Genomic DNA, 53,873 nt, shown 5'->3' with positions numbered 1-53,873 from the left:
GCAGGACGACCTCATGATCGCCCTGCTCGCACTGCAGGTGGTGCTACTGGTCTTCGTCACGATTCGAGCATGATCGGACACACGCACGGGCTCGCCGGCGAGATTGCCGTGCCGAGCCCCACGAACGGTATCGACATGGAGGTGAGCTAATGCCGGGTCCTGCAGCCGCGCTTGCGGCCGGCGAAGCCGTTGACAAGGCTGGTGGAGCGGTCGACACGGTCGGTGATGTCGCCGACCCTGCTGCCGACGCCGTGAGCAACGTCTCGAGCGACGTGAGCGACGCGGCTCAGAACAGTCAGGGGTTCAACGTCGCACTCGCAGTCGGCGCGATCGCGCTCGCCTACGTCGTCTATCGGTTCACCGGCTTCTTCGACGGTGCCGGTGAGGCAGCGTCTGGGTTCGGTGACGCACTCGGCGACCTCTGGGGCGGCTCGAAAGACGCGGCCGCTGGCGGTGGCGGTGCAGCCGGCGACGTGTGGGACGGCTCGACCGACGCTGCCGGCGGAATCGGCGGCGCTATTGGTGACATTTGGGGCGGCTCGAAAGATGTCGCCAACAGCACTGGCGATATGTACGGCGATGCCTGGAGCGGGACCACCGGCGTGCTCGGCGACATCTGGGGCGGCTCGAAAGACGCTGCAGATGGCGCCGGCGATCTCTACGGCGACGTGGTCGGCGATATCTGGGGCGGTGCGACCGATACCGCGGACGGTACCGGCGACCTCGTGGGCGACCTCACCGGCGGCGTGGTCGACACCGGCGGCGACCTCTTCGGCGGCATGATCTCGACTGGTGACGACGCCGTCGACGGGGCCGTCGAAACGGGCGACGATGTCGTCGACGGTGCGGTCGAGCACGGCGGCAACGCTGTCGACGGAGCAGTCGACGCAGGTCAGGATCTTGTCGGCGGCGCAGCAGACTTCGCCGGAGGGCTGATCTGAGATGGAGCCGACGACGCTGCTCAACAACTTCGGATTCCCAACCGTCGCGTTCCTCCTCATGTACAAACTCTATCGGGAGGAACGCGGCGAACGACGGGATGAACGGAACGAATGGCTCGAGGCAATCCACGAACACACGGCGACGCTGAAGGCGCTCCGTCGAGATGTCCGGACGGTCGCGACCGACGGCGGCGAGCCAGAGGAGGGGGATGCCTGATGGTCGGCAGCTCGACGTTCGGCCCGGATAGCCAGGTCGAGCGCATTCTCGCGAAGTACGGCCTCGAGGCGACATCGTGGCCCGACGATCTCGTCGAAAACGACACCAACCGACTGCTACTCGCACAACTGCTCGAGCAGCGCGGGGAGAACGCCCTCGAGGCGATCGACCACCAGTCGGAGGACAGCCAGGAGGCCCCGTACTTCGTCACGGAGGAGCCGCTTCCGGTGACCTCGACGGACGAGGAACGCCTCAACTGGGGCTTCTCGGCGACCTCGGTCACAATCTGGGGATTCACCGAGCCGATTTATGTCGCATTCCGGTCGGAAGGCGACTACCGGAAGATCCCGCTCGAGCCGGGGAACGCACCGTATCACGAAGCCCCAGAAGGCGGCCTCGGTGCCTCGAGCGTCTGGATTCGCAAGCGCAGTGACAGCACGAACGACACGCAGGTAATCGTCAAAGCCAACAAATGACTGTAATCGGAGAGAAGACGGCGACGTACGCAACGCTTGTAGACGACATAGCAGGCGCCCTCACGTCGTTTAGCAACTGGTCCGACGCGGACAGCTACGTCGTGAACGACGGCACCGCGAAGGCCAGCAACGACGACGGATCGACGCCACAAGACACGGACTGGCACAACAACGCTCGGGTACTCGAGGACAGCAACACCGGGACGTTCCTCCTCATGTACCTGCATGGCTCCCGATACGACAATCACGACAACGACGACGTGTCGGGAATCCGGTTCGTGTACTCCTCAGATTGGGACGCGACTGAACATCACCCGGCGGGTGATACGAACGTCGAGAGCGCCGATGACGGCAACCTCAGGGACGGCGTGGGATTTTACCTCACCGATACCTACGCTGACCGCAATAACGAGGGCTACGACAGATGGAACGGCGGAACGTTCGGCGTGTGGGGGAGCTCGAATAACCTGAGCCGCGACACGATCCGAGGCAACTCGGTGAGCTACGTCATTTCGGCGAACTCCGACGGGCTAAATATCGGCCTCTGGAACAACAACGACGGCAACAACGGCATCGCCTCTATCACGGTCTTCGAGTACCTTGATAACCGGTTCTTCAACGATACCGCCGTCCCGTTCGTCGCGCTCACTCAAACCACGCACCGCTGCCACAGTATCGCCTACGGCTTCGACTCCTACTGGACCCGAGCGAGAACGTGGAACGTGGATCGAGTGGGATACCCCTCAGCACCCGTCGAGGAGGCCGATTGGGGAATCATCAACCCCTCGAGCGAAGACGATACGTTCTTCTTCCGCTACCCGGCGGCCTTCAACAACACCAGCCAGGACGTACCGGTTGCCTATCTCCGCGAGGCCATCCCAAACGACTATCAGGAGGGTGGCGCCCACGGCGACGACTTCACTCACGATAGCACCACGTACAAGATATTCAAAAAGTCCGGCGCGAGCACCAACAACGTCGTGAGCGCCGGCCTGAGGCACGAATAAGCATGGTGACGCTCACTACCTCCGCCGCGATGGGCGATGGTGGGGTAGCGACGACACCGCTCACGGCGACCTCGCGTCTGGGCCCCGGAACCGACCCACTCCGGCAGACGGTCGCGTTCGAAGCCGAAGCAAGCGATGGCATGACGACGACCACGAGGAGGAACAGGGCGGTCGGACCACCGCCGGATCCGGAGCCGACGACCGCGCTCACGACGACCTCGCGCCTCGGCCCCGGAACCGACCCACTTCGGCAGACGGTCGCGTTCAACGCGCTCGACTACGGCCCGGCGGCTTCGGCGCGATCTCCCCGAACGCGCTCGCCGTTCGGTGGCGGCCTCGAGCAAACCACGCTCATTCCTGGCTCGTATTTCCGCTCTCTCAGGGGCATAGCCGTCGATACTGACGGGAATCCGCTCGGCGATGCGAAGTACATCATGGCGATGGGCGATCTCCCAACGGTCGGCCCCGTCGCGGATGACGGGACGTTCACCGTCTACACCCTCCGCTCGAACTACGACGACTTCGTCCTCGTGGCGAGTTCCGGGCGGAAAGGCGTCGACTATACGTGGTACACGCCGGTCGATGTCGAGGTCGGCCCGACCGAGAACGAGGTCGTCCTCGTATTCGAGCCGCGCGAGTTGAAGGGCCTGTACGCCGGAAACAGCGTTAGCATGGGCGGATCGCTCAGATAATACAGGTCGCAAAATATATTATTATGAGCACATCTTCTTTGACAGATGTCGCCCTCCAGACCGTTCGTCGATACCGATACCGGAGAACTCGATACCGCTCAGCTCATCAAAGAAGCAATACCCCTTGCGAGGCTCATTGGAGCCGTTGCTTTGGTCGCTCTCATCCCTCTCGTTTTTCGGATCGTTTTTGACGGCCTACTAGGATTGACCTCCGGGCTCGGCTTCTTGTTCATACTCGTAAGCCAGTTTATCCTCGCAGTCGGTACTGGACTCGTTCTGATATACGTTATTGTACGAGCGAACCAGATAATCGACGAATGAGTAGCTGCAGACCGTAGACCGGATGACGATCGGGAATCAGTTGAAATGAAATCAGCGACGGCGCTACGCGATTGCTTCCTCTCCCGGCTCGACGATGTCTTCACCGTCGGTGTAGAGCATCGGTCGGACGTATACCCACACGACCTGGTTGCCCGGCGATACTGAGACGTAGCCCTCACTCTCGAGGGGCTTGATAATCTCATCGAGCACGGCGCTCTTCGGTGTATCGTTGTCGTAGAGCTTGTTTTTCGCGGCCTCGAGGGTCACGCGACGCTTGCTTTTGTGCGGAGCCGACGCCCGCTGGTGAAGCATCCGGTAGGCGTCGGCGAGCCGTTCACCGTCGGGAAGCACGGGCTGGGGGCCGTGGAGATCGCCTTTCGCGTCGACCTCGTTCTGGACCAGCTCGCGCAGCTTCTCGCTGCGGTTCTTGTCCTCGCGGTCGGCGATCTCGTCGAGCGTCTCGAGCAACTCGTCGGGGCAGCCGAACGAGACGCGGCTCGAGGGATCGTAATCCATCCGGGCCATCAGCGATTCACCCCAATTTGCATATCCGGTGAATACGCAGACGGCGTCGGGAAGTGCAGTTCGTATGCAAGGGGGGTGGGGACCCTTACGGAGACGGCTATCGCGCGGGTGTGCGTGCGCGTCATGCGCGACCCTCCATCTCCTGCTCATAGTCTCGAGTCTGCTCGATCGCGGTGTCGTGTGGCTCTCCCTCGAGCGTCTCGCCTGTCGCGTGGCACATTTCGTGCTCGTCTGCGGGACTGCCGTTGGTCGCCTCGACGCTGACCAGTCCGAGGAAGTCGGCCTTTCGGAGCGTACAGAGATGGGCGCACGGCCCGTCGTGGTACTGCCAGCCCTTGCAGTCACATCGACCGAGGTACTCGTCGTCCTCGAGGCCGAGCGCGCAGTAGTGTACGTCCTCGCCGTCTCTGAGCGTGACCTTGTAGCCGAACCGACCGAACGACTCGATCAGCGCCTCTCGTGGGTCCGCTCGAGTCCATGACTCAGTGTCGCCGTCGCGTTCCTCGAGGAAGTCAACCGACTCCCCATCAGTTGGTTCTGGGAAAGCGCTCATCGGTCGCGTGACACCTCCAGCAGATCGTGTGGACCGTTCTCACAAACGCGACGGGGGAGGCCTCCAGCCGAGGTTTCGGTGATCATCTGACCACCGCAATGCGGGCAGTACCGGGTCATGCTCGGATCCCTCCGCTGTACTGCGATTGACCATGACCGAGGTTTACAGTTGCCCGCCCGGCGAGTCCATCGCTGTTTCGCCGTCGGGGTCAGGGAAATAATCTTGTGAGCCGATAGTCTCGAGCGGACGCGGAGAGCACAGAGACCACTGGCCGAGAGCCGAGTGTAGAGTGTAGAAAACGCAGGCGATTACGGCGCGACGACTACCTCAGTTATCGAGCAGCGATAGGACTCGTAACACGAGTTGCAGGATGTGGATGAAGACACCCATGACGGCGACGTAGATACCGATCGCGTTCCGGAGTGTGCTCGCGTATCTGTTTGCCTTGACCGCCCAGATCTCGTAGGTGAGGTCCGTGACGAACCCGAGGAAAAACAGGACGGACGCGAGAAGCACGAGCGCGGGGGTGACGAAGAAGCCGACGCCGCCCACGACGAAGCCGGCGACGAACAGCCCCCTCGAGTAGAGTTGCCAGCGGTCGAACGACCGATCGGTTCGATAGACGAGGACGACGACGCCGGCGGTCAGCAGTCCCGTCAGGACCGTTGTAATGGCGAGGGACGGAACGACGAGTTCGGACGGGACGAGCCCGAGGATCGCGGAGCCGAGCAACGTATAGCCGAACTGAATCAGCGCGACGCCGGCGCCTGCCAACGGCAGGACATCGGCTTCGATACCGCGGTTCGAAATCCAGAACCCGCCACCGATGGTGACGATGAACGTCGCGACGCCGACGAAGAAATTCGCGAAGAGGAGTCTACCGAGAACCGCGAGTGGCGTATAACTCGCCACGAACATCAGCAGGATGTTCACCGCGACGAGTGCGGTTGCAATCCCCGCCACTTTCGGTACGTCGGTCGTCGAGACGCGGTGCCGGGTCTGGGTGCGTTCGTGTGCTGCTGACATATTCGTGAAGACAACGATGGGAACTGCTGATAAATATTGCTATTATGATTGTATTTGAACAGTTACGGGCCAGATAGAAACGCGGGGCTGTGAACTAGCTCTCGGCCAGGGGCGGTTGGAGAGTTCCCAGACTGTCTCGACACTCGAGCGCGACGTATTCTCGAGTTGGATTCGCTGCCAGTCCAGAGTTCGATTCCTGAACCTGGATCACGGCACCTGACGGAAAGACGCCTCTCCACTCTCGTCTCGAGGGAAGGCTCAGAAGAGCCCTTTGAGAAGTACCAGCGCGACCCCGGAGAGGATGATGAAACTGAGGAAACTGGCGAAAATGATGCCAGCCTGTCGTCCGGTGAGCGATTCGCCGTCAAGGAACTCGTCTGAAGGCATGATCGTTGCCTTCACAGTTCTCCCGCTTAACTATAGTGGTCTGTGCGTTCGTCCCGTCACGGTCGATAGGCGGGTCGGCCAGAAGAGACAGTCGATTTGCGAGCAGCGGTCGTCACAGCGGGGGACGCCGTACAGGCGGCTCCGCCCCTCGAGAACGAACTGTCAGGAGTCGGCAAGTCAGAAGTCGAGAATCGAGAATCGAGAGCTAGTTGGATCGTGCCGAGTCTTGTCCGGGTCGTGCCGAATCCTGAGTCGGACGCTCCGGACGGCAGACTGGTCGCTGCGGGCCGTCACGGGCAACCGACGACCGGACGCTCACTTCTCGTCGGGGCTCACCTCCGGTTCGTCGTCGGAATCGTCGACGGGTTCGAAATCGGTCGAACCACAGGAGCAGCCGCCTTGTCCGATGATGCGAATCTCGCCATCCGGCCACTGTCGCGCCGCGTAGACGGAGCCACAGGCGGTACACGATGCGAGTACCCGCGTTACGTCGTCTTTGTGTGCCATCCCCAGCGGGAAGATGGGAAAACTGCGAAAAGAAGGTTTCCAATCGAACGGTTTTCGCTACGAAAACATGTCGTTTCGGTGATGACGGGCAGGTCTGACTCTCGGTTGGCGATGAATCCTCGCGCCTCGAGTTCCTCGAGGACGGCGTCGGGGGCCGTCGCCTCCGGGGCGCCCGTCTCGATGTACTCTATATCGTCGCCGACACCCTCGAGGGCGTCGTTGGACTCCTCGTAGTCGACCAGGGCCGACGGGTTCTCGATCGTGAATTACAGCGGAATCGAATCGAGGCTGCGATGCCCGCGAGCCCGACAGAGGGACAACTAGCGGGGCGGAGCCACGCTTCGCCGGCCGAGCGCCGGACACGGAAAGTAACCGCAGAACGGTCGACGGTCACTGCTCGTGGCTCGCGCCAGAAACCGACCGAACTACTCGTTGAGATGACCGCGGTACCCTTTCGGCTCGAAGCCGCGCCGGCAGATCACGCGTTTGCGACCGACGGTGATCGCGCTGATCTGGTCGTCGTCCTCCATGCGATCGATGACTTCCTCTAAGTGCTCTATCGACCACTCGGTTTCCTCGTGGATGGTCGACTGGTCGACGCGGCCGCCGCGTTTGACGAGCATCCGGAGAATTTTGTCCTCGTCCGGCAGTTCGCGCTCGTCGACGCCGTATTCGATCTCTTCGGCGTAGCTTAACGTTTCGTCATCCGACTCCTGGCCGGATTCCCCGGTCGCCGTCGTCGCAGACTCGCTCGAGGCAGTCTCGTCGGCCGAGCCGCGCCAGAGAGACGAAATGCGGGTCCAGAGTGTACTGAATACCATCTATTGATCACGCTCCGTTGGGACTACCACAGCTTGAACGCCCACCTACCTTGATTTTATGTTTCATGGGTTACACGCGAGTGCGTCGGTCACGTCGTACCTATCGTGACGGCACCGCCGTGGAATAGCGACCGCCTTGCGGGTCGCAAGTCAGTTATCACTTTCCGCGACCGACAGGCTCACCGACCAACGCGATCGGGACGGGCGGGGCCACGTACCAGTTGTTCGATACTGGCGGTAGTCACCGCCTTCCCGGCTCGAGCGGGGGTATTGGCGCGGCTCGAGCGAGACGGGCTGGTCGCTCCATCAGTGGTCGGCCGTCCCGACCGCCTCGGTGTAGTCGTCGGCGAGCGCGTCGAGCACTTCGTGGTGCTCCGTCGAGTGGGGCGCGGTCAGCGGCGAGACGCTGATGCGGCCCTCGACGATGGCGCGGCGGTCGGTCCCCTCGGGGTCGGGAAGCGAGTCCGGGCTCATATCGTCCCAGACGCGATCGTGGAGGGTGACGTGGGCGCCGTCGCGTTCGGCATCCATCTCGTAGCGCTTGGAGGGGCGCGTGACCTCGATCGGCGCGGGCTCGTCGTCGGGCAGCGGGACGTTGACGTTGAGATAGGCCGCGTGATCGAAGACGCCCGCCTCGAGCGCTCGTTCGGCGAGGTAGGTCGTCACGCGCGTGGCTTCGGCGTACTCGTCGGTCGTCACCGCGGTCTGGTCGAAGGGGGTGTCCTCGGCAGGAATGTACAGCGAGGTCGCAATCGCCGGCACATCGAAGAAGGCAGCCTCGACGGCCGCGCTGATCGTTCCCGAGCGCCCGAGGACGTACTCGCCGAGGTTCGCACCCTTGTTACAGCCCGCGACGACGAGGTCGGGGAAGGGGCCGAGTTCGGCGAGGCCGGCGACGACGCAGTCGGCGGGCGTCCCGTGGACCGCGTAGCCGAGTTCGTGGTCGTCGACCTCGACTTCGTGAGAGAGCGACCGGCCGCAGGCGCTTCGGTCGCCGGCGGGCGCGACGACGGTCACGTTCGCGTGTTCGGAGAGGGCGTCGTACAGCGCCCGGATCCCGGTGCTGTCGATCCCGTCGTCGTTGGTCAGCAGGATCTCGAGGTCGTCGCTCATGTCACGCCGGTCGGGCGGCGGTGCGAAAAGCCCACCGCTTCCGGCAGCCGCTCAGGCGATGCGATCGACGATCGTCTCCTCGTCGACGACGAGGTTGTAGGCTTCCTCGTCATCGTTCCAGAGCGCGAGGGTGCCCTCGAACGAACAGACGTCGCCGTAGTCGGCCTCGAGCAGCGGTCGGTTGAGCGCGGTTTCGTTCGTGACGACGGCGTAGTGGTCGACGGCCTCGCTGCCGTCGCTGATCTTGAACAGCGGGTTCGCACTGCCGCTGTCACCGCGACCGCCGCCTCCGTTGGCGTCGCTTCCGTCCCCGGTTAGCGAGCGGCTGAGTTTCGCCGCGACGAGATCGATCCGGTTGGTGACGTGGCGGTCCATCTCGGCCATCTTCGCCCACTCGCTGGTCTCGAGGGCCATGTCGATCCGCCGTCGGCCGTCGAGTCGCAACAGCGAGTAGGAGAACTGCACGTCGACGTTGACGAACTCGCCGGGATCGTGCGCGTCGTCGGCCGATGCGGCCTCGTCGAGTCGCCGCTGGAATCCCGGAATCTCGAGGTCGGGTCGCACGTCGAACGACCAGCCGCGGTCCGACGGGATCGCCCCCGGCCAGAGTCGGACCGCGGGGCCGTAGACGGTGACCTCGCCGCGTCGGTGAACGGGGGCGTCGTCCTCGTCGTCCGCTTCGACCGGTAACTCGTCGCGGTCCCACAGCCGCTCACCCTCGAGGCGCCGTTCGACCTCGCGCAGTTCGATGCTCGTGTTCTTGTCGGCGGGCGCCATCGCGAGGAAGGTCCCGTCGGGCGCGAGCGTCTCGAGGAGCGACCGCGCGACAGCGGCGGGCTCGTCGAGTTCGCTCAGGACGTTACAGGCGAGCACGAGATCGAAGCCGTCGTCCGGCGCGGTCGGGTCGAACTCGTCACCCGCGTCCCCACCAGCGCCGACAGCCTCGGCCGGGTCGAACGCCTCGGCGGTCGTTCGATGAACGGTCGCGTGGACGTTTCGCCCCGTCGCCCCGAGCAGCTCCTCGAGCACGTCCGCGGCGGCGCTGGGTTCGATCGCGTGGTACTCGAGCAGGGCGTCGTCGGGCAGGTAGTCACAGAGGCCGAGCGCGGGGCCGCCCACGCCCGCGCCGATATCGAGGACGCGGAGATTGCGACCTAGCAGGCCCCGCTCGGCGAGATCGTCGAGGGCGTACTGGACCGCGGCGTAGTAGCCCGGCAGGTGGTAGATCGCGTAGCCGGCCGCCGCGTCGTCGTCATACTCGACCGGCCGACCCTCGAGGTAGTCGGCCTTGAACCGGCGGATCGTCGATCGGAGAAGGTCGCCGGACGGTCCCTCGTTCCAGTTCGGGCCGTACCGGTCGGCCAACAGGTCCTCGAGCCGACGTTCGTAGTCGGCCGGCAACCGCTCGACCGGTCCATGGAGAGGGGTGACGGGGTCGTCACCGACGGGGACGAAGGTGCCGTCGTCGCGCTCGAGCAGGCCGAGGGCGGCCGCATCTTCGCGGAGTTGCTGACGGACAACCGCCGGGTGCGGACTGCCCTCGACGTACTCGCAAATCTCCTCGGGATCGATCGGCCGGACGTTACGCAGGTACTTCGCGTTCGAGCGGATCGCCTCGCGCTGGTCGCTCACGCACCATCACCCCCGGACTCGTCACCGTCCGGCTCGGACTCGGCGCGGTCCGCGCTCCGCTCGCCGTGCCAGTTCGCCGCCGCCTCTCGGTACAGCGCCTCGAGTTCCTCGGGGTCGGCGGCGGCGATGTCGGCGGCGGCATCGGCGACCGCGTCGGCCCCGTCGAACGTCGCCTGAATGTCGGCGTAGACCCGCGGCGTCCCGGCGGTCACCTGCCGGGCCAGCGTCCGCAGTTCCTCGTAAATCGGCGTCTCGAACCCCTCGGGGACCGACTCTGCAGCGAGGGCAAAGGAGAGCACCGCGGCGTGGGTCGCCGCCTGCACGGTTTCCATCGCGCCGTCGTGGTCCGGGCCCGTCGTCTCGAGCAACTCGTTGCCGCGGGCCTCGAGCGCCGCGAGGAGGTCGTCGGTCGCCGGGCCGGATCGGTCGCGGACGACGGCGATCGAACCCGGCGCGCGCTCTGGCGCGAACAGGGGATGAAGACTCACCCGCTCTTTGTCCGGCGCGTGGCGCTCCATCGCTTCAAGTGCGGGTTCCATCACGCCCGAAACGTCGACGATCGCGTGCTTGGCCCGGTCGGCCTGCTCGGCGATCGCCCCCGTGACGTGAGTCATCGGCACGGCGAGACAGACGACCTCGTAGGGCTCCTCGCCCTCGAGGTCGGCGACCGCACCCCCCACTCGCTCGGCCGCGGCGGCCGCGGCGTCGCCGTCGACGTCGGCGAACGCGACTCGGGCGTCGATCGCCTCCCCGAACCACGTCCCCATCGACCCCGCGCCGACGATCAGTACGTCCATCGCCCGGTCCTACCTGCCGACGTTGCAAAAGCCGTTCGATCGATCCGCCGCCGTGACTGTCCGGACGCGGGATCTGTGTCACGAACCGCGGTCGAACGCGCCGCCGAGCGCCTCCCCGCCGCCGACGAGGTGACCACGCCGCTCGAGTCGCTTTCTCGCCGCTCGCGCTCGTCGGGTCGGCGGACATCGTTCAGGGACACTTTTATATTAAACCAATTCGGATACGATAGTCACGTTCGGGTACAGGCCGGTGCCGACGGCACCGGACCGGAACGACACAGCACGTATGCACGGAATCATCTTCACGGGATTGAAACATTTCGTCGTCGAGACGTACGACAAGACGACGTGGAACCAGATCCGCGAGGAGGCTGACGTGGGCAGCGTCCACTACACGCCCGTCTCCGCGTATCCGGACGAGGATCTCGTCGCACTCGTCGAGGCCGCCGTGGAACTGTCGGGAATCGAGCAGTCCGAACTCCTTCGGACCTTCGGCCGGTACGTCGTCCCGACACTCGTCGATATGTACGGCGTCTATATCGACGACGACTGGGACGCGCTCGAGCTGATCGAAAACGTCGAGGGGACGATCCACCGGGCGCTCCGAAACGGCGAAACCCTCGAGTACGAGCCGCCGGCGATCGCCGCGACGCGGCTCGACGATGACGTGATCGTCATCACGTACGGCTCCGAACGCGGCTTCTGCCGGGTCGCGATGGGGTTACTCGAGGGGATCGCCGACCACTACGACCAGCGCCTCGAGGTGTACGAACGCCGCTGTCGCCACGACGGCGCGTCCCGGTGCGAGCTCGTGGCCGTCGGCGCCACGACGCCGCGGCGGCGGGCCGAGCGGGTGGTCGAACGGGAGTTCGAATCGATGACGTAGGAGCCCGCCGCTTTCGTCCCGACGACCGCCGCTGTTTGGGCCGGTTTACTTGAGGCCGCGAGTTTCATCTCCGTCCATGATTCGAATCGGAATCGTCGGTGCGGGGGCGGCCGCCGCGGCTGCGGCCCATACGCTCGCGAACGCGTCGATCGAGGTGGACAGCACGGTTCTCGAGAAGTCCCGCGGGCTCTGCGGGCGCGCCGCAACGAGGCGGCGCGAGGACGCGATCTACGAGTACGGCGCGAACTACCTCAAGTCCGACGACGAGCGGGTCGTCGAACTGGTTACGGACACGCTGGAGACGGAGGGACTGGTCGAGATTTCCGACCCGGTCTGGACGTTCGACGCGGACGGAACGGTCACTGAGGGGGACGATCGCGACGACCACAAGTGGACCTACCGACAGGGGCTGACGCAGGTCGCAAAGCGGCTGTTTGCCCGCACGGACGCGACCGTCCACCGCGAGACGCGCGCCGAAACGGTGATTCGTGGCGGTGGCGGCGACGACGAAACGTGGCAACTCGAGGACGCCGACGGCAAGCGGTGGGGGCCCTTCGACGCGGTCTTGCTGAACCCGCCGGCCCCCCAGACCGCCGAGCTGGTGCGCTCGGCCGACTGGGAGTCTCCGGTCCGCGAACCGCTCGCTGACGCCGCCGAAGCCGTCCCCTACCGAACGATCTGGACAGGCGTCTTCCACTACCCGTTCGAACTCGAGCGACCCTACTACGCGCTCGTCAACGCCGACAAAGACCACGACGTGGGCTGGGTCAGCCGCGAGGAGTGCAAACCCGGCCACGTCCCCGACGGCGAGTCGCTGCTGATCGTCCAAGCCAGCCCCGAGTGGTCGGCTGACCGCTACGACGAGCCGCCGGCGGCGAACCTCGAGCGCCTCGCCGATATGACCGCCCGGTTGCTGGGCGACGACCGCCTGCGCGAGCCCGATTGGACCGACCATCAGGGCTGGCGGTACGCGCTACCGGACGACGGCGTCGCCACCGAGCCCCTCGACCGGGCCGAACGCGAGGGACTGTACTGTCTCGGCGACTGGGTCGCCGGCGAGGGACGGCTCCACGCGGCGCTGTGCAACGGGCTCGAGGTCGGCGCGCGAGTCACAGGCGAGTGATCGTCGACGCTACAGTGCCCTCGTGACCTGGTCTAACACGTCGGTATCGACGAAGACGATCACGTGATCGCCGCCCTCGATGACGGTATCGCCCCGCGGCGTGATCACCGTGTCGTCGCGGGTGATCGCTCCGATCACGACCCCGTCGGGCAGTTCTCCCATCGCCCCTCCGATGCGATTCTCGAACAGCAGGCTGTCGCGATCGATCTCGATCTCGAGGACCTCCGCGCGGTCGGACTCGAGCATGGCGACGTTCTCGGTCTCCCGTTCGCGCGTGAACCGGGTGATCTCCTCGGCGGTCACGAGCCGCGGGTTGACGCCCACGTCGATTCCGACCGTCTCGAAGAGGTCGACGTACTCCCCGGCGTCGACGACGCCGATGGTGCGCTCGACGCCGATCCGTTTCGCGAGCAGGGAGACGAGCAGGTTCTTCTCGTCGCTCTCGAGGGCGGCGACGACGAGATCGGACTCGCCGACGTGTTCCCGGACGAGGAAGTCGATGTCGGTCGCGTCGCTTTGCAGGACCAGCGTCTCCGGTAACTCCTCGGCGACGGTCCGCGCTCGCTGGGGGTCGCGCTCGACGAGTCGCGGGTCGATCCCCTCCGCCTCGAGGAGCCGGGCCGTCTGATAGCCGATCTCGCCGCCGCCGACGATAACGATCTCGTTGACGTCCTCGAGGGACGGTTCGGGCGTCAGCGAGCCCGCGAACGCGCGGACGCTCTCCCCGGAACCGATGACGACGACGGCGTCACCCGCTCGAATGACCGTGTCGCCGGTCGGGATGACGACATCGTCGTCCCGCAGGAGGGCGGCGAAGGTCAGCGACTCGTAGCGGTCCGCCTCCGAGACGGTCTCGCCGGCGATGGGGCTCTCCGGGACCACCTCGAACTCGGCCATGCGGACGAGGCCGCCGGCGAACGAATCGACGTCGTGTGCGCCGGGAAGACCGGCGATGCGGACGATCGTCTCCGCGGTCTGGAGGTTCGTACAGACCATGAAATCGACGCCGAACGCGCCCGCCGAGTGCTCCCAGGTACGCAGGAGATTCGTCTTCTTGACTCGTGCGATCGTAAACGGCGAGCCGACGGCCTTCGCCGCACCGCAAACGACAATGTTCGTCTCGTCGATGTCGGTGCTCGCGATGACCAGATCCGCCTTCTCGATGCCGGCCTTCTGGAGCGTCTCGATCGAGGTCCCGTCGCCCTCGATGGTCAACACGTCGAGGGAGTAGGTGATCGAATCGACCTTGTCGGGGTTGATGTCGACGACGATCACGTCGTGTTCGTCGGCGAGGCTCTCGGCGATGTTCGAACCGACCTGCCCCGCACCGACGACGATCACGCGCATCCGCGTCTCACCCGCCGGGGTCGTGGCCTCGAGTCGATGACGATGGGACTCATGTCAGGCCAGTTTCTCTCGAGCGGTAAGGGCGTTCGCCCTGACGGTCCGCGCGATGGCGTCACTCGCCACACCCGTCCCCGACCCCGGTCGAGCGCGTCCGCGGATCGGTCGCTCGAGGAATGATGAATAGTAAATTGTATGCGAACTCTCGACTGAGAAATCCGTATGCTACCCGCGTTCGTCCCCGGCGGCATGGGCCCACCAGAACTGATCATACTCGTCGTGACGCTCCTGTTTTTCCTCGCGATTCCGATCGTCGTCATCGTCGCGATCTGGAAGGTCGTCATCGTCGGCCGCAGCGACGACCGACGAATCGAATCGCTCGAGCAGCGCGTCGAGGAACTCGAAACCGAGGAGTGAGCGGCGTCTCTACGGCATCTCGTGGATCGTCAACTCGACCTTGCGGCGGCGACCCTCGATGTCCGCGACCAGTCGCTCGACGACGGTCTCGGCCTCGTCGAGCAGTTTCGGCTCGACCTTCCGGACGACCCAATCCAGCGAGACGAACCGCGGCAGCGAGATCGCGTTCTCGTCGGCCGAGTGGGGGTCGTAGACCGCCTCGAAGTAGATCCGACTGGCCGTTTCCGCGCCCGCCGGCGCGGAGTCGGGTTCGGGTTCGACGCGCCACTCCCCGCGGGCGTCGATGTCGTTGACCAGTCGCCACCGGAGGGACTCCGGCGCGGTGATCTCAGTGACTTTCGAGCGCGCCGTATAGGCGAGCTTCCACCACGCCAGTCGAAGGTCGTAGACGGAGCCGACGCCGCCGTCACCGTTGATTCGGACCTCCTTCAGGTGGTCGGTGTACCGCGGATAGTCGGCGAACGACCGCACGTACGGAAAGACCTCCTCGGGTGATCGATGGGCGAGCGTACTGAGGAGAATTCTGTCCACAGCCGTCGTACGGCGGGTTCGAACGTAAGGATTACTCTTCGACTGGTCGAAACCGACGCGAGTCACACGGGCGAGCCCGCCGTCAGTCGCTCGGCGCCGCCCGCGACCGCTCGCTGCTGCCGCCGTCACGAAGCGCGTCGATGCGGTCCCCGATCGGCGGATGGTGAGTCGCGAGACTGTAGAGCAGTCCCGCTTCGCGTCGCGTGTCGTTCGCGTCGGCGAGCGTCTCGAGGGCGGCGACCGTCGCCTCGCGGCCGGCTTCCCGGGCCGCGTAGGCGTCGGCACGGAACTCCTGCCAGCACGCGAGCCCGCCGAGGAAACCGACGTGGTACACCGCGTAGAGCGTCATAAACGGAAGGAAGAAGCCGAGGAAGCCGAACCGCTCCTCGAGCCCGCCCATGCCGAAGCGCTGGACGCCGACCATCCAACCGCCGAAGACGGCGACGGTCAGGAGCCCGCGCTGCCAGAGGTGGCGGCCGGCGACGTGCCCGAACTCGTGGGCGACGATCGTGCGTAGTTCGTCGTCGTCGCACTCCGCGAGCAGATAGTCCGTGAGGAAGACGTACCGAAAGCCGGGGACGGTGCCCGCGACCAGCGCGTTCGCGGTCTTGGTGGACTCGCCCTCGAGCAGGTACAGGCCCCGCGGCCGGTAGCCGAGGTCTTCACAGAGCCGCTCGACGCGCTCGCGGCGCGCCCCCTCGAGCGGGACGCGATCCTGTGCGATCAAGACGAGATACGGTGAGAGGCCGAAAGAGACGAAGACGATCAGTCCGAGCGCGCCGACGAGCACGGGCAGCGACGAGCCGACGACGGACGTGATCGCGACGAAGCCGGCGAGCGCGACCGCTACCGAGACCGCGCTGGCCGCCATCACGAGGAGGACGCCCTTCGCGACCGTCCACATCGACGCCGACGTGTCGCGGAGCGACCGCACCGTCGGATAGGTTCCAAGGGCCATCGAGACCAGCGGGAGCGCGGCGACCCCGAACGTGACGAGGATGATCACGCCGAACTCGAGGACGGCGAGCCCGAACAGTTCGGGCCCCGTGGTCCCGACCAGTGCCGTCGTCCGATCCAGCAGACCGAGCGCGTAGAGGCCGATGATGCCGGCGATCGGCAGCGCGAATCCACCGATCTGTTGGACGCGGTTCAACCGGTGTAGCCGGTCCTCGACGGGTTCGGCCGTCGACTCGACGCGACGAGCGAACGCACGGAAGGCGAGGAACGGACCGACCGCGAGCGCGACGAGAAACGCGAGGGCCACCAGCATTAGTCGAGGCTTTTCCGTCGCGGATCAAAATGCTGTCGGTGGCACTACACGACTGCGAGATCGACCGTTTCGTGGGCTCCGGCGGGGGCAGAGACGCGGGCTACGGCGAGAGCGGAGACGGCAACTTTCTATACTCGAGCCGATCAACCGGCGGCCATGCGAGATGTCTGCATCGTCGGCGGGGGCGTCGCCGGCCTCGCCGCATCGATCTTCACCGCCCGCGCGGGACTGGACACCCTCGTCGTCGACGGGGGCGAATCGATCCTCGCGCGCAACGCCAGCCTTGAGAACTACCCCGGCTTCCCGGATGGGGTCGACGCCCGCCGGTATCTGCAGTTGAGCCGCGAGCAGGCCCGCAGTTCGGGCGTCGCGTTCGAACTCGGCCGTGTGACACGGGTCGAACCCGTAGACGAAACGGATCTCGAGGCCGGGTTCGTCCTCGAGACGGAAGGCGGCGACCCGCTCGAGGCCCGCCGGGTGATCGCGGCCTCGTGGTCCGACAGCGACTACCTCGTCCCGCTGGACGTGGGTCGCATCCAGCGCGGGAGCAAGCACTTCGTCTCCGTCGACGAAGGTGGGCGAACGGCCGTCGACGGCGTTTACGCGGCGGGCCGACTCGCCGACGAACCCCACCAGACGATCGTCGCGGCCGGCCACGGCGCGAAGGTCGGGCTCGCGGCTATCCACGACTCGGGTGCCAACTTCTATCACGACTGGGTCGTCCCCGAGGGCTACTTCACCGGCCGCGGCCGCGAAGTCCCGCCGGGCTGCGAGGAGATCGACGACGCGGAACGACGGAAGCGCGACGAACAGGCCCGGCAGCGGCTGCTCGAGGCTTTCGCGGAGCCGCTCGAGGAGGAGCCGACGATGCATCCGAGCGTCGTGGAAGACTAACAGCAGTTGGTGGCCCGCGTTCTATACGTGACCGATAGCCCGAAGCCAGAACGGTGAGTTTGCTCACTACTTCCGTGGATTGAACGGTGCGTTCTGCTCAGGATGAAGAAGACGAAGCGTCCTGCGATCGTGGACAGAGGGGATTGTCACGCCCTCCCCAGCCGACTCGCTCACTTCGTTCGCTCATCCCTCGCGCAGTGATATACCGCGGTTCGTCAGTGCCTCACCGCGGTCCAGCGCGCGCCACCGCAGGCGGTTCGTTGGGTCGACGAGAGACGTTTCCCCCTGTATCGAGCGCTCGTTACAAGGTCGGTCGAAAGAGAGGAGATGTGCGACTAATACTGCAATGGCAGAGACGGAGATGCCTCGGACCGTATCCTTTTGCCGTCTGCCCGCCTCGAGTCGGTCGATGGAGGTCGCCATCCTCACCGTCGGCGACGAAGTGCTCGCCGGGGACATCGCGAACGCGAACGCCCAGTGGCTCGCGACCCGGCTGACCGACAGCGGCGCGACCGTCGATCGGATCCTGACGATCCCGGACGACCGCGACCGAATCGCAACGACGATCCGCGAGTGGACGAGCGCGGTCGACGCTGCGATCGTGACCGGCGGGCTCGGCGGCACCCACGACGACGTCACCGCCGACGCGCTCGCGGACGCGTTCGACCGCGAGCTGGTCGTCGACGAGTCCGTTCGTCGTGACGTCCTCGAGACCGTCGCGGACTATCGAGGGCTCGACCCGGAGACGGTCACGGCCGAGGAGCTCGATTTCGACGTCGACGCCTGGGCGGCCCTGCCGGCGGGGAGTCGACCGGTACTCAACCCCGAAGGGCTCTGTCCCGGCTGCGTCCTCGAGAACGTCTACGCGTTCCCGGGCGTGCCGGCGGAGATGCAGGCGCTGTTCGAGCGCGTCGCCGGGGAGTTCAGCGGCGACGCGGTCTCACGGGTGGCGTACACGCCCCAGCCGGAGGGGTCGATGGCCGCGGCCATCGACGGCGTTCGCGAGCGGTTCGACGTGACGATCGGCAGCTACCCCGCCACGGAGCGGCGAAACCGGCTGAAGGTGACCGGCACCGACCCCGAGACGGTCGATCGGGCCCTCGAGTGGCTCGGCGAACGGGTCGACCTCGCGGTCGAGGAGGAGGGTCGTCGCGGCGAACCGTAAGGCGCGCGTTTCGGCGACGCCTCGCTACGCTTAACACATCCCGGGAGGGAATAGCAGACGAATGCTCGAGGGAGTCAACGTCGCGCTCGGGGTGACGGGGTCGATCGCGGCCGTCAAGACGGTCGAACTCGCCCACGAGCTGCGACGCCACGGAGCCGCGGTTCGCGGGGTGATGACGGGGAGCGCACAGGGGATCGTCCACCCCTGGGCCGTCGAGTTCGCCACCGAGAACGATGTCGTCACCGAGATCACCGGCAGCGTCGAACACGTCGAACTCTGCGGCTACGACGGCTGGGCCGACGTATTCCTCGTCGCACCCGCGACGGCCAACACGGTCGGCAAGATCGCCGGCGCCGTCGACGACACGCCCGTCACGACGTGCGCCACGACTGCGCTCGGGGCCGACACGCCGGTCGTCGTCGCGCCCGCGATGCACGAACCGATGTACGACCACCCCGGCGTACTCCGCGCCATCGACACCGTCTCGGAGTGGGGCGTCGACTTCGTCGACCCGCGCATCGAGGAGGGGAAAGCGAAGATCGCCAGCGAGGAGGCGATCGTCTGCGACGTGGCCCGCGCGGCCGGCGACCGACCGCTCGCGGGCGAGCACGTCGTGATCACGAGCGGGGCGACCAGTGAGTCGATCGATCCCGTCCGGATCATCACCAACCGCTCGTCGGGCAAGATGGGCCGGGCCGTCGCGAGGGCCAGCTACGTCCGCGGCGCGGACGTGACGCTCGTCCACGACGGCCCCGACGTGCCCTACGCCGACGTTCGGCGGGTCGAGAGTGCCAACGAAATGCTCGCGGCCACGCGCGAGGCCTGCACCGACGCCGACGCGATGGTCTCCGTGGCCGCGATCGGCGACTACACCGTCGAAACGAGCGACGAGAAGATCCGATCGGGGCAGGAACTCACCCTCGAGCTCGAGCCGACGCCGAAGCTGATCGACGAGATCCGCGCCGACTACCCCGAATTGCCGATCGTCGGCTTCAAGACCGAGACCTCGGGCGACGAAGCGGCGATGATCGAGCAGGCCCGGACGACGCTCGAGCGAGCGGACCTCGCGTTCGTCGTCGCCAACGACGCGAGCGTGATGGGTGCCGACGAGACGAACGCACTGTTGGTCCACGCGACCGACGCCGCCCGCTACGAAGGGACGAAAGCCGGCCTCGGCGGCGAGATCGCCGACTCGATCGCCGCGGTGCTGGGCGGCGGTTCGACCGGCGCCTGATCGATCGGTGAGTTCGTCACGGGAACTATATGGGTGCGGTTCATCCGACCGAACTAATGGGTCTTCGAACAGGTCTGAACGCGAATAAATCACCGGCACCGGCCGGCACCTCGAGGTGATCGACGTGGCACAGCAGCAACGCACTGCGGACGCACCTGCCGGCGGCGACGTCGACGAGGGCGACGCCAGTCCCGACGCGGACGACGATCCCCTCACCAAAGGCGAGATCTTCGAAGTGTTGCGCAACCAACGACGACGGTACGTGCTCCAGTTTCTCAAACAGGACGACCGCCCCGTCGAACTCGGCGATCTGGCCCAACAGGTCGCCGCCTGGGAGTACGATACGACGCTCGAGGGCGTCACGCCAGAACAGCGAAAGCGGGTCTACACGACGCTCCAGCAGACGCACCTCCCGAAGATGGACACGGCCGGCATTCTCTGTTTCGACTCGGATCTGGGCGTCATCGAGGCCACCGAGCGAACGCGTGATATCAGCGTCTACCTCGAGATCGTCCCCGGCCGGGAGTTCGCCTGGCGCGAGCTCTACCTCTCGCTGGGCGCGATCAGCTGTGCGCTGGTCGCCGCGCTGTGGTTGCAGATCTATCCGCTCACGCTCTTGGCGGATCTGACGTGGACGGCCCTCATCGCGGGGACGTTCACGCTCACCGCGGCCGCTCACATCTACCACGAGCGGAACATGCGGCTTGGTCACGGCGATCAGCCGCCGGAACTCAGCTACAGCACCGAGGAGTGAGACGGGCTGTCGGCGCAACTGCGAGCTCCGAACCGGACCTGCGGCAGGCCGGGCGAGCGCTCGGCGGATCGTCAACTTTTACTCCGCTTCCCTCCGACCGACGACATGGATCAGCTCAAGCGGTCTCTCCTCGACGCGCCGATCATCGAAAAGAACGGCTACCACTACTTCGTCCATCCGATCAGCGACGGCCTCCCCAAGCTCGACCCGACGCTGTTGCGCGAGATCGTCATCCGAATCATCCGGAAGGCCGAACTCGAGGAGGTCGACCGGATCGTCACCCCCGCGGCGATGGGCATTCACATCTCGACGGCCGTCTCGCTGATGACCGACATCCCGCTGACCGTCATCCGAAAGCGCGAGTACGGCCTCGAGGACGAGGTCGCGATCTCCCAGAAGACGGGCTACTCGGAGAACGAGATGTACATCAACGACGTTCGCGAGGGGGAACGCGTCCTCGTGCTCGACGACGTGCTCTCGACCGGCGGGACGCTCGCGTCGGTGCTGTCGGCGCTCGACGAGATCGGCGCGGAGGTCGTCGACACGGTGGCGGTCATCAAGAAAGTCGGCGGCGAGAACAAGGTCGACGACGCCGGCTACGACGTCAAGACGCTGATCAACGTCGACGTCGTCGACGGCGAAGTCGTCATCGTTGACGAGGAAGGCGACCAGTAGCCACGAACAGCGCCACACCCCGGCGACCGCCGTCGAAGATCGCTGTCTCTCGAGAAAGATAGCGCGTTCGCGGCCGTCATCGGGGCTTAGAGGGCGTTTCGGAACCGAACGGAGGCGTCCCATCACAAGGAATATAGTGTCGGGTTCTGAATCCCACGCCAATGGCAGGGGATAGTGTCGGGACCGGTGAGCGCGATCTATTGAGACGGCGTTCACTCCTGAAAGGAGCGGGAGCGGCCGGGATCGCCGGACTGGCGGGTTGTATCGAGTTCAACAGCGTGACAGCCGACAGTCCCGCCGAGGAGCTGATTCAAGAGGGGTTCGAGGCGGCGGGGATCGATCCCCCCTTCGAGACGGCGATCGCCATCACCGAGGACAGCGAGCGGGAGAAATTCGCACAGCTTCTCGCGAACGAACTCAACGATACGGGCTTTTTCGACGTCTCGGTCGAGCGCCGAGAGTTCGGCTCCCACGTCGACCTCATGGTCGGCGCAGCCGAGAACGACGAGAACGCCATGTTCGTCGCGAGCTGGACCGGCGGCTGGGACCCGAGTGACTACGTCGACATGCTGTTTCACTCGGACAACTGGACGCCGAACGGGTTCAACGTCGGCCACTACGGAGACGACGCCGTCGACCGGTACATCGACGCGGGTCTGACCGAAACCGACCTCGAGGAACGGGTCGAGACCTATCGGAACCTGCAGGAACGGCTCGTCGCCGACTCGCCGGCGTCGTTCGTCCGCTTTCGCGAAGCGACTCACGTCTGGGACAGCGGCGTCGTCAGCGGCTGGGAGACGTACCCGCTCCGGCCGGGCTCGTACTACGCCATCTACGCGCCCTGGGCGGGCGTCTACACCGAACTCGAGGGGACGACCGAATTTATCGGCGATCTCGGCAGTGACGTGACCAACTACGATCCCGTCGAGATCAACGGGACCGTCTCGAGTCAGGCGACGGCGCTGATCTACGAGGAACTCCTCGGTATCGACTTCGACGGCGAGCTCCAACCGATGCTCGCCACCGACTGGGAGCAACTCGACGAGACGACATATCGGTTTTCCCTGCGCGAGGGCGTCCGCTTTCACAACGGCGAGGAACTCACCGCCGACCACGTCGCGGGTTCGCTCGAACGATACGAGGGGACGATACGGGAGGGCGACGTCTACGACTGGTACGAGACCAGTGAGGTCATCGACGAGCACACGATCGATATCGTCTGCCAGCGAGCGTACGGCCCCTTCGAGCAGGCGTTGTTCAACGTGCCGATCGTCCCGATGGCGGCGATCGAGGGCGAACACGACCTCCAGTCGGAACCGATCGGGACCGGTCCCTACCGGTTCGCTGAACACGACAGCGGCAACCACTGGCGGCTGACGCGGTTCGACGACCACTGGTTCGAAGGGAGCAAGTCGGTCCCGGCGACGGCACCGATCGAGACCGTCCGCCTCGAGATCATCCCGGAGAAATCGTCGCGGCAGGCCGCACTCGAGGCCGGAGACATCCACTTCAGCTACGGCGTCCCCTCGGCGAGCATCGCCGACCTCGAGGGCCGCGACGGCTACGGCGTCGGTCGCCGCGTCGGCGGCAGTTTCGACATGGTTCTCTATCCGGTCTATCTCCCGCCGTTTTCGGAGCCGTCGGTGCGCCGCGGCTGTAACATGTTGATCCCGCGCGAGCGGATCCTCGAGAACGTCTACTACGGGATCGGCCAGATCGGTTACACGCCGATCTCGCCGATGCTCGAGGAGTACGTCAGCGAGTCGTTCCGAGAGCGGATCGCCGAGGAGTACGTTCGTCCGAACTAACCGCCATGTCGCTCGGTCGCTACGTCGTCAGGCGGCTGTCGGTCGCGGTGCCGGTCCTGCTCGGCGTTAGCGCACTGACGTTTTCGTTCGTTCACCTGCTTCCGGGCGACGCGGTCGACGTGCTCACCGGCTACCGGGACGTCAGCCCGGCGGTCGAGGCGTCGATCCGGGCCGAGTACCACCTCGACGAGCCAGTGTGGAAGCAGTACCTGCTGTGGCTGCGCGACGCGGTCGGCCTCGAGTTCGGCGAGTCGGTGATCACCGGCCGGAACGTCGCGACGACGATCGCCGATCGGCTGCCGGCGACGGTCGCGCTGGGCGTGGCGGCGTGGCTGCTCGCGCTCGCGGTCGGGATTCCGGCGGGGATCGTGGCGGCGGTCAGGCGCGGCGAACCAGCCGACGAACTCAGCCGGATCGCCGCGCTAGCGGGGATCGCGACGCCGAACTTCTGGCTCGGCCTCGTCCTGTTGCTCGTCTTCAGCGTCCATCTGGGCTGGTTCCGGGTCATCCCGCCGGACGCGCCCCTCGTGAGTCTCGCGACCGCGAAGTTCATGCTGTTGCCGACGATCACCCTCGGCACCGCCTCGGCGGCGCTGATCACCCGGCTGCTGCGGTCGTCGATGCTCGGGGAACTCGACGCCGACTACGTTCGAGCCGCGCGTGCGAAAGGACTCCACGAACGGACGGTAATCCTGAAACACGTCCTGCGGAACGCCCTGCTTCCGGTCGTCACCATCGCCGGCCTCCAGCTGGCGTTCCTGGTCGACGGCGCCGTCGTCGTCGAGCAGATCTTCTCCTGGCCGGGGATCGGGCGCCTGCTGGTCCGGTCGATCCTCCGGCGGGACTACCCGGTGATTCAGGCGGCCGTCCTGCTCGTCGGCGTCGCGATCGTCCTCGCGAACCTGTTCGTCGATATCGTCTACGCGGTTCTGGACCCGCGAATCAGGTACGAACGATGAGCGATCGACAGCCCACTACCGAGCGCGGCCGGGTTCGCGTCGTCGGCTTCGAGGAGGCCGTCGCGGACCGATTCGACGAGTCAGGAACGGGTTCGACGACGCCGGCGACGGCGTCCGATCGGGCGACGGGATCGCAGCGCGATCGACCGAGGCGTCGGCGATTCCGGAGCACGTGGCGGCGGTTCCGGCGAAACCGTGCGGCGGTGGCCGGGCTGAGCGTCATCGCCGCGATGGCCGTCCTGGCGCTTTTCGCCCGACCGATCGAGGTGTCGACGGCGCAGGTGACGATCACACTCCAGCCGTTCTCGCTGGCACCCTACGGGCCGGGCGAGACGTTCGTCGGCCCGGCGAACGCCCCGCCCTCTGCGGCCCACCCGTTCGGAACCGACTGGGCGGGCCGGGACATCTTCTCGCGGCTCCTCGTCGGCGGCCGGTACACGCTGGGGATCGGCCTCGTCGCGGTCGTGCTGGCCCTCGGCGTCGGCATCCCGCTCGGCGCGACCGCCGGCTATTTCGGCGGCTGGGCCGACGAGATACTCATGCGCATCGTCGACGTCCTCTATGCCTTCCCGTTTCTGGTGCTGGCGATCGCGCTCGTCCCGATCCTCGAGCCGGTTCCCGTCCTCGGCAGCGGGTTCTGGACGGTGGTGGTCGCGCTGGTCCTCACGGGCTGGGTCGGCTACGCTCGGCTGTTGCGCGGCGAGGTGCTCTCGATCCGGGAACGCGAGTACGTCACCGCGGCCAGGGCACTCGGCGTCCCCGATCGGACGATCCTTCGCAGGCACGTCGTGCCCAACGCCGTCGCGCCCGTCGTCGTTCAGGCGACGCTCAACGTCGGCACGGTCGTCCTCACCGCGGCAGCGCTTGGCTTCCTCGGGCTCGGCCTCGAGCCCGGCAGTGCCGAGTGGGGCGCGATGCTCTCGCAGGGCCGAGACTCGCTGATCCGGGGCGACTGGCACGTCACCGTCTTCCCCGGCCTTGCGATCTTCCTGTTCGTGCTGTCGATCAATCTCGTCGGCGACGGGCTCAACGACGCGCTCGATCCGAGCCGGGACGTGGCCGACGAACGGGGGCGGCTTCGCTGATGGCGCTGCTCGAGGTCGAGGACCTCGCCGTCCGTTACTACACCGAGGACGGCCCGGTCCGCGCGGTCGACGGCATCAGCTACGAGGTCCGCGCCGGCGAGACGGTCGGGCTGGTCGGCGAGAGCGGGGCCGGCAAGAGCGCCGCCAGCCTCGCCGTGCTTCGCCTGCTCGACAGTCCGGGCGAGATCGTCGGCGGCGAGATCCGCTTTCGTGGCCGCGACGTGCTCGCGCTCTCTGCCGACGAACTCCGCGCGCTCCGCGGGAACGAGATCGCGATGGTCTTTCAGGACGCCGGCGCGGCGCTCAACCCGGTGTACACCGTCGGCGAGCAGATCGCCGAGGGGATCCGCGCCCACGAGAGCGTCGGCGACGACGCGGCCCGCGACCGGGCGATCGCCCTCCTCGAGCGGGTCGGTATCCCGGAGCCCGCGGCGCGTTATTCGGACTACCCCCACGAGTTCTCCGGCGGCATGCAACAGCGGGCCCTCATCGCGATGGCGCTGGCCTGCGATCCGGCGCTGTTGATCTGCGACGAGCCGACCAGCGGGCTCGACGTGACGGTCCAGGCGGGGATCCTCGAACTCCTCGCGGATCTGGCGATCGAATCCGAGACGGCGATCCAGCTGGTCACCCACGACCTCGGCGTCGTCGCGGAACTGTGCGATCGGGTGCTGGTCCAGTACGCCGGCGAGATCGTCGAGCGCGCGCCGGTCGAGGAGCTGTACTACGACCCGAAACACCCCTACACGGTCGGGCTGCTGGCCGCGACGCCCCGGCTCGGCGACGACCGCGAGCGCCTCGCGACTATTCCGGGGACGACGCCCGGCCTCGTTGACCCGCCGACCGGTTGCCGATTCCACCCGCGCTGTCCCTACGCCGAGGACGTCTGTGCGCGCCGTCGTCCGCCGCTGGTCGAGACGGCATCGGGGGATCCGGACGAGGGCGATCCCGCAGCCCACGTCGCCGCCTGCCTCGAGTACACCGGCGACCTCGAAGACGGACTCGACTACGAGGTCCGGGTTCGAGACAACCCCCACGAGGGGACTGACGCGGACGGAGACCGTTGCGAGCGACGCCAGTCGGGTGAGTCGAAATGACGGCGAGCGACGGGGACGGTGAGGTCTTGCTCCGCGCCGAAGGCCTCGAGAAGCACTTTACCACCGCGGACGGCCTCCTCGAGCGGCTGCTCGGCCGCGGCGAGACCGTCCGGGCGGTCGACGGCGTCAACCTCGAACTTCGCGCCGGGGAGACGCTCGGCCTGGTCGGCGAGAGCGGCTGCGGTAAGACGACACTCGGCCGAACGCTCGTGCGGTTACTCGAGCCCACCGCCGGCTCCGTGAGCTACCGCGGCAGGGAACTGACCGGGTGCTCGCGCTCCGAACTCCGGGCGCTGCGGAGCGAGGTGCAGTACGTCTTTCAGGACCCGCTCGCCAGCCTGAACCCGAAATTGACCGTCGGCGACATCGTCGGCGAAGCCCTCGACGTTCACGACGTCGTCCCGCCCGAGCGCCGCGACGAGCGCGTCCGGGACCTGCTCGAGACGGTCGGATTGCAGGCCGGCCACGCGACCCGCTACCCACACGAGTTCTCCGGTGGCCAGCGCCAGCGGATCGGCATCGCTCGCGCGCTCGCCGTCGAACCCGATCTGGTCGTCTGCGACGAACCCGTCTCCGCGCTCGATGTCTCGGTTCAGGCGGGGATCCTCAATCTGCTCGCCGACCTCCAGACGGAGTTCGGGCTCACCTACCTCTTCATCACCCACGATCTCTCGGTCGTCGAGCACGTCGCCGACCGCGTGGCCGTCATGTACCTCGGGACGCTCGTCGAGACCGGGCCCACCGCGGCGGTCTTCGACGCCCCCTCACACCCCTACACCGAGGCACTGTTGTCGGCGATCCCCGAACCCGACCCCCGCTGGGTCGGCGACCGGATCGTCCTCGAGGGGGACGTACCGTCGCCGGCCGACCCGCCCGCCGGCTGCCGGTTCCACCCGCGCTGTCCGAAGGTGATCCCGCCCGCCGAATACGACCTCGAGACGGACGCGTTCCGGGCCGTGATGGCGCTTCGGAGCCGGCTCCACGACGCGGTGGCGACCGGCGCGGGACTCGACGTGCTGTCTCCTCGAGTCGAGAGCCGCGAGGACGTTTCGGCGGCGATCCGAGACGCTACCGGGATCCCGCAGCGGCTCTCCGATCCCGACGCCGACGCCGCCCTCGCGGCGGCGCTCGAGACCGCCGCCGCGGGCGACCTCGAGACCGCACGCGATCGGCTCGCGTCGGCGTTCGAGACGCCCTGCGAGACGACGGAGCCGCCGCTGGAACCGGGGTCAGCCGACCATCCGATCGCCTGCCACCGGTTCGACGAGCGGTTCGAGGCATCGCCCGATCCGAACGACGACGCCCCATCGCTCGAGGGACCGTCCGATGAGCCGACGTGATGACGCCGGTCCGCTCGAGCGGACCGGCGAGGAGCCGTTCGCGTCCGGTACGCCGGACGGCGAGCGCGGCGGCCGGTCGGTCGACTGGGCGGCGCTCAGCCACGCGCTCACGCCGACGAGACTGCGCCACCGGGCGCTCGCGGTCACCGTCTCGACGAACAAACGCCGATACGAGCGTGGCGAACCGGTCGCGATCACCGTCGAGTTTCGCAACCGGCTCCCCGTCCCGCTCCGGCTGCGGACCGAGTCGCCGATCCGCTGGACCTGGGCCGTCGACGGCGACCGCGAGGCGTCTCGGGAGCCACCGGCGCTGCCGGACCGGCCGACCGCGTTCGACTTCGCCCGGCGCGAGCGCAAACACTTCCGCCGGCAGTGGTCCCAGCGGATCCGGGTCGCCGAAGACGAGTGGGTGCCGGTCGACGCCGGCAGCTACACGATCACCGTTCGCCTCACTCGAGACGATGCCGCCGACCGGGGGCTCGTCGACCGCACCGAAATCGTCCTCGAGCGGTGATCGCCCGGCGAGCGTCACCGCAGGTCGCGCTGTCGTCGATCGGCCGTTCAGCAGTCGTCGTCCGTCATCGCCGATCCATCCTCGTCGAAACAGATCTGGATGACTCGCTCGTCGGTGACGTGAACCGTACAGCCCTCGATCGTAAATTCGACCAAAACGGATCCATCACGCCCGTTGGCGTGCCGAATCATCCGATCCAGTGCATCGACCTCGACCCGATTGTACAGCGGCTCGAGTTCGATCTCGGAGACCCCTTTCACGGCGGCGAGGCTCCGTGAGACCGCACGGACTGCGGATTCATCGCAATCGAACTCCGTGACGAAGGTCGACCCGCCATCGGCGACGAAGCGCCGGCTTCCCTGTTCCGACACCATGCGGTAAGCTACCAAGCGGACGTTCTTCAACCCATACCCTGCTCATTTTGGACGAGGGATCCGTGGAAGACGACATAAATCAGTAAATGTGACATACATCACACGAATGCGGGTGATACCGTGAGTTATCGACACGAAAACAGACGGGTACCGGCTCGAGTTGTCGATGGTACTCGTTGCTTCGCTCTTCGCCGTTGCTCGTGGCCTTCTTCACAGCTACTCGTCGTATTAGACGCTCTGGGGACTCGTCGGTCCGTTCTTCGGTATTGTTCGCGTCGAGAAGTAGCGGGAGGTAGATTTGAACTACCGGTCTGCGGGTTATGAGCCCGCCGGAATCTCCTGGCTATCCCATCCCGCTACCATCTCGTAACCGAGTGTGCTAGTTAAGGGTTGTGATTCGGGTGCCGTATGCGGATTTCTGTCGCTACTCCCTGTGGACCTTCCACGTGTAGAGGCTCTCACAGGTGTAGTTGACGAAGAAGCCGACGCCGATCCCGACGACGTTGGCTAGCACGAGCCAGACGCCGAACTGCGCGACGAGCACCCGTAGCACCACCAACGTCACCGCTAATCCGCCCAGTCGGACGACGTTCGAGCGAAGGAATCGCCAGGCAACCGCTCGGACCCCGACAGCACCGTGGCTCGCGAACGTCCACCGTTCGTTGATCACGAAAATGACCGTAATACCGAGTTCCCAAGAGGCGAGTTTCGCGACGAACCACGAGACGGTCGTGATGTCGCTCAACACGGCGAGAACGACGATATCGACGGTCGCACCGACGAAACCGACCCCAACGAATTGGCCGAAACGGGACGGTGAGAACAGCGCACGCACCCGCATTCGGACCGCCTCAACGAGGGAATCTGTCATGTCGGTCTCGTATGTACACACCTGTTCGCCGCCGCTGATTTCCGTCTTGCGGTTGCTTTGCGTATCAGTCACCAAAATTTGATTTATTTTCAATATATTCAGCCAGTTCGTCACGATCGATTTCGATTCGACCGAAATCGTCCGGACGACCCGCCCGTCGACGCTGTTTCATCGGTGCTGTTTCGTCCGCGTCACTCGAGCGGGCGCTATCGAGTTCTCCCACGCGAACGAGACACGAACAGTGGGCTATAGACCGCTCATAGCGTCGCTACGCCGGTCTCGTCCAGTACTGTTTTCCGAATCGACGAGGAGGAGACGGTACATGTCGAGCCGGTGAACACGAATTCGCCTACTCATCGCTCTGGTGCTCGTCTCACAGCTCGCGTTCCTCGGGATAGCGTTCGCGACGGCGACAGCCGACTACAACGAGCGATACGCGGAGCCGATCGACGCCGGATCCGACGTCGACTGGTCGAACGTAACGGTCGTCACGGCTCAGCAGATCGCGGATACCGGTACCGGCGGCCAGTTGTTCGCGACGACCGACGGCGGCGAGACGGTCTACTACGACGACCGGTTCGCGACGTACTGGGATGTCGACCCGGTCCCCGGAACCCGCGCGACGGTCGTCGTCGCGACCGAACACCCAGCGACGTGTGACGGCTGCCGGCGAAACGTCGTCGAGCGAGTGAACCTCTCGACCGGCGAGCGGACGCGCCTCCACAGCCACCGGGCCGAAGAAGGGCGCTGGCACGACGTCGACCTGATCGGGACCGACGAACTGCTCGTCGCCGACTTCGACGACGACGCGGTCGTCCGGGTCAACGCCTCGAGCGGGATCCGGACGTGGAGCTGGCAGGTCGAGGCGGCGTTCCCGATCGAGAGCGGAGGCTCCTACGACGGGGACTGGGCGCATCTGAACGACGTGGAACTGCTGCCCGACGGCCGCGTGATGGCCTCGCTTCGAAACCACGATCGGGTCGTCTTCCTCAACGAGAGCGGCGTGATGCCATCGTGGACGCTCGGCGACGAAGACGACCACGATGTGCTCTACGAACAGCACAATCCCGACTACGTGCCGGCGAGTCACGGGGGTCCAGCCGTTCTGGTGGCCGACTCGGAGAACGACCGGATCGTCGAGTACCAGCGTCGCGATGGCGAGTGGGTGCAGTCCTGGGAGTTTACTCATCCCACCGTCGCCTGGCCTCGCGACGCCGATCGCCTGCCGAACGGCCATACGCTCGTCACCAGTTCTACCGGCGACCGAGTGTTCGAAATCGATACGGACGGCGAGATCGTTCGATCGCTCACCGTCGATCTCCCCTACGAAGCCGAGCGGCTGGGGACGCCGCCGGAGAGCGGTGGGGGCGAGGCTGCGGCCGCCCTCAAGCTATCCTCGAGCCGGGCAACGGAACGGGGCGACTCCGGGTCCGTCCAGCCGCTCGTCAGCGTCGTCCCATCACGGATCAGAAACGGGCTGCTGTTCGTCCTGCCGCCCTGGGTGGGTGGCACGGAAACGGCCGCCGTCGTGGGGACGATCGGCCTGTCGATCGCCTGGGCGATCCTCGAGTGGCACTGGCGGGACCCGACCGTCTCGGTCACCTGGCCGATCAGGATACGGTGGTGAAGACAGCTGCCGGAAAACGAGATTTCGACGCGGGATGCTCAGACCGCGAGATCGCTTTTCGCACGGACGACGTCGACGTCCTCGGCGTCGACGCGGTCGACATCGAGGAAGTGGGGCGTAAAGTTTCGCTTCTCGTAGTCCTCGTATTCGCCTTCTTGGCCGACGGTACACCAGAGCTGGACCCGGTCGGGACCGTGATACTCGCCGTTTCGATTGATTCCGAAACAGACGACCTCGGATTCCCCGTCGTCCCCCTCGTACCGAACGATCGCGCCGTTTCGGATGCCGGGATCGCCGTGAATGATGAGCTGCTTCATGGCCGATCGTTCACAGGAGAGACGATTAAACGCTTCGGAGATCGGCGTACCTGACCGCTCTGTGGCGGCTCCACTGCGGCCACGACGGCACGCCGCGCCGACGAACCAAACGGGTTTTAAACGGCGCTGCCATAGCCCACAGCAAGTGAGATAACCATGCAGATGCCACGCCGATTCAATACGTACTGCCCGTTCTGTAACGAGCACCACGAACACGAAGTCGAGAAGTCCCGAACCGGCCGTTCCTCGGGTATGAAATGGGACGCTCGCCGCACCCGGCGAAACTCCTCCTCGATCGGGAACTCCGGTCGCTTCTCGAAGGTGCCCGCGGGCGAGAAGCCGACCAAGAAGACCGATCTCAAATACCGCTGCAGCGAGTGCGGCAAGGCCCACCTCCGCGAGGGATGGCGCGCCGGCCGACTCGAGTTCCAGGAGTGATTCAAATGGCAGGAAATTTCTACAGCGTTCGATGCAGTGACTGCGAGAACGAACAGACAGTCTTCGGCAAAGCCTCCACGGAGGTCGCCTGCGCCGTCTGCGGGACGACGCTCGCGCGACCGACCGGCGGCAACGCCGAGATCGACCACGAGATCCTCGAAACAGTAGAGTCACGATGAAGTACAGCGGCTGGCCCGATCCCGGCGAACTCGTCGTCGGCAAGATCGACGAAATCGAGGACTTCGGTGTCTTCGTCGATCTCGAGGAGTACAGGGACAAGCGCGGACTCATCCACATCTCGGAGGTCGCCAGCGGCTGGATCAAGAACGTTCGCGATCACGTCCGCGAGGGCCAGATCGTCGTCTGCAAGGTCCTAGACGTCGACGAAGGGTCCCAGCAGATCGACCTCTCGCTGAAAGACGTCAACGATCACCAGCGCTCCGATAAGATCCAGGAGTGGAAAAACGAGCAGAAGGCCGACAACTGGATGGATCTGGCCTTCGGCGACGAGATCGACGACGAGGACTACACCGCGATCGCCAACGAACTGATCGGGGTCCACGGCAGCCTCTACGACGGCTTCAAGCAGGCCGCGATCCACGGCGAGGAGGCCCTCTCCGACACCGATCTCGACGACGACGAGATCGACGCGCTCGTCGAGACGGCCCGCGAGAACGTCTCGGTGCCGTACGTCAACGTCACCGGCTACGTCGACCTCGAGAACCCATCACCCAGCGGCGTCGACGGCATCCGCGAGGCCTTGGAGGCCGCCGCGGGTAACGGTGCGATCCCCGACGAAGTCGACCTCGAGGTGAGCTACGTCGGCGCACCGGAGTACCGGATCGAGGTGCAAGCGCCAAACTACAAGACTGCCGAGTCCCACCTCGAGGAGAGCGCCCAGCGCGCGATCTCCGCGATCGAGGGCCACGGCGGCAGCGGCGAGTACCACCGCAAGCGCCGGACCGACGACGAATAATGAAATCCGACATCCGGGTCTGTTCGGCGTGGCGCGAGGCCCACGATCGCCCGGTGTATACGCTTTCTGACACCTGTCCAGACTGTGGCGAGCCGGCCGAAAACAGCGCGCCGGCACCGTTGGATCCCGGGGATCCACACGGAGAGTACCGACGCGCTCTTAAACGTCGCCGCCGCTGATACGGTATGGACGAACTCGAGATCGACGCAGTCGCCGAGGTCGAACTGGACGACCCCGTCCTCGTCGAGGGGTTGCCGGGGGTCGGGCACGTCGGCACCCTCGCCGTCGAACACCTCCTCGAGGAACTCGAGGGCGAGAGCACGCTCGTCCGCCGGATCTACTCTCGAGAGTTCCCGCCGCAGGTGAGCGTCGAGGACGGCGTCTCGGAACTGACCTGCGCCGAGATCTACGCCGTCGACGTACCCGAGGGCCGCGATCTCCTCTTGTTGACCGGCGACCATCAGGCCCAGACCAACGAGGGCCACTACGTGCTGACCGACGCCTTCCTCGACATCGCCGACGAGTTCGGCGCGACGGAAGTCTACGCGCTCGGCGGCGTTCCGACCGGCGAACTCATCGAAGAGTACGCCGTCGTCGGCGCCGTCAATGACGAGTCGCTCCTCGAGACCCTCGAGGAGGCGGGCGTCGAGTTCCGCGAAGACGAGCCCGCCGGCGGCATCGTCGGCGTCTCCGGACTCCTGCTCGGACTCGGAGAGCGCCGCGGCTTCGACGCCACCTGTTTGATGGGTGAAACCAGCGGCTATCTCGTCGATCCCAAGAGCGCCCGCGCCGTTCTCGAGGTGCTCGAGACGGTGCTCGGCTTCGAACTCGACTACGAGTCCTTAGACGAGCGGGCCGACGAGATGGAGGAGGTCATCGGCAAGATCCAAGAGATGGAACAGCAACAGCAGATGGACGTGCCGACCGACGACGATCTCCGGTATATCGGTTGACGGAAACAGGTCGGTGCCGGTCTGCGGTGCTTCTCGTCTCCGCTATCCGCGTTCTGCGTGACGGATTCGATCCTCAGGAGCGAGCGGATGGCGGCTGGCGTACTCGCGGCTTCGGGGGCCACTGGTCGAGTTCCGCGGCAGCCTCGAGTAAGAGTTCTACTTCGGCGTCCTCGGCGAAGGTGACCGTTCCGTCGGTCCAGTCGACGTCGACGATTCCCCGCTCGAGTAACTGGGGGAGGTGAATATGGATGAGTCTGACCCGAGTACGGTCGACCTCCGCATCCGTGACGTTTTCGGGGGTCGTCCGATGACGCCGGACGGCGACCCGTTTCGACAGCGAGTCTACGGTACTCGTCCCGTTCCGTTCGACGAGTTCGTGGAACATATACTGCCGATCGGCGCTGGCGAGCACCTTGAAGGCGTCCGACTGCTCCATAGCTGGCTCTACGTGATGAGTCCCGCTTCACTGTTAAAGGAACCGTGCCTAAACACGTTGGAACGAACGGCGTCGGCGCGTGGCCTCAGCCCTCGAGGACCTCGTAGGAGACGTCGGCGTCCCGGAGCGCGTCGGTCACCCGACCGACGGCGTCGGTGGTGGCGACGGCGGTTACCGCGAGGCCGTGATTGGCGGCGTCGGCGGCGACGTCGCCGACCGCGAACGTGACGGCGGGGTCCGCGCCGGCTTGTCGGCAGGCGACGACGGCCTCGACGCCGGTCGCGACGACGAGATCGGCGCCTTCGCAGGCGGCGGTGACGGTCTCGTCGTCGATGGCCCGGCTCCCGCCCGTGCGGATCGAGGGGACCTGTAACACGGTGACGGAGCCGGGGTCGAGTTCCATGACGCCTTCGAAGCTGGTGATACCCACGTCGGTTCCGGCAGCGGCGTCGGTCGTCGCGATGCCGGTTGCGGGCCCCTCGCCGCCGGGGGTCGCGTGGAGCAGGCCGTCCTCGACGGTGAGGGAGACGGTGTCGCCCTCCTCGATGTCGTCGGTCGCGATGTAGGCGTCCTCGCTCATCGCACCCAACACGTCGCCGGTGACGTGGTCTGCGAACCGACGGACGTCGTCGGCCGCACGGAAGAGCCAGTCGACGCCCTCGCGGGTGACTCGGTAGCGCGACCGTCCCTCCTTCTCGACGAGTCCGTCGTCGACGAGTTCGCGGATGTATTCGCTGACCGCCTGACTCGTCACGCCGACTTCCTCGGCGATCTCCCCCTGACTGACCGCGGGCTGGCGCTCGGCGATCTGGACGAGAATGCGAAACCGCGTCGCGGCCCGCTTGTTGTCGAGGACATCGACCATACGGCTAGCCTTTTCGGCAGGGTGGCAAAAAGGTACACGGTCGCACGCGCGGTCGATAGTCGTCGACGGATCGGCCGATCGTCCGGAGGCGTCAAGTTGATAGCGGGAGAGTCCATCTGGCTAGCCTGAGTATGCCGGCCCCACAAGCGACGACCGCCCTCTCCAGCGCCGTCGCCGATTTCGCGACGGGACCCGCGACGTTCCCCGCCGCGAGCGTCGGCTCGATCCCGCTCTCGGACTCGATCATCTGGATTGCGATCGCCGCGTTCGTCGTCGCGATGGCCCTCGAGTGGCACGGTGCCGTCGACCTCGCGCGGTACGTCGCGGCCGGGGCCTGGGTCGTCTTCGGGGTCTTCTGGCTGACGATGGTCCCCCACTACTACCTCGAGGTCAAGAGCCCGATCGAAACGCTCCTGACGCTCGCGGCGCTGCCGCTGTGTGCCTACACCGGCTATCTGCTCGTTCAGGGACGGGAGTCGCTGCTGTTGCTCTCGAAGGCCGTCGCGTTCATGGGCCTGATCTACCTGCCGGTCGAGACGATCCCGTTCGTCAAGAGCTGGCTGATCGAGACGACCGCCGCACAGACCCACTTCGGCATGGAGCTGCTCGGCCACAGCCCCGGTATCGAAGAGGGTGCGAACGGGTACCAGAGCCAATTCGCTTTCGACCCCGAGGAGACGGTGACCGGCCGGACGACCTACATCGTCACGTCCTGTACGGGAATCGGCAGCATGGCGATCTTCGGCGGCCTCATCGCCGCAGTCAAAGCGCCGCTAAAGCGGAAGGCCGTCGCCTTCGCGCTCGCCATCGGCGTCATCTGGTTTCTCAACCTCGCTCGGAACGTCTTCATCGGACTGGCCTCGCCGTGGGGCTGGTTCCAGCAGGACATCTTCGTCTACATCGTCACCGAGTTCATGGGCGCGCCCGCCAACCGGACCTCGTACCTCGTCTCGCACAACTTCATCGCCCAGTCGCTGTCGATCGTCGCCCTGTTGGGTATCACCTATCTCGTCCTCCGCATCCTCCCCGAGGTCGTCGAACCCCTCGAGGACGTCCTCTACGTCCTGACCGGCTCGGAGTACGACCTCGCGGACGCACTCGGGCAGGAGGTCCGCGCCGACGGCGGTGAGCGAGCCCCCGAGACCGATCGATGACCGATTCCAGCGTCGCCGTCGACGTGCCGTTTTCAGTGCGCGACCGCGCCGTTTTCCTGCCCGCCGCCGAGACGCTCGTCCTCGCGGACGTTCATCTCGGGAAGGCGGCCGCCTCGAGCGTCGACGCCCCGCTCGACGACGGAGCCGATGTCGTCGAGCGCCTTCGGGGACTGCTCGAGGAGACCGGGCCGACGACCGTCGTCGTGGCGGGCGACCTGCTCCACTCGTTTTCGCGGCTCCCGCTGGGCGTCGACCGCGACATCTCGCGGTTCGTCGACGCCGTCGACGCGGCCGGTGCCGAACTGGTCGTCACGCCCGGCAATCACGATACGATGCTCGAGTCGGCCTTCGACGGCGAGACGGCGGCGGAGTACCGGCTGGCCGACGGGGAGACGGTCGTCTGTCACGGCCACGAACCGCCGGAATCGGCGGCCGAGCGGTACTTCGTCGGTCACGATCACCCGGCGCTATCGATCGACGGGCGCAAACGCCCCTGCGCGCTCTACGGCCCCGACGCCTACGAGGGGGCGGCCGTGCTCGTCCTCCCGGCGTTTACCCGCCTCGCCGCGGGTGCGACGGTCAACGGCATGCGCGGCCGGGATTTTCAGACGCCGCTCGTACAGAATCCCGATGGCTTTCATCCGGCGGTCAGGGACGACTCGAGCGGCGAGACGCTCTGGTTTCCGCCGCTCGGAGAGTTGCGTCGGCTGCTGTGACCGGCGCTTACGACCGTTCACGGCTACGTGTCGATCCGAATCGTCGTTCCCGGTTTCGGGGACGGCTACAGTGGGACTTGATTTTTGGTTGTCGTATCGATCCAGTGTTTAGATACCGGCGTTTGCTCGCTATTCGGGGCCGGCCGGCATCACGAGCGACGGGCTAAGACTCGTAAGCAGCGCGGTGAACTGCGACAATATACACTTGCTAAAAGAGATTCCGAACCTATTCTCCTGCAGACCACACTATTCCCAGTCCAAGTAAACTTATAATTATACCAGCACAAATTAGTGCTAAGCCGGGACCGCCCACTGGCTGTTCGAGATAGAACACCCCTCCAGTGATTGAGATAACAATTGCAAACCGTTGTATTGATTCACCACGTATCTTTCCCCTGTCATAATCTAAACCCATTGTCTAAATATTATATGATTGGGTGACTTTATGTATTGCCATGGGTGCATGGGTAGTACGTCTTTACGTAGCGGGTCGGCAACGTCTATTGCTGTGACGCGCAGAGGTAACCATTCGTCGAGCGCCCACAGCGTCAGCCACCGACTCCGGCGATAAGTGTCGATTCATCGACTCGAGCGCCAGCCGGATCGACGAACATCACCAGATTCCTGAAGAAGTCACTGAACGTGATCAGAAGCAATCCTGCGATGATGATCAGGGCGAGGAAGGTAAAGAAGATGATCGCAGCCTGGCGGCCGGTCAGCGACGTTCCCTCGAGGAGGTCATCAATGGCCATCGACGATCTACCCTATCTCCTAGTTGGATAGGTGTCGACATCAGTTCCGGTGTTGCAAATGCAACACCGTCATTTCGGGGCCACTCCCGCCACAGATCGACGGCTCAGTTGGCACGCGAAACGAGGCGGCGGCTGGATGCGACACGAAGCGATTCATCTCGACAGATCGTCGATCACGGCCTTCGCCGCTTGCCGCCCGCTCTCCATCGCGCCCTGAATCGACGACCAGCGCGTGTAATCGCCAGCCAGATAGATCGGGCCCGTCGGATCTCGAGCGCCCGGCAGCCGTTCGCGAAAGCCCGGCGGCTGTGCGAACTGGGCGAACTCGATGCGCTCGGTTCGGATCGGCTCGAGCCCGTCGAACCGCCGATTGGGGTACCACGACGCGAGCGTCGACCGCGTCTCGTCGGCGAGTTCCGCATCGCTCTCCGCGCGGTCGCCGAGATACGTCGCGCTGACGAGCGTCCGATCGTCGGGGGCGTACGCCGGCGCGACCGCGCTGTGGGGAACGACGTGGTTCGGCCCTTCGTCGGTCGCGTTCAACAGGAGCCGCCGCCCCGTCTCGAGGTCGATATCGGCCGGCAGCGCGTAGTACTGGGTGACGCAGGCTCGCGCCTCCGTAGGGACGGCGTCGACACCGGTCAGTTCGCGAGCCGTCGGCGGATCGGTCGCGACGACGACCGCGTCGACCTCCGTAGCGCCGTTCGCCGTGTCGACCGCGACGCGCCCGTCGGCACCGCTCGAGACCGACTCGACCGCCGTCTCCGTCTCGATCGTCCCGCCGAGCTCGCGAACGCGGTCCGCGAGCTGGGCCGGAATCGCACCCATCCCCGCAGCGGGAACGGCGATGTCGCCCGCCGCGAGGGTCCGGAACGTGTACTCGAAGACGCGACTCGAGGTCGACAGCGAGCGATCGAGGGTGATCCCGCCATAGAAGGGCGCGAGGAACTCCTCGACGAACCGATCCGAGAAGCCGCGCTCGCGCAGGTACGATTCGATACTGGTGTCCTCGCCGTCCGCGAGCAACGCGTTCGGGTCGGTTCGCCGAAGCCCCCACCAGAGCCGGGCGATCCGCAGCGCGTCGCCGACGGAGACGTGCGGGTTGGATAGCGTCGCCGGAACCGTCGCGGGCTCTCGCAGTGGGTCGGCCAGAGTCGACCGCCCGTTGGGACCGGCGATGGTGGCACCGGGCGCGAACCGCCGGAGGTCGAGCGCCTCGAGATCGAGTTCGGATCGAACCGCGGGGTAGGCGGTGAACAGCACCTGAAAGCCGCGATCGAACCGGTAGCCGTCGCGCTCTGCAGTGCGGACGCGGCCGCCGACGATTTCGCGGCGCTCGAGCAGCGTGACATCGACACCGCCTGCGGCGAGGTGGCGGGCGGCGACGAGGCCGGCGAGCCCGCCACCGACGACGAGGACGCGTGGGGACGAAGCCATACGGGATGGTCACACGCCGACCAATAAAGACGTGGACCTAACGATGCAGGGGGGGGGTTCGGGCGGCTCGATCGCCGCGCCATCAGTGATCCGTCAAGATCCGCAGGGCGGCACCGACGAGGATCACGATGACGCCGAGGATCGTTGCCACGGGCGGGATCGGGACGAACAGCAAGCCGACGCCGACGACGAGAATCACCGTCGAAGCTCTGACCATGTGTCTACGACGACACGACGGCGGGTAGAAGTACGGCAGGCATTGACAGCGAGAGCGGACTGTTCACCGAGTCGGGACGACCGGCGATCGAACGCGTCACCGATTCCCACAGTCATAAGCGTCGGTCGGACGTGGGTCGCGTATGGTCGACGCGACGCTCACGCCGATCGATCGCGGCCGTATCACCAGCGACGTGAACAACACCATCGAAGGGTTCGTCCTCGGGTCGGCCGACGAACCGAACCCGGACACGATCATGGGAGAGGGTCCGGTCTACAACATCGTCATCGACCACCCTGAGGGCACCGTCCTCTGGGACACCGGCTCCCATCCCGAGGCCGCCGACGGCCACTGGCCCGCCGACCTCTACGCCGCCTTCGAACACACCGACCTCCGGCCGCTCGAGGACGATCTGGCCGACGCCGGCTACGAAGTCGACGACATCGACTGCGTGATCCAGACGCACCTCCACCTCGACCACGCGGGCGGCCTCTACGCCTTCGAGGGGACCGACACGCCGGTTTACGTCCACGAAAAGGAGCTGAAACACGCCTACTACAGCGTCAAAACCGACGCGGGCGACGACGCCTACGTCGCCGGCGACTTCGATCTCGATCTGAACTGGGAGGTCGTCCACCGCGACCGGCGACAGCTCTTCGACGGCCTCGAGTTGCTCCACCTCCCCGGCCACACGCCCGGCCTGCTCGGCGTGACACTCGAGCTCGACGACGCCGGCACCGTGATCCTCGCGGGCGATCAGGCCTACACGCGTGCGAACTACGAACAGAAGCTTCCGATGGGTGGCCAACTCCTCTGGAGCAAGCGCCACTGGCTCGAGAGCCTGCGGACGGTCAAAGACCTCGAGCGCCGCCACGACGCGCGAGTCATCTGCGGCCACGCGATGGAGGACCTCGAGGCGATGCAGGAGGGGCTGTAACGGACGGTTCCGGCGCGGCGACTCGTATCGACGGACTGCGATCGATTGCCGTGGTCGGTACGGTTTTGCTCTTTGCGGCGGCGTTGCCGGTATGGGAGACCGAGACACGAACGATCCGAACCGAGAATCCGACGGGCCCGCGTTCCAACCCGTCTTCGAGAACCGCGTCCGTTTCGCCGAAACCGACCAGCAGGGTATCGTCTTCTACGGCGAGTACTTCACGTTCCAGGACGAGGCCGTCTCCGCCTTCTTTCGTGCGATCGACTACGGGTACGACCGCATGGTCGAGGACGGCTGGCAGATCCACGTCGTCAACACGGAACTGAACTATTACACTGGGGCCGAATTCGAGGACGAAATCGTCAACGAACTCCGGGTCGCCGACATCGGAACGGCGAGTCTCGAGTACGAGCACCGGGCGAAACGAAAGCGCGACGACGAAATTCTGGCCGAGGGAACCGTCACGCAGGTCGCCGTCGACCTCGAGACCGAAGAGCCGACCAGAATCCCCGACGACTTCCGCGACGCCGTCGCGGCGTTTCAAGGCGGCCTCGAGTCGGCCGAGTAACGCCGTCGCTCTCCGTTCGGCTGGCGCGAAAAATGGACCCGGAACCGAGTCTCAGTGGACGCCGACGTACGCCTCGCGGACGTACTCGTTGTCGGTGAACTCGCCGTGGTCACCGGACAGTTCGATCTCGCCGGTTTCGATCAGCGAGAGCCGTTCGGCGTGGTTCAGCGCGAACGTTGAGTTCTGCTCGGCGAGCAGGATCGTCAGTCCGGTCTCGGTTTGCAGCGTCTCGAGCGCGTCGCCGATGTCCTCGATGATCACTGGTGCGAGCCCGAGCGTCGGTTCGTCGAGCATCAACACCTCGGGGTCGCTCATCAGCGCCCGACCGACGGCGAGCATCTGCTGTTCGCCGCCGCTCATGGTCTCGGCTTCCTGCTCGCGGCGTTCGTCCAGCCGCGGGAAGAGATCGTAGACCATCGCGAGGTCGTCTTTGACCGCGCCCCGATCGTTCCGGAACTGCGCGCCCATCAGCAGGTTCTCGTGGACCGAGAAGTACGGGAACAGGTCCCGGTCCTCGGTGCAGTAGATCAGGCCATCCCTGACGCGCTGTTGTGGACTCACGGTCGCGAGGTCAGTCCCGTCGTACCGAATGGTGCCCTCGTAGTCGACGAAGCCGGCGATGGCGTTGAGCATGGTCGTCTTGCCGGCCCCGTTCGGGCCGATCACGCCGTAGATTTCGCCCTCCTCGATCGACAGCGAGACACCTTTCAGCGCGTGCGACTTGCCGTAGTAGACGTTGAGGTCGTCGACCTCGAGTATCGGATCGGTCATTAGAGTCCCTCCCCAGCGAGGTATGCTTCCTGGACCCGCTGGTTCGCAGCGATTTCGTCGGGCGTGCCCTCCGCGAGGAAGTCGCCGTTGTTGAGCACGACGACCCGATCGACGAGCTCCATCAGCCCGCCCATGTTGTGGTCGACGACGACCATCGTCATCCCAGCCTCGCGGAAGCGTTCGATCTGGGCGGCCAGTTCACCGATCTCCGCCTGGTTCATCCCGGCGAACGGCTCGTCGAGAAGCATCAGCTCGGGCTCGGTCGCCAGCGCCTTGGCGATCTCGAGCCGGCGGACGTCCGCGTGGGGCAGTTCGTCCGGCATCTCGTGGAGATGCTCTTCGATGTCGATGCGAGCCGCGTACTCGTAGATCTCCTTCTCGCTCGCGCCGCCGCGCAGCGAGACGATGCTGTTCGGTAGCGTAAACAGCTTGATGTTGCCGGCGACCGACATCGAGTCGATCGGATTCGACTCCTGAGAGACCCGCGAGAGGCCCTTGTTGACGACTTCGTGCGTCGAATCGTCGGTGATGTCGTTGCCGTTGAATTGGATCGAGCCATCGGTCACGTCGTAGATACCCATGATGCAATTGAACACCGTGGACTTGCCCGAGCCGTTCGGGCCGATCAGACCGACGATCTCGCCCTCGTTGACCTCGAACGAGAAGTCGTCGACGGCGACGAGCCCGCCGAACTTCTTCGTGAGCCCGTCGACCTCGAGGACGCTCATCGGCGATCACCCCCGAGCCGCTCGAGCCCGTGCCAGAGCTTCCGGAACAGGCCGTCGCGGGCGAACACGAGGATCGCCAGAACGATCGCCCAGAGGATCGCCCACCGAAGCTCGGCCTCGAGCCCGAGCGCGTGCAAGACGACATCCTCCAGCAAGATAATGAGGAACGCACCGCCGAGCGGGCCGAGTATCGAACTCATGCCCCCGACGACGGCCATCGCGATCATCTCGATGCTGTTGTCGACAACGATGAACGTTGCGGGATCGACGTTCCCGAATCGGTGTGCGAGCAACACGCCACCGATTCCCATCGGGATCGAGCTCAGGACGAACGACCAGATCTTGAACTTGGTCGCGTTGATCCCGGCAGCTTCGACCGCCGACTCGTTCTCGCGGATCGCCACGAGGATGAGCCCGATGTTCGACCGCGCGACGATCAGCAGCGCCGCCGCGACCGCGAGCATCGGAAGCAAAAAGAGGTAGTAACTCGCGGCGGGAGCGGTGACGTCGAAGATCTTCTCGAGCCCGGAGAGGCCGGTTTCACCGCCCGTGTACTCGCTGAACGGGTTCATCATCCGGTAGAAGATCAACACGGCGACGAACGTGATCAGCGAGAAGTACGGGCCGCTCAGCCGGAGCGACGGCAGTGCGATGAGGAGCCCGATACCCAGCGCGGCGAGCACTGACACGGGTATCGTCACCAGCAGCGGCAGCTCCGGATTGACGTTGTGGATCAGCATCGCGGTCGTGTACGCCGCGCCGCCGGACAAGACGGAGTGGCCGAAACTGATGTAACCGGTGTAGCCGCTCTGGATATCCCACCCCATCGCGAGGATAGCCCAGATGCTGGCCGCCACCATCGACTGAATGAGGGCGTAGTTCCCCCACAACGGCGCGGTTAGCAGGCCAACGAGCGTGCCGACGATCAGCACGAACTGTAGCCCGTTCATTTCGCCGAAGTAGCCGCCGAGTAGGCGGTTGTACGCGTTTGCGAGCGGCTGTAGCGCCCGGTTGACCGGGCCAGTGACGGTACTGAGCCGATCGAGAACAGCTTCGCTCGAGCGTCCGGTTTCGCTACTCATGGGCGAACTCCCTCCCGTAGAGCCCCTCCGGAAGGAGGAGCAAGACAGCTACGAGTACGATCAGTGACGGAATGCCGACGTAGCCCTGACCGACGAATTCGATCGTGAACTGCTGGAGATAGCCGATCAGGTAGGCAGCGACGACGGAGCCCTTGATGCTGCCGATGCCGCCGATCACGACGATGATGAACGCGTTCGCGAGCGGATTGAGCCACATCGCCGGCGTCGTCGGTTCGACCGTTCCCAGAATGACGCCAGCGATCCCGGCGAACGCGCCGGCGATCAGCCACGTTCGAGATTTCACGGACGTGAGATCGACGCCGGTCAGCTGTGCGCCGCGTTCGCTCATCGACGTTGCGAGTATCGATCGACCTTCGTCGGTTTGCGTGACGTAATACCATAGTAATCCGATCGTGATCCACGAGAGGACGAATCCGAGGAGGTACATGTACCCGATACGGGTACCGACCCCTTCCAGATGGAGACTGCCGGAGAGGACCGCCGGGGCTCCCTGCGGACTCGCGCCGAACTCGTGGTGGATGAGTTCCGTCAAGAGGAGCGCAACCATCACGGTCGAGAGGAACGTGATGATGATGTTGTCCTCGATGTATTTGACGAGACCCGCGTACAACAGATACGAGGCGAGAGCAGTGATCAGGACTGCACCGGCGAACCCCGCGACCGGCGGAATCGTGATTCCCCCGAGTATAGACGGCGACGTGAGGACCACGTAGGCGTACGCACCGACCATGATCAATCCGCCGTGAGCGAGGTTCAGAACGCCCCCCACGCCGAAGATCATCGTAAACCCGATCGCGACGAGCGCGTAGATGGCACTGACCACCGCACCGAGGAGTAAGACCGAGAGAATTTGATCGAGCATGTCTTATGACATCCAGTGAGGCATCATGTGATCGGCGGTCGCGTTTGCCGGTGGGTAGACGATTTCCTGTTTGCCGCCGTTTTCGGTCGGCTGCCACTGCGTGATCGGGAAGTTCGAGATTTTGCCGTTGGTCCGCGCTTCCTTCGCGTCGTTCGGATACTTCGAGTCCTCGCCGTACAGCGAGATTTCGGCGGCGGCACCGGTGTACTCGACGGAGTGCATCGCCTCGACGATGTCGTCGAGGTTGTCGCTGTAGTTGATGGTGCCAGCCTCTTCGGCGACCTTGCTGTAGAAGTGAATCGCGTCGTAGGTGTTGAATCCCATATACATGGGCTTGCTCGGCGGGTCCTGCCCTTCGCCGGTGTACTCTTCCTCGTACTTCTCGACGAAGTCCATCGTCTTGCCCGTCAGTTCGCCCACGCCGCCACCACCGGACTGGGACGTCGTCTCGTAGATGCACGCACCGCTGGATTGCTGCCAGAACTCGGGTGACATCGATGCGACGTGGGTTCCCTCGACGGCGAAGGGATACTCGTTCTGAATCCACGGGCCGATCAGTTTCCCCTGGCCCCCGGCCGCGAAGAACCGGATAACGGCGTCCGCACCTGCCGCTTCGATGTCGTCCAGAATGGGCGTATAGTTGTCAGTACTCAGACTGACGGTATTGTCGTAGACGACATCGAGACCGCGATCCTCGAGGTAACCGGGAAGCAACTCCTGGAACGGCTTGGTCCAGGCGGCCTCTTCGGCGAGGTGAGCGAAGGAGTTCCAGCCGTGCGTGTCCGAGAGGAACTCGGCGTAATCGGCCATCCCCTCGGCCTGCAGTTCGGAGTTGATCGGACCCGTTCGGAAGATGTTCTTGTACTTCTCGTAATTCTGGCCTGTCGTCTCCGTCAGCGTGCTCGAGTCGGCCGAGCCGGTGATGATGAACGGCACATTGCTGTCGGCGATCGTGTCCGTGATCCCCTGCGTCACTTCGCTGGAGAACGTCCCGACGATCAGGTCGACATTGTCTTCCGCGATAAACTGTTCGACGATCTCGCTCGTCGTACTGACGTCTCGTTCAGTGTTCTCGTTGATCAGGTCGATCTCCTGATCGCGGACGCTCCCGATCTCGTCGACGGCGATCTCGGCACTTCGCTCCGATCCAAGTCCCATCGACATGCCGGTGGGAGCAAGGTGCCCGATCGTGAACACGCCGTCGTCGCCACCGCTACTGACACCGCCGAGACAGCCGGCGAACGCCGTCGTGACAGCCCCAGCACCGGTCGCACCGAGGAACGTTCGTCGACCGACCGACCCCTTACCAACTCTACCCGATTCGCAAGTATTGTTACCTTCGTTAGCCATTGTGTGTCACTGAGTTACCGATTCTCAGTCACCAGTTTCGAGTCACCCTTAATAAAGATGCAGGAAGTTAGCAAGGATCTTGTGAACTATACACTGATGGTCCGTTGTAGGCGAGCGGCGCGAATTAGAGCATCTCCTCGAGTGTAACCTGCATATCTTCTAACTGATAGTAACCGTCGTCGGCCGCGACGACCCCGTCGTGTCGGAAATGATCGAGGTGGGCGTCGGCTTCGCCGGGGTCGTGGCCGATGTAGATGCCGTGGAGGTCACCGAACAACTGCGCGCTGACCGACCAAGCGACGGCTGGGGCGTGCTCGCGCAGGATTTCGAGGATCTTCTCGGCGCGGGCAGTCGGCTCCTCGACGGGGTCGTCGGCGAGCCCTTGCTCGAGGAGGTCAACCTCAATCTGTCGCGGATCGATCAGGGTCGGAGTACCGTCAGCGAGTCTGAAGCGGGGTACGACGAGTACTGGCGCAGGTGGGCGGAAGAGTTCGGCCTGCAATCTGCCGATACCGCCGAGGGAACCAGCGGAGAGGACATCGGACGGACCAGCGAACAGGGGTCGGCGGCGTAGTCGCTCCCCGATCGCCGCACGGGAGCGAGTGCTGGCCGCCCCTTTTTCCACCGGCACGGTGTCGAACAGTGTGGCATGGGCGCAAGACAAACGCTAACGCTACTTTTCGTCATCACCGTTGCAGTCGCGAGTGTCCCGGTCGCGACGCTGGGGCAGTCGACGGCGGGCGCACAGCCGTCGCCCGCGGTCCAGAATACGACAAACGCGACCGACGCAGGCACCGGCCAGATCCAGCAGGCGGGTGACGGGACGTGTAACTACGCACAGCTCTACGACCGGACGATCGACTCGATCGTTCAGATTCAGACGGCGAGCGGGCTCGGCTCCGGCTTCGTGTTCGACCGGAGCGAGGAAAACGAGACGAGTTACGTCGTGACCAACGAGCACGTCGTCAACGAGAGCGGAATCGTCGGCGTCCGGTTCAGCGGGGGCAACCTCAGCACGGGTCAGGTCGTCGGCGCGACCGCGTACGCCGACCTCGCGGTCGTCCGCGTGAACGAGACGCCGGCGTCCGCCGAAGCGCTTCCAGTGGCCAACGAGACGCCACGGCCGGGCGAGCGCGTCGCGGCGCTGGGTAGCCCGTTCGGCCTCGAGAGCACCATCACCTCCGGCATCGTCAGCGGCGTCAACCGGACGATGCCCACGCGGGCCGGCGTGCTGCCGAACACGATTCAGACCGACGCCCCCATCAACCCCGGGAACAGCGGCGGACCGCTCGTCCTGTGTGGGAACGGCACGGTCGCCGGCGTCAACCGGGCCGGCGGGGCCGAGAACATCGGCTTCGCGATCTCGGCGTCGCTCGTCGACCAGATCGTCCCCGCACTCATCGAGAACGGCACGTACGACTACCCCTACCTCGGCATCCGCCCGGCGCCGCTCACCCAGCCGATTCTCGAGGCGAACGACCTCAACGCGACCAGCGGCGTCTACGTCGCCGGCGTGTTGCGCGGCTCGCCCGCCAGCGAAGAGCTACAGGGACCGACCGGCTTCGAGATCGTCAATCGGCAACGGGTGCCCGTCGGCGGTGACGTCATCGTCGGCATCGACGATCAGAGCGTAGAGACGAGAGAAGAACTCCTCGGGTACGTGTTGACCGAGACGCGACCCGGACAGACCGTCGACATGACCGTCATCCGGGACGGGGAGCGCCAAACCGTCAGCGTCACGATGGGCGACCGTCCCGAGCCGCGAACGACGGCCTGAGCCGCTCGCGTTCGACGCTCGGTTTTTTCGCTCGCCCCGAAAGGCTGCTACTCCTCGAGTTCGGTCCGCAGCAACTGGTTTACGTCGCCCGGGTCCGCGCTCCCGCCGGTCTTTTGCATGACCTGTCCGACGAGGAAGTTGATCGCACCGTCGTCGCCGGATTCGTAGTCGTCGACGGCACCAGGGTTCTCGTCGATCGCCTCGACGACCGCCTGCTGGACCTCGTCTTCGCCGGTCTTGCCCAGTCCTTCCTCGGCGACGACGTCGTCGGGCGTCCGGCCGTCGTCGAGCATCGACCGCAGCACCGTCTCGCGGGCGTTCTTCGCCGTGATCTCGTCCTCGGCGACGAGTTCGACCAGCCGGGTGATCTCCTCGAGTCGGCCTTCGATCTCGGTGATCTCGATGTCACGGTAGTTGAGTTCGCCGAGCAGGTTGTCCGCGACCCAGGTGGCGGCGAGGTCGGGGTCGAACTCGCCGGCGACGTCCTCGTAGAAGTCGGCGACCTGCTTCGTCGAGGTGAGCTTCGAGGCGGCCTCCTCGCTCAGGCCGTACTCCGCCTGGAACCGCTCGCGGCGGGCCGAGGGGAGTTCCGGGATCGCGATCTCGTCTTTCCAGCCCGAGACGCGAAGCGGCGGGAGGTCGGCCTCCTCGAAGTAGCGATAGTCCTTCTCTTCTTCCTTCGAGCGCATCGAGACCGTGATCCCCCGGCTCTCGTCCCAGTGGCGGGTCTCCTGTTCGACCGCGCGGCCGCGCTGGATCGCGTTCTTCTGGCGGGTCTCCTCGTAGGCCAGGGCCTTCTCCGCGCCCTTGTGGCTCGAGATGTTCTTGACCTCCGTCCGGTTGGCCGCCTCGAGCGCGTCCATTCCGATGTCGTCGGTGTCGTCGCCCTCGATCTCTTCTTCGGGGATGATCGAGAGGTTCGCGTCGATCCGCAGGCTGCCGTCGCGCTCGGCGTCGAACACGCCCAGATACTCGAGGACCTCCTCGAGTTCGGCGAGGAAAGCCCGCACTTCGCTCGGACTGCGGAAGTCCGGCGCGGTGACGATCTCCATCAGCGGCGTCCCCGCGCGGTTGTAGTCGACGAGGGTGTACTCCGCGGAGTCGATGCCGCCACCGCCGCCGACGTGCTGGAGGCTGCCCGGGTCCTCCTCCAAATGAGCGCGCTCGATCTCGACGGAGCGCCGAGTGCCTTCGACGGAGATCTCGAGTTCCCCCTCCTGACAGATCGGCTCGTCGTACTGGGTGATCTGGAAGTTCTTGGGCAAGTCGGGGTAGTAGTAGTTCTTCCGGTGGAACCGCGTCTCCTCGGGGATGTCGGCGTCGATCGCCTTCCCGATCTTGACGGCGGCTTCGACGGCGGCCTCGTTGAGGACCGGCAGCGCGCCGGGCAGCCCGAGACAGACCGGGCAGACGTTCTCGTTTGGCCCGTCGGTCGGCTCGGTCGAGCAGCCACAGAAGATCTTCGTGTCGGTCTCCAGCTGGACGTGGACCTCGAGCCCGATGACGGTGACGAGGTCGCCCTGCTGGACGGTCTGGGCAGTCATTGCGCCTCGATTCGAGCCGGGCGGGGTAAAACGTAACGGGACGGACTCGCGGGCGTCCGGTGCCGGCCCGGAACCGACCGTCTGCTGCCGCCGAAATCGTCTCGGCGGCGCGGGTCGGTCGCACGTATTTGTGGCTGGACGTGGCACGGTGTTGCATGCCCACGATCGAATTCGAGGGTGAGACGATCGACGCCGAGACCGGAGAGAACCTCCGTCAGGCGCTGCTCGACGCGGGCCTCTCGCCGCACAACGGGAGCGCACGGTACACGAACTGCCGCGGCAACGGATTCTGCGGAACGTGCGCCGTGGAAATCGTTTCGGGTGAAGTCAGCGATCCGGCGGGGCAAGAGCGCCGTCGTCTCAAACTGCCGCCCCACAGCCTCGAATCGGGGCTCCGGTTGTCGTGTCAACTGCCGGTCGAGGACAACCTCGTCGTTCGGAAACACTCCGGATACTGGGGCCAGAACGTCGAACGAGACGGGGCGTGACCGCTGTCGTTCACCCTCGCTTCGTCACTGCCGCGGAGAGAGTCGAATCGCGAGCGGACGCTCAGTACCGCCGTTCGAACACCGTTCCCGACTCGCCGACGACGAGTTGCGGTGAGCGAGCGGTCCCGAGCGCGACCGCGTGCAGGTCGTTGCCCGGCCGGAGGCGGACGAGCGGTTCCCAGCCGTCGAAGCTGCGCTCGTAGATGACCCCCGACGCGGAGACCGCCAGCGCGGTGTCGCGGTCCCGCGCGAGCGCCGCGATCGGCTGCTCGCCCAGCGTCGTCCGCGACCAATCGACGCCGTTGTAGCCGTAAACGGCGCCGTTGCCGCCGGCGACCGTGACGTGGCCGCTGTCGATCGCCGCGACCGCCGCGAAGTCGACGCCCGCGCCGTCGATCCCGATGCGGGTCCAGGTGACGCCGCCGTCGCGGGACTCGAAGACGCCGCCGTCGGTGTCGACGATGTAGCCGTAGGCCAGCGACGTGAGCGCGATGTCGGTGACGCTCGAGCCGCTGCCCGGTTCGCTCACGTCGCCCCACGAGACGTCCGCACCGTCGCGCCGGCCACGGAGGAGTTCGCCGGAGCTGTTGATGGCCGTGATTCGCTCGTCGCCGGCCAGTCCAGCGGCCGCGATCGCCGTCCAGGAGGTGGTCTTCTCGAGCGGCGCCGAGAAGTCGACGGCGCGGTCGGCGACCACGTCGTACAGCCCGAGCGCGCCGCTGTCGCCGGCGGTCCACAGCGCTCGGCCGTTGCTCGTGACCGCAGCGGTACGGAGCCCGTCGCCAGCTCCCGAGAGGCCGTGCTCGAGTGCGACGGTCCAGTCGCCGCCCTCGCGGGCGAGGACGACGCCGTCCTCGCCGACCGCGTAGGTACCTTCGGCCGTCGGCACGACGTCGTACAGCGCCGCGTCGGTGGGCACGTCGGCGGCGATCCACTGGCTGTCGGGGCCGCCGCAGCCGGCCAGCGCCAGCGAGCCGGCGGCGGCGCCGATCGTCGAGAGGAAGCGGCGTCTGGAGTGGAACCGGCCGGTCATGGCTCGGGCTGGCTCGAGCGCGCCTCGGCCGCCGTATCAGCGTCGGCGGCCCGAGCCGGGCCGCCCATGTCGGCCGGTCGGGTCGCGCCGGCGGAGCCGTGTGACTCGTGGAAGCCGCCCGGCGGGGTAAACGCCCCCGGCGCGGAGGTCCGCATGAGGATCGCGGAGATCCGGACGACGTAGGCGAACAGCACCGCGAGCGGGCTGAAGGCGACCGCGAGCGCGAGGCTCACGAGGACGAGCAGCCACCCCTCGAAGGCCACCGGCGGATAGCCGCTCGCGTGGATCATGATGACCAGCGACGAGAGCAGGATCGCGGCGGTGCCGCTGTAAGTGATCAGCCGCGACAGCCGCGCGAGTTCGCGCTGGAGGTAGATCGTCGTGAAGTACTGCCGGGTCGCGTCCGCGGTGACGAACAGTTCTCGAATCTCCGAGAGCAACGCTTCGGCGCGGTCGGACAGCTCCCCGTCGAAGCGCCGGTGGAGCCGCCGCGCCTCGTTGGCCGCGCCGGCGTAGTCGTGATCGATCGTCGGGAGGACGACCGCGAAGACCGATTCCGTCTCCCCGGAGAGTCGCGACGAGAGGGCCGTCGTGTGGTCGCGCGTGCGCGCCGCGAAGCCGCGGATCGACTCGAGGGCCGAGATCGGCACGTCGTCCCCGTCGGCGGCGACGGTACTCCGCTCGCCGTCGCCCGCCGCGGGGCGCTGTAGCTCCTCGCAGACGGTCGCGAGTTCGTCGGCGCGGCTGCCGAGCGTCCCGGCCAGCCGGGCCAGGAACGGGGCGGGGTCGGTCGGGCTGACGCCGTCGCCTTCGGTCTGGGCCTCGACCCGGCTGCGGAACTCGTGGACGCCGGCGATGCGATCGGTGAGGCGATCGGGCGTACCGAACAGCCGCGAGATGATTAACTGATTGACCGCGACGACGATCGGAATGAACGAGAACAGCCCCGCGATCATCGTGCTGAACATCGTCGTCACGAACCGGCTCTCTCTGACGCCGATAACGTCGCTGACGCCGAGAACGAGCGCGAGCGCGAAGATCCCGGTGACGAAGCCGCCGACGATCACCCGCCGGTCGCCCTCGAGCAGGAGCCACCGGCGAGCGCGCCGCCGCGACCGGGTATCAGTCAAGTACTGTGCGCCGAACTGAACCCCCGCCCAGCACAGGCGGGCGCCGGCCGCGATCGCGGCGACCGTCAGCCGGAGGACGTAGCCGACGAGGGAGACGCCGAGCGGCGAGTCGTCGCTGTCGTCGCGGTCGGAGCTGCCCGCGCGATCGACGTGGTCCTCGTAGTCGGGTCGCCCGTCCGTCTCGTCGCTCGAGCGACCGTCGCGCGGTGGTTCGGGAGGCCCGTCTGGACGGGGCCCCGCGGTCGGTTCCGGATCGGACTCCCGGTCGGCGGTCGGTGATGAAGGATCGTCAGTCATGGAGATGAATCGTTTCAAAGGAGTTCAGAGGCCGTTCGAGACGGCCTCGAGGAGGCGAATCGAGAGCAGTAGCAGGCCGGTCAGGACGAACACCCGTCTGATGATGGCGCCCCTGGTGGTCCTGATGCGCGATCGGTCCGAGGGGTGAAAGCCGACGGTCCAGAGGGTCGCGATCGCGCCGACGTTGATGGCGATGACGTTGACCGCGACGACGACGAGCGAGCCTAGCACCGCTTCGGGCTGGCCCCAGGCGACGCCGACGCCGACGACGCCGATGGGCGGCATGATCGCGGCCGCGATCATCACGCCGATGAGATCGGTGATCCCGGTCGTCGCCATGCCGAGGCCGCCGGCGATGCCCGAGCAGACCGCGACGGTCACCAGCAGCGACGGCGGCAGGCCGTGGCTGCCGAGCCCGAGACTCGCCTGTAAGTCGACCGCGCCCGTGATGACTCGCGAGGTCCGCGCGAAGATCGCGAACGCGAGGGCGCTCGTCGTCGCGACGCCCATGCCGACCAGCTGGTGTTTGACGCCGCGGACGAACAGCGATCGTTCGTCCAGCACCGTCGCGGCGCTCGAGGCCATCGCCGGCCCGAGCAGCGGCGCGATCACCATCGCGCCGACCAGGACGGCGAGCGAGTTCAGCAGGACGCCGGTGGTCGCGACGACCCCGCTGATCGCCGTCATCGCGGCGAAGATGACGAGCGAGGGGAGTTGCGACTGCGCTTTCGACCGCAACTCGCTGCGCGAAATGCGCTCGAAGGACAGCCACTCGCGTCGCCCGTCGGGCGGCGAGTCGTCCCAGCCCCGCCCCACGATCGCCATCGGCTCCTCGACGACGATGGCCACGTCGCCCTCGACCGCCGCCAGATCGTCCTCGAGCGGTTCGACCGCGTGTGCGGGGGCGGGCACCGTGATCGTCCGACTCTCGCCGTCGGCGTGGTCGGTGAGACTGTACTCGAGGTCGTGGCGGTCGATGATGGCCGTGACCTCGTCGGTACTCGACGCCGACGAGGTAAGCACCGTCAGCAGACGCATGTTCGACGTGTCCGTGGGAGAGCCGGTCCGGCGACGACCGTCGCGGTCGATCACAGCAATTCGAGCGCATCGGTCGCTGGGGTCGGGTCATCGGGGAAGGTTTGCGCGAAGAGCGAGCGGACGGTCTCCCGAATCGTCTCGAGACGATCGTCGCCGGCGTCGTCGCACGAGCCGGCACAGCGGCCGATCGGTCCATCGGGACCGACGACGTAGGTCAGTGGGCCGCCACAGGCCGGACACCGTGGTTCGGCGTGTGCCGTCATCCAGTCTACGTCGAACCCATCGTGAGCGAGGCGGTCACCGAGCGCGTACCAGACGACGAGATCGCGCTCCTGGCGTCCCGTCGCCGTCCGCTTGAGCCGCCCGATCGCGAGTGCCGCGCGACGGTCGAGGTCGTCGTCGGGGTCGGCGTGTCGGCGATGACACCGCCGGAAATAGGTCACGAGGGCGCGCCTCGACGACCGCCGTTTCCCCGTCGTGAGCGGCGCATCGAGTGTCGCGTTCGGCGAGAGGTCATCGGACTGGGGAACGCGTTCCGGACGGCCGCGTTCGTCGTAGTGGACCTCTCGCGAGAGAGAGGCACCGCTGGTCGGACAGAATGCGTATTTACCAATCATCTGTTTGGAGGTCGATCGAACCGACAGAGCGGTCCGACCGTATCCCCGGTTAGGGCTGCCAGTGGTATAAACTGACACAATAGTGAGAGTGTCTACAATAAAGATACGGACTCATCGCCGCCCCTAGACGTATGTTTCGATTATTTTGTGTAATAATATTATGAATCTAGACATCTTATAAGGAAGTGGTTCGAACGGCGAGTGCGTCATGTCACGTGGTGAGTTTTCAGCCGTCGATCCGTCGGATCGCACGCCCTGGTACTGGTACGTTCTGATCGGCTATCCCGTCCTGAGCCTGCTCGGAATCGTTTCGCTCGCCCGCCTCACCGGCGGCGGTTCGGTGCTGGCGACGGGACTCGGTAGCGTCGCACTCCTGATCGTCGTCG

General features: G+C 65.7%; 66 protein-coding genes and 1 tRNA gene (2 of these 67 running past the window's edge). 35 read left to right on the top strand and 32 right to left on the bottom strand.

Features of this window, described 5'->3' with window-relative positions; translation table 11 throughout:
- The 7 genes from NKH51_RS00860 to NKH51_RS00830 form a co-directional block, all read left to right on the top strand.
- Positions 1-73: the end of a hypothetical protein gene (locus tag NKH51_RS00860; RefSeq protein ID WP_254763355.1), read on the top strand. Its footprint begins 122 nt before the window's first position; 73 of the gene's 195 nt are visible here — the last part of the coding sequence; its start codon lies beyond the left edge, outside the window; its stop codon occupies positions 71-73.
- A 76-nt stretch (positions 74-149) separates the two neighbouring features.
- On the top strand, positions 150-941 hold the full coding sequence (locus NKH51_RS00855) for a phage tail protein (RefSeq protein ID WP_254763354.1): 792 nt from the start codon (positions 150-152) through the stop codon (positions 939-941).
- A 1-nt stretch (position 942) separates the two neighbouring features.
- A complete protein-coding gene (locus NKH51_RS00850) occupies positions 943-1,158 on the top strand; it encodes a hypothetical protein (protein WP_254763353.1) in 216 nt (71 codons plus the stop codon).
- Positions 1,158-1,634 (top strand): hypothetical protein, encoded by a 477-nt coding sequence (locus NKH51_RS00845; RefSeq protein ID WP_254763352.1) that lies wholly within the window; start codon positions 1,158-1,160, stop codon positions 1,632-1,634. Before NKH51_RS00850 ends, NKH51_RS00845 begins: the two co-directional genes overlap by 1 nt.
- Positions 1,631-2,641: a hypothetical protein gene (locus tag NKH51_RS00840; RefSeq protein WP_254763351.1), complete on the top strand. Its 1,011-nt coding sequence runs from the start codon at positions 1,631-1,633 to the stop codon at positions 2,639-2,641. The genes NKH51_RS00845 and NKH51_RS00840 overlap by 4 nt, the downstream gene beginning before the upstream one ends.
- A 2-nt stretch (positions 2,642-2,643) precedes the next feature.
- The gene (locus tag NKH51_RS00835; protein WP_254763350.1) at positions 2,644-3,333 is read left to right on the top strand and encodes a hypothetical protein; all 690 of its coding nucleotides are present in this window, start codon (positions 2,644-2,646) and stop codon (positions 3,331-3,333) included.
- Between the two features lie 45 nt (positions 3,334-3,378).
- Entirely contained in the window at positions 3,379-3,654 is a 276-nt protein-coding gene (locus NKH51_RS00830) for a hypothetical protein (RefSeq protein WP_254763349.1), read from the top strand.
- A 63-nt stretch (positions 3,655-3,717) separates the two neighbouring features.
- Here the strand turns inward: NKH51_RS00830 and NKH51_RS00825 are convergent, their stop codons facing one another.
- From NKH51_RS00825 to NKH51_RS00790, 9 genes are all read right to left on the bottom strand, one after another.
- Positions 3,718-4,170, bottom strand: coding sequence for a ribbon-helix-helix domain-containing protein (locus NKH51_RS00825; protein WP_254765182.1), 453 nt, complete (start codon positions 4,168-4,170; stop codon positions 3,718-3,720).
- A gap of 130 nt (positions 4,171-4,300) precedes the next feature.
- On the bottom strand, positions 4,301-4,732 hold the full coding sequence (locus tag NKH51_RS00820; protein ID WP_254763348.1) for an SWIM zinc finger family protein: 432 nt from the start codon (positions 4,730-4,732) through the stop codon (positions 4,301-4,303).
- Positions 4,733-5,059: 327 nt separating this feature from the next.
- Positions 5,060-5,758 (bottom strand): hypothetical protein, encoded by a 699-nt coding sequence (locus NKH51_RS00815; RefSeq protein WP_254763347.1) that lies wholly within the window; start codon positions 5,756-5,758, stop codon positions 5,060-5,062.
- 258 nt (positions 5,759-6,016) lie between these two features.
- Positions 6,017-6,145 (bottom strand): hypothetical protein, encoded by a 129-nt coding sequence (locus tag NKH51_RS18780; RefSeq protein WP_256527488.1) that lies wholly within the window; start codon positions 6,143-6,145, stop codon positions 6,017-6,019.
- Between the two features lie 315 nt (positions 6,146-6,460).
- Positions 6,461-6,652, bottom strand: coding sequence for a hypothetical protein (locus tag NKH51_RS00810; protein ID WP_254763346.1), 192 nt, complete (start codon positions 6,650-6,652; stop codon positions 6,461-6,463).
- 425 nt (positions 6,653-7,077) lie between these two features.
- The gene (locus NKH51_RS00805; protein ID WP_254763345.1) at positions 7,078-7,473 is read right to left on the bottom strand and encodes a helix-turn-helix transcriptional regulator; all 396 of its coding nucleotides are present in this window, start codon (positions 7,471-7,473) and stop codon (positions 7,078-7,080) included.
- A gap of 306 nt (positions 7,474-7,779) precedes the next feature.
- On the bottom strand, positions 7,780-8,586 hold the full coding sequence (surE, locus tag NKH51_RS00800; protein WP_254763344.1) for a 5'/3'-nucleotidase SurE: 807 nt from the start codon (positions 8,584-8,586) through the stop codon (positions 7,780-7,782).
- Positions 8,587-8,637: 51 nt separating this feature from the next.
- Positions 8,638-10,218, bottom strand: a complete 1,581-nt coding sequence (locus NKH51_RS00795; protein WP_254763343.1) for a small ribosomal subunit Rsm22 family protein — start codon at positions 10,216-10,218, stop codon at positions 8,638-8,640.
- On the bottom strand, positions 10,215-11,015 hold the full coding sequence (locus NKH51_RS00790; RefSeq protein ID WP_254763342.1) for a prephenate dehydrogenase/arogenate dehydrogenase family protein: 801 nt from the start codon (positions 11,013-11,015) through the stop codon (positions 10,215-10,217). Before NKH51_RS00790 ends, NKH51_RS00795 begins: the two co-directional genes overlap by 4 nt.
- Positions 11,016-11,301: 286 nt before the next feature.
- Here NKH51_RS00790 and NKH51_RS00785 point away from each other — a divergent pair, with 286 nt between their 5' ends.
- Both NKH51_RS00785 and NKH51_RS00780 read left to right on the top strand, forming a co-directional pair.
- Positions 11,302-11,901: a heme NO-binding domain-containing protein gene (locus NKH51_RS00785; RefSeq protein ID WP_254763341.1), complete on the top strand. Its 600-nt coding sequence runs from the start codon at positions 11,302-11,304 to the stop codon at positions 11,899-11,901.
- Positions 11,902-11,977: 76 nt separating this feature from the next.
- A complete protein-coding gene (locus NKH51_RS00780; RefSeq protein ID WP_254763340.1) occupies positions 11,978-13,024 on the top strand; it encodes an NAD(P)/FAD-dependent oxidoreductase in 1,047 nt (348 codons plus the stop codon).
- Positions 13,025-13,033: 9 nt separating this feature from the next.
- Here NKH51_RS00780 and trkA read toward each other — a convergent pair whose 3' ends face one another.
- Complete coding sequence (gene trkA, locus NKH51_RS00775; RefSeq protein ID WP_254763339.1) at positions 13,034-14,371, bottom strand: Trk system potassium transporter TrkA; 1,338 nt, start codon at positions 14,369-14,371, stop codon at positions 13,034-13,036.
- Between the two features lie 219 nt (positions 14,372-14,590).
- Here trkA and NKH51_RS00770 point away from each other — a divergent pair, with 219 nt between their 5' ends.
- On the top strand, positions 14,591-14,785 hold the full coding sequence (locus NKH51_RS00770; protein ID WP_254763338.1) for a hypothetical protein: 195 nt from the start codon (positions 14,591-14,593) through the stop codon (positions 14,783-14,785).
- Between the two features lie 9 nt (positions 14,786-14,794).
- Here NKH51_RS00770 and NKH51_RS00765 read toward each other — a convergent pair whose 3' ends face one another.
- Both NKH51_RS00765 and NKH51_RS00760 read right to left on the bottom strand, forming a co-directional pair.
- The gene (locus NKH51_RS00765) at positions 14,795-15,316 is read right to left on the bottom strand and encodes an SRPBCC family protein (RefSeq protein ID WP_254763337.1); all 522 of its coding nucleotides are present in this window, start codon (positions 15,314-15,316) and stop codon (positions 14,795-14,797) included.
- Between the two features lie 82 nt (positions 15,317-15,398).
- Positions 15,399-16,586, bottom strand: a complete 1,188-nt coding sequence (locus NKH51_RS00760; protein ID WP_254763336.1) for a M48 family metalloprotease — start codon at positions 16,584-16,586, stop codon at positions 15,399-15,401.
- Between the two features lie 156 nt (positions 16,587-16,742).
- Here NKH51_RS00760 and NKH51_RS00755 point away from each other — a divergent pair, with 156 nt between their 5' ends.
- The 11 genes from NKH51_RS00755 (at position 16,743) to NKH51_RS00705 (ending at position 28,111) form a co-directional block, all read left to right on the top strand.
- Positions 16,743-17,480: an NAD(P)/FAD-dependent oxidoreductase gene (locus NKH51_RS00755; RefSeq protein WP_254763335.1), complete on the top strand. Its 738-nt coding sequence runs from the start codon at positions 16,743-16,745 to the stop codon at positions 17,478-17,480.
- Positions 17,481-17,889: 409 nt separating this feature from the next.
- Positions 17,890-18,645 carry a competence/damage-inducible protein A gene (locus NKH51_RS00750; RefSeq protein WP_254763334.1) on the top strand — a complete coding sequence of 252 codons (756 nt, stop codon included), beginning with the start codon at positions 17,890-17,892 and terminating at the stop codon, positions 18,643-18,645.
- A 61-nt stretch (positions 18,646-18,706) separates the two neighbouring features.
- Entirely contained in the window at positions 18,707-19,879 is a 1,173-nt protein-coding gene (gene coaBC / locus NKH51_RS00745; RefSeq protein ID WP_254763333.1) for a bifunctional phosphopantothenoylcysteine decarboxylase/phosphopantothenate--cysteine ligase CoaBC, read from the top strand.
- Between the two features lie 115 nt (positions 19,880-19,994).
- Complete coding sequence (locus NKH51_RS00740; protein WP_254763332.1) at positions 19,995-20,633, top strand: DUF7344 domain-containing protein; 639 nt, start codon at positions 19,995-19,997, stop codon at positions 20,631-20,633.
- 105 nt (positions 20,634-20,738) lie between these two features.
- Positions 20,739-21,308: a hypoxanthine/guanine phosphoribosyltransferase gene (gene hpt, locus NKH51_RS00735; protein WP_254763331.1), complete on the top strand. Its 570-nt coding sequence runs from the start codon at positions 20,739-20,741 to the stop codon at positions 21,306-21,308.
- A 161-nt stretch (positions 21,309-21,469) separates the two neighbouring features.
- A complete protein-coding gene (locus NKH51_RS00730; RefSeq protein WP_254763330.1) occupies positions 21,470-23,116 on the top strand; it encodes an ABC transporter substrate-binding protein in 1,647 nt (548 codons plus the stop codon).
- A 5-nt stretch (positions 23,117-23,121) separates the two neighbouring features.
- Positions 23,122-24,075 carry an ABC transporter permease gene (locus NKH51_RS00725; protein ID WP_254763329.1) on the top strand — a complete coding sequence of 318 codons (954 nt, stop codon included), beginning with the start codon at positions 23,122-23,124 and terminating at the stop codon, positions 24,073-24,075.
- Positions 24,072-25,160, top strand: a complete 1,089-nt coding sequence (locus NKH51_RS00720) for an ABC transporter permease (protein ID WP_254763328.1) — start codon at positions 24,072-24,074, stop codon at positions 25,158-25,160. The genes NKH51_RS00725 and NKH51_RS00720 overlap by 4 nt, the downstream gene beginning before the upstream one ends.
- On the top strand, positions 25,160-26,257 hold the full coding sequence (locus NKH51_RS00715; protein ID WP_254763327.1) for an ABC transporter ATP-binding protein: 1,098 nt from the start codon (positions 25,160-25,162) through the stop codon (positions 26,255-26,257). The genes NKH51_RS00720 and NKH51_RS00715 overlap by 1 nt, the downstream gene beginning before the upstream one ends.
- Complete coding sequence (locus tag NKH51_RS00710; RefSeq protein ID WP_254763326.1) at positions 26,254-27,597, top strand: ABC transporter ATP-binding protein; 1,344 nt, start codon at positions 26,254-26,256, stop codon at positions 27,595-27,597. The genes NKH51_RS00715 and NKH51_RS00710 overlap by 4 nt, the downstream gene beginning before the upstream one ends.
- The gene (locus NKH51_RS00705) at positions 27,584-28,111 is read left to right on the top strand and encodes a DUF7974 family protein (RefSeq protein ID WP_254763325.1); all 528 of its coding nucleotides are present in this window, start codon (positions 27,584-27,586) and stop codon (positions 28,109-28,111) included. Before NKH51_RS00710 ends, NKH51_RS00705 begins: the two co-directional genes overlap by 14 nt.
- A gap of 47 nt (positions 28,112-28,158) precedes the next feature.
- Here NKH51_RS00705 and NKH51_RS00700 read toward each other — a convergent pair whose 3' ends face one another.
- From NKH51_RS00700 to NKH51_RS00685, 4 genes are all read right to left on the bottom strand, one after another.
- A complete protein-coding gene (locus tag NKH51_RS00700; RefSeq protein WP_254763324.1) occupies positions 28,159-28,485 on the bottom strand; it encodes a HalOD1 output domain-containing protein in 327 nt (108 codons plus the stop codon).
- 283 nt (positions 28,486-28,768) lie between these two features.
- Positions 28,769-28,843, bottom strand: a tRNA-Met gene (locus NKH51_RS00695).
- Positions 28,844-28,909: 66 nt separating this feature from the next.
- Positions 28,910-29,356 (bottom strand): GtrA family protein, encoded by a 447-nt coding sequence (locus NKH51_RS00690; protein WP_254763323.1) that lies wholly within the window; start codon positions 29,354-29,356, stop codon positions 28,910-28,912.
- A 64-nt stretch (positions 29,357-29,420) separates the two neighbouring features.
- Entirely contained in the window at positions 29,421-29,579 is a 159-nt protein-coding gene (locus NKH51_RS00685; RefSeq protein WP_254763322.1) for a hypothetical protein, read from the bottom strand.
- 141 nt (positions 29,580-29,720) lie between these two features.
- On the opposite strand from NKH51_RS00685, the gene NKH51_RS00680 reads away from it, so the two are divergent.
- Complete coding sequence (locus tag NKH51_RS00680) at positions 29,721-30,983, top strand: aryl-sulfate sulfotransferase (RefSeq protein ID WP_254763321.1); 1,263 nt, start codon at positions 29,721-29,723, stop codon at positions 30,981-30,983.
- 38 nt (positions 30,984-31,021) lie between these two features.
- Here the strand turns inward: NKH51_RS00680 and NKH51_RS00675 are convergent, their stop codons facing one another.
- Positions 31,022-31,300 carry an HAH_0734 family protein gene (locus tag NKH51_RS00675; RefSeq protein WP_254763320.1) on the bottom strand — a complete coding sequence of 93 codons (279 nt, stop codon included), beginning with the start codon at positions 31,298-31,300 and terminating at the stop codon, positions 31,022-31,024.
- A 156-nt stretch (positions 31,301-31,456) separates the two neighbouring features.
- On the opposite strand from NKH51_RS00675, the gene NKH51_RS00670 reads away from it, so the two are divergent.
- From NKH51_RS00670 to NKH51_RS00650, 5 genes are read left to right on the top strand one after another with little or no spacing between them, the layout of a single operon-like run.
- The gene (locus tag NKH51_RS00670) at positions 31,457-31,738 is read left to right on the top strand and encodes a 50S ribosomal protein L44e (protein WP_179262743.1); all 282 of its coding nucleotides are present in this window, start codon (positions 31,457-31,459) and stop codon (positions 31,736-31,738) included.
- A 5-nt stretch (positions 31,739-31,743) separates the two neighbouring features.
- The gene (locus NKH51_RS00665; RefSeq protein WP_254763319.1) at positions 31,744-31,917 is read left to right on the top strand and encodes a 30S ribosomal protein S27e; all 174 of its coding nucleotides are present in this window, start codon (positions 31,744-31,746) and stop codon (positions 31,915-31,917) included.
- Positions 31,914-32,714 (top strand): translation initiation factor IF-2 subunit alpha, encoded by an 801-nt coding sequence (locus NKH51_RS00660; protein ID WP_254763318.1) that lies wholly within the window; start codon positions 31,914-31,916, stop codon positions 32,712-32,714. The genes NKH51_RS00665 and NKH51_RS00660 overlap by 4 nt, the downstream gene beginning before the upstream one ends.
- A complete protein-coding gene (locus NKH51_RS00655; RefSeq protein WP_254763317.1) occupies positions 32,714-32,893 on the top strand; it encodes an RNA-protein complex protein Nop10 in 180 nt (59 codons plus the stop codon). The genes NKH51_RS00660 and NKH51_RS00655 overlap by 1 nt, the downstream gene beginning before the upstream one ends.
- Before the next feature lie 6 nt (positions 32,894-32,899).
- Complete coding sequence (locus NKH51_RS00650) at positions 32,900-33,667, top strand: proteasome assembly chaperone family protein (RefSeq protein ID WP_254763316.1); 768 nt, start codon at positions 32,900-32,902, stop codon at positions 33,665-33,667.
- Between the two features lie 73 nt (positions 33,668-33,740).
- Here the strand turns inward: NKH51_RS00650 and NKH51_RS00645 are convergent, their stop codons facing one another.
- Positions 33,741-34,103, bottom strand: a complete 363-nt coding sequence (locus tag NKH51_RS00645; protein WP_254763315.1) for a DUF7344 domain-containing protein — start codon at positions 34,101-34,103, stop codon at positions 33,741-33,743.
- A gap of 85 nt (positions 34,104-34,188) precedes the next feature.
- A complete protein-coding gene (locus tag NKH51_RS00640) occupies positions 34,189-34,968 on the bottom strand; it encodes a DUF7839 domain-containing protein (RefSeq protein ID WP_254763314.1) in 780 nt (259 codons plus the stop codon).
- Between the two features lie 131 nt (positions 34,969-35,099).
- Here NKH51_RS00640 and artA point away from each other — a divergent pair, with 131 nt between their 5' ends.
- Complete coding sequence (gene artA / locus NKH51_RS00635; protein ID WP_254763313.1) at positions 35,100-36,122, top strand: archaeosortase A; 1,023 nt, start codon at positions 35,100-35,102, stop codon at positions 36,120-36,122.
- Positions 36,119-36,838 (top strand): metallophosphoesterase, encoded by a 720-nt coding sequence (locus tag NKH51_RS00630; RefSeq protein WP_254763312.1) that lies wholly within the window; start codon positions 36,119-36,121, stop codon positions 36,836-36,838. The genes artA and NKH51_RS00630 overlap by 4 nt, the downstream gene beginning before the upstream one ends.
- A gap of 548 nt (positions 36,839-37,386) precedes the next feature.
- Here the strand turns inward: NKH51_RS00630 and NKH51_RS00625 are convergent.
- From NKH51_RS00625 to NKH51_RS00615, 3 genes are all read right to left on the bottom strand, one after another.
- Positions 37,387-37,590 carry a hypothetical protein gene (locus NKH51_RS00625; RefSeq protein WP_254763311.1) on the bottom strand — a complete coding sequence of 68 codons (204 nt, stop codon included), beginning with the start codon at positions 37,588-37,590 and terminating at the stop codon, positions 37,387-37,389.
- 153 nt (positions 37,591-37,743) lie between these two features.
- Positions 37,744-39,027, bottom strand: a complete 1,284-nt coding sequence (locus NKH51_RS00620) for an NAD(P)/FAD-dependent oxidoreductase (protein WP_254763310.1) — start codon at positions 39,025-39,027, stop codon at positions 37,744-37,746.
- An 82-nt stretch (positions 39,028-39,109) separates the two neighbouring features.
- The gene (locus NKH51_RS00615) at positions 39,110-39,244 is read right to left on the bottom strand and encodes a transporter (RefSeq protein ID WP_254763309.1); all 135 of its coding nucleotides are present in this window, start codon (positions 39,242-39,244) and stop codon (positions 39,110-39,112) included.
- Positions 39,245-39,386: 142 nt separating this feature from the next.
- Between NKH51_RS00615 and NKH51_RS00610 the strand changes: the two genes are divergently transcribed.
- Positions 39,387-40,181 carry an N-acyl homoserine lactonase family protein gene (locus tag NKH51_RS00610; RefSeq protein ID WP_254763308.1) on the top strand — a complete coding sequence of 265 codons (795 nt, stop codon included), beginning with the start codon at positions 39,387-39,389 and terminating at the stop codon, positions 40,179-40,181.
- 91 nt (positions 40,182-40,272) lie between these two features.
- The gene (locus tag NKH51_RS00605; RefSeq protein ID WP_254763307.1) at positions 40,273-40,749 is read left to right on the top strand and encodes an acyl-CoA thioesterase; all 477 of its coding nucleotides are present in this window, start codon (positions 40,273-40,275) and stop codon (positions 40,747-40,749) included.
- 51 nt (positions 40,750-40,800) lie between these two features.
- On the opposite strand, the gene NKH51_RS00600 is transcribed toward NKH51_RS00605, so the two are convergent.
- From NKH51_RS00600 to NKH51_RS00580, 5 genes are read right to left on the bottom strand one after another with little or no spacing between them, the layout of a single operon-like run.
- Positions 40,801-41,520 (bottom strand): ABC transporter ATP-binding protein, encoded by a 720-nt coding sequence (locus NKH51_RS00600; protein WP_254763306.1) that lies wholly within the window; start codon positions 41,518-41,520, stop codon positions 40,801-40,803.
- On the bottom strand, positions 41,520-42,248 hold the full coding sequence (locus tag NKH51_RS00595) for an ABC transporter ATP-binding protein (protein WP_254763305.1): 729 nt from the start codon (positions 42,246-42,248) through the stop codon (positions 41,520-41,522). Before NKH51_RS00595 ends, NKH51_RS00600 begins: the two co-directional genes overlap by 1 nt.
- The gene (locus NKH51_RS00590) at positions 42,245-43,330 is read right to left on the bottom strand and encodes a branched-chain amino acid ABC transporter permease (protein ID WP_254763304.1); all 1,086 of its coding nucleotides are present in this window, start codon (positions 43,328-43,330) and stop codon (positions 42,245-42,247) included. The genes NKH51_RS00595 and NKH51_RS00590 overlap by 4 nt, the downstream gene beginning before the upstream one ends.
- Positions 43,323-44,213, bottom strand: coding sequence for a branched-chain amino acid ABC transporter permease (locus NKH51_RS00585; protein ID WP_254763303.1), 891 nt, complete (start codon positions 44,211-44,213; stop codon positions 43,323-43,325). The genes NKH51_RS00590 and NKH51_RS00585 overlap by 8 nt, the downstream gene beginning before the upstream one ends.
- 3 nt (positions 44,214-44,216) lie before the next feature.
- A complete protein-coding gene (locus NKH51_RS00580; RefSeq protein ID WP_340674296.1) occupies positions 44,217-45,371 on the bottom strand; it encodes an ABC transporter substrate-binding protein in 1,155 nt (384 codons plus the stop codon).
- 400 nt (positions 45,372-45,771) lie between these two features.
- Here NKH51_RS00580 and NKH51_RS18870 point away from each other — a divergent pair, with 400 nt between their 5' ends.
- Entirely contained in the window at positions 45,772-46,137 is a 366-nt protein-coding gene (locus NKH51_RS18870) for a hypothetical protein (RefSeq protein WP_425606680.1), read from the top strand.
- Positions 46,138-46,212: 75 nt separating this feature from the next.
- Positions 46,213-47,340 (top strand): S1C family serine protease, encoded by a 1,128-nt coding sequence (locus NKH51_RS00570; RefSeq protein ID WP_254763301.1) that lies wholly within the window; start codon positions 46,213-46,215, stop codon positions 47,338-47,340.
- Positions 47,341-47,387: 47 nt separating this feature from the next.
- Here NKH51_RS00570 and gatB read toward each other — a convergent pair whose 3' ends face one another.
- Positions 47,388-48,884, bottom strand: coding sequence for an Asp-tRNA(Asn)/Glu-tRNA(Gln) amidotransferase subunit GatB (gene gatB, locus NKH51_RS00565; RefSeq protein WP_254763300.1), 1,497 nt, complete (start codon positions 48,882-48,884; stop codon positions 47,388-47,390).
- Between the two features lie 155 nt (positions 48,885-49,039).
- On the opposite strand from gatB, the gene NKH51_RS00560 reads away from it, so the two are divergent.
- Positions 49,040-49,372, top strand: coding sequence for a 2Fe-2S iron-sulfur cluster-binding protein (locus tag NKH51_RS00560; RefSeq protein WP_254763299.1), 333 nt, complete (start codon positions 49,040-49,042; stop codon positions 49,370-49,372).
- A gap of 61 nt (positions 49,373-49,433) precedes the next feature.
- Here the strand turns inward: NKH51_RS00560 and NKH51_RS00555 are convergent, their stop codons facing one another.
- Genes NKH51_RS00555 through NKH51_RS00540 form a run of 4 tightly spaced genes read right to left on the bottom strand, consistent with a single transcriptional unit; the run spans position 49,434 to position 53,487 of the window.
- The gene (locus NKH51_RS00555; RefSeq protein WP_254763298.1) at positions 49,434-50,405 is read right to left on the bottom strand and encodes a WD40/YVTN/BNR-like repeat-containing protein; all 972 of its coding nucleotides are present in this window, start codon (positions 50,403-50,405) and stop codon (positions 49,434-49,436) included.
- Entirely contained in the window at positions 50,402-51,832 is a 1,431-nt protein-coding gene (locus NKH51_RS00550; protein WP_254763297.1) for a DUF7972 family membrane protein, read from the bottom strand. The genes NKH51_RS00555 and NKH51_RS00550 overlap by 4 nt, the downstream gene beginning before the upstream one ends.
- A gap of 24 nt (positions 51,833-51,856) precedes the next feature.
- Positions 51,857-52,870 carry a TIGR00341 family protein gene (locus tag NKH51_RS00545; RefSeq protein WP_254763296.1) on the bottom strand — a complete coding sequence of 338 codons (1,014 nt, stop codon included), beginning with the start codon at positions 52,868-52,870 and terminating at the stop codon, positions 51,857-51,859.
- Positions 52,871-52,920: 50 nt separating this feature from the next.
- Entirely contained in the window at positions 52,921-53,487 is a 567-nt protein-coding gene (locus tag NKH51_RS00540; protein WP_254763295.1) for a hypothetical protein, read from the bottom strand.
- Between the two features lie 208 nt (positions 53,488-53,695).
- On the opposite strand from NKH51_RS00540, the gene NKH51_RS00535 reads away from it, so the two are divergent.
- Positions 53,696-53,873: the 5' end (the start) of a hypothetical protein gene (locus NKH51_RS00535; RefSeq protein ID WP_254763294.1), read on the top strand. It continues 266 nt past the right edge of the window; only the first 178 of its 444 coding nucleotides appear in the window; the start codon lies at positions 53,696-53,698; its stop codon lies beyond the right edge, outside the window.

Source organism: Natrinema marinum (genome assembly GCF_024296685.1).
Classification (GTDB): Archaea; Halobacteriota; Halobacteria; order Halobacteriales; family Natrialbaceae; genus Natrinema; species Natrinema marinum.
This window is presented reverse-complemented; position numbering and strand designations above follow the sequence as displayed.

Coding starts and splice junctions, on each gene's coding strand:
- NKH51_RS00760 (WP_254763336.1), bottom strand. CDS start 16,586: ATGCTGGTGGCCCTCGCGTTTCTCGTCGCGCTCGCGGTCGGTCCGTTC.
- NKH51_RS00585 (WP_254763303.1), bottom strand. CDS start 44,213: ATGCTCGATCAAATTCTCTCGGTCTTACTCCTCGGTGCGGTGGTCAGT.
- NKH51_RS00790 (WP_254763342.1), bottom strand. CDS start 11,015: ATGGACGTACTGATCGTCGGCGCGGGGTCGATGGGGACGTGGTTCGGG.
- NKH51_RS00715 (WP_254763327.1), top strand. CDS start 25,160: ATGGCGCTGCTCGAGGTCGAGGACCTCGCCGTCCGTTACTACACCGAG.
- NKH51_RS00845 (WP_254763352.1), top strand. CDS start 1,158: ATGGTCGGCAGCTCGACGTTCGGCCCGGATAGCCAGGTCGAGCGCATT.
- NKH51_RS00545 (WP_254763296.1), bottom strand. CDS start 52,870: ATGCGTCTGCTGACGGTGCTTACCTCGTCGGCGTCGAGTACCGACGAG.
- NKH51_RS00540 (WP_254763295.1), bottom strand. CDS start 53,487: ATGATTGGTAAATACGCATTCTGTCCGACCAGCGGTGCCTCTCTCTCG.
- NKH51_RS00640 (WP_254763314.1), bottom strand. CDS start 34,968: ATGGTCGATGTCCTCGACAACAAGCGGGCCGCGACGCGGTTTCGCATT.
- hpt (WP_254763331.1), top strand. CDS start 20,739: ATGGATCAGCTCAAGCGGTCTCTCCTCGACGCGCCGATCATCGAAAAG.
- surE (WP_254763344.1), bottom strand. CDS start 8,586: ATGAGCGACGACCTCGAGATCCTGCTGACCAACGACGACGGGATCGAC.
- NKH51_RS18870 (WP_425606680.1), top strand. CDS start 45,772: ATGATCGAGGTGGGCGTCGGCTTCGCCGGGGTCGTGGCCGATGTAGAT.
- NKH51_RS00595 (WP_254763305.1), bottom strand. CDS start 42,248: ATGAGCGTCCTCGAGGTCGACGGGCTCACGAAGAAGTTCGGCGGGCTC.
- NKH51_RS00785 (WP_254763341.1), top strand. CDS start 11,302: ATGCACGGAATCATCTTCACGGGATTGAAACATTTCGTCGTCGAGACG.
- NKH51_RS00570 (WP_254763301.1), top strand. CDS start 46,213: ATGGGCGCAAGACAAACGCTAACGCTACTTTTCGTCATCACCGTTGCA.
- NKH51_RS00620 (WP_254763310.1), bottom strand. CDS start 39,027: ATGGCTTCGTCCCCACGCGTCCTCGTCGTCGGTGGCGGGCTCGCCGGC.
- NKH51_RS18780 (WP_256527488.1), bottom strand. CDS start 6,145: ATGCCTTCAGACGAGTTCCTTGACGGCGAATCGCTCACCGGACGACAG.
- NKH51_RS00690 (WP_254763323.1), bottom strand. CDS start 29,356: ATGACAGATTCCCTCGTTGAGGCGGTCCGAATGCGGGTGCGTGCGCTG.
- NKH51_RS00840 (WP_254763351.1), top strand. CDS start 1,631: ATGACTGTAATCGGAGAGAAGACGGCGACGTACGCAACGCTTGTAGAC.
- NKH51_RS00645 (WP_254763315.1), bottom strand. CDS start 34,103: ATGGAGCAGTCGGACGCCTTCAAGGTGCTCGCCAGCGCCGATCGGCAG.
- NKH51_RS00805 (WP_254763345.1), bottom strand. CDS start 7,473: ATGGTATTCAGTACACTCTGGACCCGCATTTCGTCTCTCTGGCGCGGC.
- NKH51_RS00705 (WP_254763325.1), top strand. CDS start 27,584: ATGAGCCGACGTGATGACGCCGGTCCGCTCGAGCGGACCGGCGAGGAG.
- gatB (WP_254763300.1), bottom strand. CDS start 48,884: ATGACTGCCCAGACCGTCCAGCAGGGCGACCTCGTCACCGTCATCGGG.
- NKH51_RS00755 (WP_254763335.1), top strand. CDS start 16,743: ATGCGAGATGTCTGCATCGTCGGCGGGGGCGTCGCCGGCCTCGCCGCA.
- trkA (WP_254763339.1), bottom strand. CDS start 14,371: ATGCGCGTGATCGTCGTCGGTGCGGGGCAGGTCGGTTCGAACATCGCC.
- NKH51_RS00630 (WP_254763312.1), top strand. CDS start 36,119: ATGACCGATTCCAGCGTCGCCGTCGACGTGCCGTTTTCAGTGCGCGAC.
- NKH51_RS00580 (WP_340674296.1), bottom strand. CDS start 45,371: ATGGGACTTGGATCGGAGCGAAGTGCCGAGATCGCCGTCGACGAGATC.
- NKH51_RS00550 (WP_254763297.1), bottom strand. CDS start 51,832: ATGACTGACGATCCTTCATCACCGACCGCCGACCGGGAGTCCGATCCG.
- NKH51_RS00750 (WP_254763334.1), top strand. CDS start 17,890: ATGGAGGTCGCCATCCTCACCGTCGGCGACGAAGTGCTCGCCGGGGAC.
- NKH51_RS00710 (WP_254763326.1), top strand. CDS start 26,254: ATGACGGCGAGCGACGGGGACGGTGAGGTCTTGCTCCGCGCCGAAGGC.
- artA (WP_254763313.1), top strand. CDS start 35,100: ATGCCGGCCCCACAAGCGACGACCGCCCTCTCCAGCGCCGTCGCCGAT.
- NKH51_RS00830 (WP_254763349.1), top strand. CDS start 3,379: ATGTCGCCCTCCAGACCGTTCGTCGATACCGATACCGGAGAACTCGAT.
- NKH51_RS00655 (WP_254763317.1), top strand. CDS start 32,714: ATGAAATCCGACATCCGGGTCTGTTCGGCGTGGCGCGAGGCCCACGAT.
- NKH51_RS00660 (WP_254763318.1), top strand. CDS start 31,914: ATGAAGTACAGCGGCTGGCCCGATCCCGGCGAACTCGTCGTCGGCAAG.
- NKH51_RS00730 (WP_254763330.1), top strand. CDS start 21,470: ATGGCAGGGGATAGTGTCGGGACCGGTGAGCGCGATCTATTGAGACGG.
- NKH51_RS00815 (WP_254763347.1), bottom strand. CDS start 5,758: ATGTCAGCAGCACACGAACGCACCCAGACCCGGCACCGCGTCTCGACG.
- NKH51_RS00615 (WP_254763309.1), bottom strand. CDS start 39,244: ATGGTCAGAGCTTCGACGGTGATTCTCGTCGTCGGCGTCGGCTTGCTG.
- NKH51_RS00560 (WP_254763299.1), top strand. CDS start 49,040: ATGCCCACGATCGAATTCGAGGGTGAGACGATCGACGCCGAGACCGGA.
- NKH51_RS00590 (WP_254763304.1), bottom strand. CDS start 43,330: ATGAGTAGCGAAACCGGACGCTCGAGCGAAGCTGTTCTCGATCGGCTC.
- NKH51_RS00610 (WP_254763308.1), top strand. CDS start 39,387: ATGGTCGACGCGACGCTCACGCCGATCGATCGCGGCCGTATCACCAGC.
- NKH51_RS00670 (WP_179262743.1), top strand. CDS start 31,457: ATGCAGATGCCACGCCGATTCAATACGTACTGCCCGTTCTGTAACGAG.
- NKH51_RS00600 (WP_254763306.1), bottom strand. CDS start 41,520: ATGACCGATCCGATACTCGAGGTCGACGACCTCAACGTCTACTACGGC.
- coaBC (WP_254763333.1), top strand. CDS start 18,707: ATGCTCGAGGGAGTCAACGTCGCGCTCGGGGTGACGGGGTCGATCGCG.
- NKH51_RS00855 (WP_254763354.1), top strand. CDS start 150: ATGCCGGGTCCTGCAGCCGCGCTTGCGGCCGGCGAAGCCGTTGACAAG.
- NKH51_RS00675 (WP_254763320.1), bottom strand. CDS start 31,300: ATGAAGCAGCTCATCATTCACGGCGATCCCGGCATCCGAAACGGCGCG.
- NKH51_RS00700 (WP_254763324.1), bottom strand. CDS start 28,485: ATGGTGTCGGAACAGGGAAGCCGGCGCTTCGTCGCCGATGGCGGGTCG.
- NKH51_RS00780 (WP_254763340.1), top strand. CDS start 11,978: ATGATTCGAATCGGAATCGTCGGTGCGGGGGCGGCCGCCGCGGCTGCG.
- NKH51_RS00835 (WP_254763350.1), top strand. CDS start 2,644: ATGGTGACGCTCACTACCTCCGCCGCGATGGGCGATGGTGGGGTAGCG.
- NKH51_RS00725 (WP_254763329.1), top strand. CDS start 23,122: ATGTCGCTCGGTCGCTACGTCGTCAGGCGGCTGTCGGTCGCGGTGCCG.
- NKH51_RS00720 (WP_254763328.1), top strand. CDS start 24,072: ATGAGCGATCGACAGCCCACTACCGAGCGCGGCCGGGTTCGCGTCGTC.
- NKH51_RS00625 (WP_254763311.1), bottom strand. CDS start 37,590: ATGGCCATTGATGACCTCCTCGAGGGAACGTCGCTGACCGGCCGCCAG.
- NKH51_RS00555 (WP_254763298.1), bottom strand. CDS start 50,405: ATGACCGGCCGGTTCCACTCCAGACGCCGCTTCCTCTCGACGATCGGC.
- NKH51_RS00850 (WP_254763353.1), top strand. CDS start 943: ATGGAGCCGACGACGCTGCTCAACAACTTCGGATTCCCAACCGTCGCG.
- NKH51_RS00810 (WP_254763346.1), bottom strand. CDS start 6,652: ATGGCACACAAAGACGACGTAACGCGGGTACTCGCATCGTGTACCGCC.
- NKH51_RS00770 (WP_254763338.1), top strand. CDS start 14,591: ATGCTACCCGCGTTCGTCCCCGGCGGCATGGGCCCACCAGAACTGATC.
- NKH51_RS00825 (WP_254765182.1), bottom strand. CDS start 4,170: ATGGATTACGATCCCTCGAGCCGCGTCTCGTTCGGCTGCCCCGACGAG.
- NKH51_RS00650 (WP_254763316.1), top strand. CDS start 32,900: ATGGACGAACTCGAGATCGACGCAGTCGCCGAGGTCGAACTGGACGAC.
- NKH51_RS00605 (WP_254763307.1), top strand. CDS start 40,273: ATGGGAGACCGAGACACGAACGATCCGAACCGAGAATCCGACGGGCCC.
- NKH51_RS00665 (WP_254763319.1), top strand. CDS start 31,744: ATGGCAGGAAATTTCTACAGCGTTCGATGCAGTGACTGCGAGAACGAA.
- NKH51_RS00820 (WP_254763348.1), bottom strand. CDS start 4,732: ATGAGCGCTTTCCCAGAACCAACTGATGGGGAGTCGGTTGACTTCCTC.